The sequence below is a fragment of the Curtobacterium sp. RIT-PI-V genome (assembly GCF_025642935.1).
Taxonomy (GTDB): domain Bacteria; phylum Actinomycetota; class Actinomycetes; order Actinomycetales; family Microbacteriaceae; genus Curtobacterium.
In genome coordinates, this window is the sequence record NZ_JANZKM010000009.1 from 56,807 (window position 1) to 108,508 (window position 51,702).

Genomic DNA, 51,702 nt, shown 5'->3' on the forward strand with positions numbered 1-51,702 from the left:
CGCACCGTCCTCGTCGTCAGGGGTAGACGCGCACCGGCGTGGACACCTGGGTGGACGGTCGGATCGGGAACCCGGCGATGCCGTCGTCCCCGCGGTAGGTCACACCCGCCACGATGCCCTCGGCCCCGGAGATCGAGAGCTGCTTCGCGGTCTGCACCGGCAGGGTCGCGGTGACGCCGGACAGCAGCTGGAGCGTGGTCTCCTCGTCGCCGGAGCGGATCGTGACCGCCCGGTCCTCGCGCGTGGTGTTGACGAGGTTCAGGCGGACGCCCTCCCCCGGTGCCACCGCGGTGATGACCTGGTCGCCCAGGGGCTCGGCCGAGGCGAACCAGCCGAGGTCGCTGTTGCCGTCGGCCGTCGGCGAGGTCGTCCGGGCACCGGTGACGACCGGTTGCGTCGACGTGACGGTGAAGGAGTACCGGCCGTCCGGGAAGTCGTCGAGCGCGACGTCGGTCACGACCCCGGGCTCGGCAGTGGCGTTCACGGTCGTGCCGCCGCCGTCCGCCGTGCTGATGCCGAGCGTGACGCGTGCCGACCGGGTACCGGGGACGAACAGCCGGACGACGGGGGCGGCGTCCGCGGTGTCGTCACCGCGCTGCGCCTCCTGCGCGCCGGCGAGCACGACGCCGGGGATGACCTGCGACCGTGAGGGGGCGGCGCCGCCGGAGACGATGTCGTAGCCGCCGGGGGTCAGCGTGCGCACGACGGTCTCCTGCATGTGGGCGACGATCTGCCCGCCGGAGGACGAGACGTGCACGACGGTCGATCCCTGGTCGGACACGAAGCCGGACAACGGGACGACCTTCTGGGTGTTCGGGGCGACGACGATACCGGTCGTGCCGGGGGCGCTGACCGTGCCGGTGCCGTCGTAGATCGCCAGGTCGACGGTCGCGTTCACGTCGGTCGGGTTCGACAGGGTGACGAGGCTGGTGCGCCCGGTCTCGGTCGAGCCGCCGACGAGCCAGGTCGACTGCGAGGGGTCGTCGCAGGACGCCGCGCCGGCGCCGACCAGGTCGCCGCTGGAGACGCTCTGGTAACTGCTGCCGGCGACCTGCGGCGTGGTGTCGCCCGCGGGGGCGGTGAGCAGGCGCGGGTCGCTGCCGCCCGTGGACGACGGGTCGAGTGAGGACCGTTCCACGGTCGACCCGGTCGTCGCAGTGGCCACGGTGGCCGACCCGACGGTGCTCGCCTGGGTGGCGTCGTTGCCGGAGTCGTCGGACAGCCGCAGCGCGCTGCCGGCGCAGACGCGTTCGGCGTCGGCCGGCACCGGGGTGACGGTCCGGCCGGCCGGGCGACCCGGTTCGGCCGCGGTGCCGTACGCGTGCGCGGCCGTGACGGCGCCGGCAGCGACGACCACGGCGATCGCGGTGGCGGTGCCGCGGACGACCCAGCGTCGGACCGAACGGGTGGTGGTGCTCATTCGTCGCGCTCCTCGTCGAAGGTGGTCGCGGGTTCCTCGGCCTCGATGACGTTCGAGGTGGCGCGGCGGCGGCGCGGGGCCGTCGGCACGGCGAGCAGCGCGGCCGCCCCGAACACCACCCCGAGCACGACCAGGTACAGGACGTGCGTGGCACGGGCCGCGGCGGACCCGGTGGTGGTCCGGTCGACGTCGCCCTCGTAGTGGAACAGCTGGCCGTTCGTGGTCTCACCGATGCTCGTGAAGAGGGCGTTCTGCCCGATCGCGCCCGCGGCCCGGTCGTGCACGGTCTGCGCCTCGGGGTCGTCGCCGGCGTCGTCGAGCAGGACGAAGCTGATGCCGAGTTCCTGCAGCGCCGGCCGTGGGTCGTAGCCGCTGCGGCTCGCCAGGTTGCCGGCGAGCGTCGTCAGGCGGGCGCCGGACTCGCTCAACCGCAGGGCGGTGGCGTCGAGGGTCGACTGGTCGTCGAGGGTGGCGCCCTGTCCGCGTTCGAGCGCGACCGCGAGCGACCCGTCGTCCTGCGGCACCACGACCAGCGTGCCGACGTCGGGGTTCGCCTGGGCCTCGGCGTTCACGTACGCGCTGAGCACCCGGCCGGTGGTCGGCTGGATGGCGGCGTTGCCGAGGTAGAACGCGGCGAACGCGGGGGCCACCGCCACACCGGCGAGCACCGTCGCGACGAGCCCGGTGACCGGTGCGGCCTTCGGCAACACGTCGATCCCGATGCAGGCAGCCACGACGATCGCGAGCCAGTACACCGACAGGCCGCTGCCCGGCCACACGATGGTGGTGGTCGACCCGACACCGGTGACGGTCACGTGGGTGGCGGCGAACGCCGTGCCGAAGCCGAGCAGTGCGACGACGAGCGCCGAGCCGGCGACGGCCCAGCGGTGTCCGAGCATCGCGCCGATCGCGGCGGCGGCGATCGGCACGGCCAGGACGGCCATCACGATCGGCAGCCACGTGCCGACGGCGGCGAGCCCGGACGTTGCGGGCAGCCACCCGCTCCAGTCCGGCAGCGGCTGTCCGATGGCCAGCTGCAGCGCGGACGGCGCCCGGGTGGCCGAGGGGACGCCGGGATCGGCGAAGACGGCGAGGACGTTGCCGCGGGCGACCTGGGCGAGGACGAGCGGCAGGAAGAGCACCGCGGTCGGCACCGGGATGAAGGCCCGACGGTGTGCACGGCGCCACCCGACGACGAGCGCGACGAGCCACCCGACCAGCAGGACCGGCAGCAACGACGGTGCCGAGGCCGCCGCGACCGCGAACAGCAGCGAGGCGCCGGACGCCCACGCCCACGAGCGGTGTGCCTCGAGCACGGCGACGAACAGCCACGGCAGCACCAGGTGCGCGATGACGGCGCCGAGGTGACCCGTCGTGACCGCGCCGACGAGCGAGGGCGCGATGGCGTACAGCGCGGCCCCGATCACCGGCACCCACGTGCGGGTGGTCACCTTGCGGACGGCGAACCACGCGCCGAGGGCGGACACGGGGAAGGCGACGAGCATCACGAGCACGACGGACGTCGAGGGCGACCAGAACACGATCGAACCGAGGACCGCCAGCACGGCGGCGAACGGATCGGAGGGTCCGGTGAACCCGGTGCCGAGCGAGTGCCAGCCGTACCCGACGTTCTGCCAGAGCTGCCCGACGCTCGTGCTGAGGGGCAGCAGGCCGCCGCCGGTCAGCGCCGGTGAGCCGAGCAGGGGGTAGAGCGTCACGACACTCAGTACCGCCGCGGCCAGCACGACCCAGATCCCGCCGTCGCCGAGGAACGACGCCCGCGCGATCGGGGCGTCCTCGACCCGGGCGAGTTCGACGTCGCGCGAGGTGGTGCGGTGCTCGTGCACCCGACGCCAGCTGACCCGGAGCGGTTCGACGGCGGCCCAACCGAGCTTCTTCGTGCGGGCGAGGTTCCTGCGCGCGCGACCGGTGCCTCCGCCGAAGGCCACCGCGAACGCCGCGGCGAGCTCGGGGACGACGGCCGCGGGGTGCTTGGCGACGAGGTGGCCGATCGCCCGGCCGAGTGCGAAGGGGACGAGGGTGAGCCAGTGCAGCCAGAGCAGTCCGAGCGGCGCGTAGGTCATCCGGCGGTGCAGCTGCGCCTGCCGGTGCATGCGGACGCGGCGGGCCTCGGACACGCGCTTGCGGCCGAACTCCTCGACCGGACCGGCGGTGGTGACCTTCGCCTCGGGGACCACTGCGACGCGGTGCCCGGCCAGGCGGACCCGGACGCAGAAGTCGAGGGCGGCGTCGACGTCGGGCAGCGCCGGGTCGAAGCCGGCGAGCTCGGTCCACACCGAGCGGCGCACGAGCATGCCACCGGCGGCGACGCCGAGCACGTCGGTGTGCCGGTCGTGCTGGCCCTGGTCGAGCTCGTCCTGCACGAGACCGATCGAGCGGCCGAAGCGCGTCATGCTCTCGCCGAACGCGCGGATGAGCGAGGGGTCCTCGTCGGCGACGAGCTTCGGGCCGGCCACGACCACGGACGGTGCGATCTCGACGGCGGAGAGCAGGTCGGCGAGCGCGGTCGGCGACGGCGCGTTGTCGTGCCCGAGCAGCCACAGCCACTCGTCGACGGGCTCGTCCACGACGGCGGGCGGGGCCTCGCGTTCCCCGCGGGCGACGGCTTCGCCGAAGGGGCGTCCGGCCGGCAGGCGCAGGAGCTCGGCGGACCCGCCGAAGGACAGGCCGGCGGTGGAGCCGTCGGTCGATCCGACGTCGACGACCACCAGGTTCTCGGGGTGGCGGGTCTGGGCCGCGAGTGCGTCCAGGGTCCGGTCGAGGTGGGCCGCTCCGTTGGCGGCGACGAGGATCGCGGTGACTCTGGGCTGCATGACGGGCGTCACTCTACGGTCTGGAGGCACGGCGTCCGCTGCGGACGGCGGCGCGCCGTGAACCTGCGCGGCCGAACGGGCACGGCGCGCCAGCGCCGTGTGAGGGCGCGCCGAGGAGCCTGCGACGAGGTTTCATGGGTCGCACGGTGTGCGCCGGACGCGCACCGTGCCTCCCGGCAGACGGGGTGCGCTCCTACGCCCGCTTCCTGAGCTTGCGGCGCTCGCGCTCGGACAGGCCGCCCCAGATGCCGAAGCGTTCGTCGTTCTCGAGTGCGTACTCGAGGCACTGCGCGCGGACCTCGCACGACGTGCAGATCTTCTTCGCTTCGCGCGTGGAGCCGCCCTTCTCGGGGAAGAACGCCTCCGGGTCGGTCTGTGCGCACAGCGAGTCGACCTGCCACGCGAGCGGGTTCTCCTCGTCGTCCGTCTCCGGCCGTCGAACACCCGGGACGCCGAGCGCCACGGGGTCGACGTGCCAGTCCTCCGGAACTCCGGCGTGGAAGTCGGAACCGTTCACCCTGATCACCCCTGACGTCTCGATAACGGGACCACAACGATTGAAGTCGTTGCCTGTAATTACAGCGGTGTCATTCGTCTGAGTCAAGTCGCGGATCATAGAAGGCACTGCCCGCTTCGGCGTGTCATGTCCCCCGTCTGGGCGTGTCGCGCCCGGTCTGTCGGGGTTTCGGGGGACAACTGACACGTCCTCAGCCGCTACGAAGCGCTGCGGCGGGCCTCCCACGCACTCGTGACCATCTCGTCGAGGGTGTGGCGCATCGCCCAGTCGAGGTCGCGCGTGGCGGCCTCGCCGGTGGCCACGATGCGCGCCGGGTCACCGGGGCGGCGCGGCGCGATCTCCGGGTCGAAGGCGATCCCGGTGCCCTTCGCCATGGCGTCCATGATCTGCCGGACGCTCACACCGTCGCCGCTGCCGAGGTTGTACGCCTGCTCGAGCGGCTCCCCCGCCTCGAGCTTCTGCGCCGCGACGGCGTGCGAGTGCGCGAGGTCGGCGACGTGGATGTAGTCGCGGACGCAGGTGCCGTCCTCGGTGGCGTAGTCGTCGCCGTTGATGCGTGGAGTTCGGCCGGCCAGCAGTGCGTCGAACACGAGCGGGAACAGGTTGTGCGGGCTGGCGTCGTACAGGTCGGGCTCACCCGACCCGACGACGTTGAAGTAGCGGAGCGAGGTCGTCGTGAAGCCGGCGGCGACCTCCATGTCGCGCAGCAGCCACTCGCCGATGAGCTTCGACTCGCCGTACGGAGACTCGGGCGCCTTCGGGGTCGACTCCACGACGACGTCGACGTCCGGGGTGCCGTACACCGCGGCGCTCGACGAGAAGACGGCCTTCGTGACGCCGTTCTCGGCCATCGCACGGAGCAGCGTGGCCATGCCGGTGACGTTCTGCTCGTAGGTGTGCAGCGGACGCTCGACCGAGACGCCGGCGTACTTGAAGCCCGCGACGTGCACCACGCCGGTGACGTCGTGCTCCCGCAGGGTGCGGGCGACCAGCTCGCCGTCCAGGATCGTGCCCTCGACGAACGGCACGTCGTCCGGCACGAACGCGCGGAAACCGCTCGAGAGGTCGTCGAACGCGACCGTGTCGATGCCGGCCGAGCGCAGTGCTCGGACGACGTGGGACCCGATGTACCCGGCACCGCCGGTGACCAGCCAACTCATGGTCGCCACGCTAGCGGACGGACGAGGTGCCCCGGCGGCGGTGTGCGTGACCGCGCCAGCCCGTGCGGCTCCGCGCCGGTCCGGTGCTGCCCGGGTGCCCGCGTCGCTCCGCGTTACCGACCGGTCGCGATGAAGACCGTGGACGTCACGCCGTTCGACGAGTCGGCCTCGACCGTGACGTCGCCCTCGTCCGGTGTGATGAAGCAGGACTCGCCCTTGCGGAGCAACGTGGCGGACGTCGCGCCGACGAGCGTCACGACGCCCTCGGTGCAGATCGCGATCGACGGTCCGGTGAGCGGAGCCACGCCGCCGGTGCTCAGCCCGACCGGTCGTCCGTCACCGTCGACCCGCAGCAGCGCGAAGCCGACGCCCTCCGGTGCGAAGCGGTCCACGCCGGGGGCCAGGCGCTCCGGCTCGAGGACCGGTGCCGGGTACGCCGTGAAGTCGAGCACGTGCAGGAGTTCGGGCACGTCGACGTGCTTCGGCGTCAGTCCCCCACGCAGCACGTTGTCGGACGGCGCCATCAGCTCGATGCCGAGGCCGTCCAGGTAGGCGTGGATGTTGCCGGCGGGCAGGTACATCGCCTGGCCGGCGGTGAGCGTCACCCGGTGCATGAGCAGGGAGACGACGATGCCGGGGTCGCCCGGCCAGCTCGTCGCCAGGTCGCGGACCGTCGCCGTGTTCGGGGTGAGGACGTCGTCGTCGAGTGCGAGGGCGAGGTCGCTCGCCGCCTGCACGACGGCGAGCGCGGACTCGTCGGCCGTCTCGAGCCACCGGACGGTGTCCTCGAGCCCGTGCTGCAGGTGCACCTCGAGGGGGCCGAGCCGACCGCTGCCGGCGTCGAGCACGCGGACCTCGGCCAGGGTCTCCGCCACCGGGCGGAAGCCGCTCAGGGCCTCGAACCGCTCGCTCAGGGCGACGACGAGCTCGGGCTTCGGGAACGGGTCCTTGTAGTTGCGCGCCGGGTCGTCGATCGCGATGCCCTCGCGCTCTTCGCGCGCGAAGCCGGCCTCGGCCTGCTCCGGGGTCGGGTGCGCCTGCAGCGACAGGGGCGCCGCCGCTGCGAGCACCTTCAGCAGGAACGGCAGGCCGGTGCGGTCGCCGCCCAGGGCGTCCTGCGGTTCGGCGGCGATCCAGTCGAGCAGCGTGTCGGCACCGCCGACCATCGCCGGGTTGACGACCACGCTCGGGCTGCCCGGGTGCGCACCGAGCCAGAGCTCTGCCTGCGGGGCGCCGGTGACGGTGCGACCGAGGAGCTCCGGGATCGCGGTGACCGAGCCCCAGGCGTAGTCGCGGGGGGTGTTCGTGATGCCGAGGAACATGGGCGAGAGCCTACCGGCGCGGCCCGCGACACTAGGATCTCCGTGATGTCTGCAAGCACGGTGGAGTCACCGCCCCGAGGGTCCCTGCGTTCCTCCCCCCGCCGCACGGCCGACCCCACACGGTGGGACATCCAGGGGCTCCGTGCGTTCGCGGTCCTCGCCGTCGTGCTCTACCACCTGTGGCCCGACCGGCTGCCGGGCGGTTTCGTCGGCGTCGACGTGTTCTTCGTGATCTCGGGCTTCCTGATCACCGGACACCTGCTCCGTGAGCTGACCACCACCGGCCGGATCGGGCTCGCCGGGTTCTGGTCGCGGCGGGCGAAGCGGCTGCTCCCCGGGGCCTTCCTCACGATCGCCGCGACGGGGACCGCCGTGCTGGTGTGGGTCCCGAGCGCGCTGTGGGGCCAGTACGGCCGTGAGCTCATCGCGTCGACGGTCTACGTGCAGAACTGGCAGCTGGCCGCCGACTCGGTCGACTACCTGGCTCAGGGCAACGAGGCGTCGCCCTTCCAGCACTTCTGGTCGCTGTCGGTCGAGGAACAGTTCTACATCGCCCTCCCGCTCCTGCTGCTCCTCGCGTTGTGGGTCGCTCGGCGTGTACGTCGGGACGGCGCCTCCCCGGCCGTCGTCGCGCAGGTGCTCCTCGGCGCCGTCGTGGTCCTGTCCCTGGCGTGGAGCATCGTCCAGACCCACACCGCCTCGGGCGTCGCGTACTTCTCGACGGCGACCCGGGCGTGGGAGTTCGCGCTCGGCGGGCTCGCGGCGACCATCCCGCTGGCAGCGCCGCGCACCGGACCGGCTCGGTCGGTGCGGGTCGTCGGGGCGTGGGTCGGCGCGGCCGGGCTCGTCGCGTCGCTCGTGCTGATCACCGGGTCCACGCCCTTCCCGGGCATCGCCGCCGCGCTGCCGGTCGTGTCGGCGACGCTCGTCGTGCTGTTCGGCGCGCACTCGGGGCTGCAGCGCATCGGCAGGATCACCCCCATCGGGTTCCTGGGCCGGATCTCGTACGCCGTCTACCTGTGGCACTGGCCCGCCGTCGTCATCCTGCCGATCGTGCTCCGCCACGAGCTCACGACCAAGGACAAGGTCGCGATCCTCGTCGGTGCCGTGCTCGTCGGTTCGGTCACCACGCTGTGCATCGAGGAGCCGCTCCGGTTCTCCGGATGGGTGCGGGCGCTGCGTCCGCGCCGGGTCGCGCTCTACGGCGCACTGAGCACCGTGCTCGTCGTGGCACTCGGTGCCGCCTCGCTGACGGCGCTGCACGTGCAGCAGATGCAGGCAGCCGAGTTCCAGCAGCGCCTGAGCACCGGCGACGTGCGCTGCTTCGGTGCCGCCGCCCTGATCTCGTCGTCCGACCCGTGCGTGAACCCCGCCCTTGCGGACGTGCGGGTGCCCGCGGCCGCGAACGCGCTCGACGACGACTCGAACCGCGGGGCGTGCTGGTCCAACGACTCGAGTGCGTTCAACGTCTGCGCGTTGGGCCCGAAGACCGGGTACACGGAGCACCTCATCGCGATCGGCGACTCGCACAACAACGTCTTCGTGGACACCTACGAGGCGATCGCGAAGGCGAACAACTGGCGCATCGACGTCGCGGGGCACCAGAGCTGCTACCTCACCACCGCGGTGCAGAAGGCGAACACGGAGAAGCAGGTCGACGACTGCACCGCCTGGAAGCAGAACGCGATGGCGTACCTGCGCGCGCACGGCGACCTGGACGGCGTGATCGTCACGCACTCGACCGGCAACGGTCCCATCGCCTCGGTGCCCGGGCAGTCGGACGGTGAGACCGTCGTCGACGGCATGGTCGCGGCGTGGCAGGCAGCGGCCGACGCCGGGATCCCGGTCCTGGCGCTCCGCGACAACCCGACCGCTCGGACCGACGTGGTGGCGTGCGTCGGCCAGATGTCGGGCCCGACGACGAGCGCGTGCGACTCGAGCCGCTCGTTCGGCCTCGGTCTGTTCGACGGCTCGGAGCAGGCCGCCGCCCGGATGCCCGGCAAGGCGCGGGTGATCGACCTGACGCAGTACTACTGCACCGACACCACCTGCCCGGCGGTCATCGGCGGCGTGCTCGTGCACCGGGACCGCACCCACCTGACGAACACCTTCGCGACGACCCTGGCGCCGTACCTCGGCGACGAGATCGCCCGCGCGCTCGCCGCCTTCCGCAATGACGGACGCGGATGACCACGTACCCTGACGTCGTGACGAACACCTGGCCGCTCTCGCGCGGGACCGTACCCGAGCGCGAGGCGTTCGCGTTCGGTGCGACGCTCCTCTTCGTCCTGTTCGCCGGTGACGCCTTCCCGAACACCCTGACCTGGTTCGGGGCCGCGGCGGTCTGGGCCCTCGTTGCGACGTGGGGCGTGACGATCCTGGTCCGGGCGAAGTCACCGCTGGTCCGGACGCCGTGGGCGCTCTGGTTCTTCCTCGCCTGGTGCCTGGTGTCCGTCGCCTGGTCGCACTGGCGCCCGGCGACGCTCGCGAGCATCGCCGCGCAGGTGATCTGCGCCGCGATGGCGTTCGCGCTCGCGTCGACCCTGACCTGGCGTCGGATCCTGGACGCGATGAGCCTCGCGTTCCGCTGGGTGCTGATGGGCTCGCTGCTGTTCGAGGCCGCGGTGGCCGTCGTCGTCCGGCACCCGATCGTCCCGGTCTGGACCGACTACGGCGACCGGGACATCCCCGACGCCTTCTACTTCTCCCGCGCCGAGCTGCTGACCGGCGGCCGCATCCAGGGGCTGCCGGGCAACGCGAACCTGCTGGCGATGGTCGCCCTGCTCGCCGCGATCGCCATCGCCCTGCAGTTCGCCGAGGGTCGGATGAGCCGGAACCGCTCCGTCGGCTGGCTGGTCGTGGCCGGTGCGGTCCTGGTACTCACCCGCTCGTCGACGGTCCTCGCCGCCGCGCTGGTCGTCGCCGCCGCACTGTTCGTCGCCCTCTGGATCCGTCGTGTCCCCACCGAACAGCGGACGCCGCGCTACCTGCTCGCCCTGGTCGGTGCGGTCGTCGTCGGCGTCGGCGCGTTCGCAGCGCGCGGGACCGTGTCGGAGCTCCTCGGCAAGGGCGCGGACGCGACGGGCCGCGGGGACATCTGGCAGCGCGTGCTCGAGCTGATCGGCCAGCACCCGGTCGTCGGCTGGGGCTGGATCGGGTACTGGTGGCCGGACATCCCGACGCTCGCCGACCTCGCGCACCGCAAGGGCGTGACGTACCTGCAGGCGCACGACGCGTACCTCGACGTGTGGATGCAGACCGGCATCATCGGGTTGGTCCTGTTCACCCTGTACGTCGTGACGACACTCGACCGGTCGTGGTCGTCCGCGACCAGGATCGGGTACGACGCCGCAGGGTTCCCCAGGTCGTTCGACCCGGTGTCGCTCCTGCCGCTCCTCGTCGTCGTGGCGCTGCTCGTGCAGTCCGTCGCCGAGTCGCGGTTGCTGTACCAGGGCAACTGGGTCCTGTTCGCGCTCATCGCGATCAAGTCCCGCATCGTCCTGGTCAGCGAGGAACCCCGGTCGGCCGGCGACGGCCCGCGCACCCCGCCCGCGCGGCGGGAGTGGCGGCTGCCGACCCTTCGCTGACCCCGGAGCACCCGGCGGTCACCGCTCGAGCAGCCTGGAGCACGGCACCTTGGCCGTCCACGGCGCCTTCCGGATCTCGACGTCCCGTGTCGGGTCGCCCGCGCACGCCGCGACCGCGCCGGGGACCTGCGTCGCCCAGACCGGGCCGTCGCTGCGTCGTGTTGCTCCCGGGGCCAGGTTGCCCACCACCGCGACGACCAGGACGGCGACCACGGACCAGCCCGCCAGCACGCGGACGAAGCGGAGGGCGCCCGCCGGCTGCGCCCCACGTCGTGACGGCCGTGCTCCCCGGTGCGCGGGACGTGCGTCGAGGAGCACGCTCGCCGCGACGACCACCGCTGCCAGCAGGAGCATCCCCGACGCCGCGGCGTACCGCAGCGCCGGGACCGCTGCGAGTGCCGGGATCGGGTGCGCCCACGCCTGGCCCTCTCCCCCGTTGGCGATCAGCGCAGCCCACCACACGCCGCCGGACACCACGGCGAGCGCGACGATCACCCAGCGTGCGCGCCACGTCCCGACGACGAGCGCGACCACGACCGTGGCGGCGACCAACAGGACGGGCACGAGCACGACGCCCCAGCCGTGGGTCACGACGGCGCGGACGGCAGCACCGACGTCCGGTGTCCAGATTCCCGCGACGGGCTGCAGCAGCCATCCGGCGACCACGTCGGTGAACGCCGGTCTGCCCGGCGGCTGCGATCGCTGGTCGGTGAGGGCGGCTCCCACCTGCGCACCGGTGCCGATCAGGGCGACGATCGTCACCGGGACCGCGCGTGGCCACGCCCGGTCGCCCGGACCGTTCCGCAGGGGGAACCACGCGAGGAGCAGGAGCGGGAGGAACAGCACGGTCTGCAGCTCGGTGAGGACCGCGAAGGCGGTCAGGACGGCGACCGTACCGGACGCCCACCACGTCCGCGCGCGGTACGCGAACAACCAGGGGGCGGCGAACAGCATGTACCAGTGCAGGTTCGCGGCGTTCCCGCTGATCTCGTGGGGCGCGAGCGGGAGCAGGGCAGGCGCCGCGGCGAGCAGGGCCCGGAGCGGCCACTGCGGCACGACGTCGCGTGCGAGCAGGAACACGGTCACGCCCACCGCGCCGACGACGACGCAGGCCCCGGCGGACAGTGCCCGGGCGTAGTCCTGGACGGGCAGGGCCCAGGCGACGTCGACGAGCAACCGGGGCACGAGGTGCAGGTACCCGGCGTAGGGGTGCAGCAGGGAGTCGACGGGGCCGAGGGCGATCCGTTCCCGGAGGAACAGGCCACCGTCCTCCGCCCACACGGTGCTGCGGGCCGTCGGCCCGAGCCGCCACCAGGCGAGCGCGGTCGTGGCGACGCCGACCAGGACCGCGGCGGCGGCGACGCGGAGGCCGTCGAGACGGCGGTGGATCGGGCTCGCAGGACGCTGCATGGTCCGTCGACGGTAGCCGGTTCATCGCTTATCAGCGATATCGACGCTCCGCGATGGCCCGGTACCGAGGTGCGTGCACCAAGATGGTGGGGTGACGGACGGACGGCTGACGAAGCGGGTGCGCGCGCGCCGCTACCTCTCCGCCTGGATCGGGTTCTCCGCTGGCGGGCGGTTCAGCCAGGCGCTCGCGACGGTGATCGTGCTCTTCGCGTTCGGCCAGCCCACCGTCGGGGCCGTGGTCGGGACTGCCGGCACGTGGGCGGTGCTCGTCACGCTGTTCGTGCTCGCCGGCCTGAGCCTGCTCGGGCAGCGGTACCGGATCGAGTGGCACGGGGTGCTGCCGCTGTCCCTGCTGGCGTTCGTCGGGTACTGCGCGCTGAGCGTGCTCTGGAGCGAGTACTCGTGGGTCGCGCTGCGGGGGCTCGTCGCCACCGTGTGCTTCATGGGCCTGGGGCTGTACCTGGCGCTCGGGCGCGACCTGGTCCAGGTGATCCGTGCCTCGGGTGATGCGTTCCGGATCCTCCTCGTGACCGCGCTCGGCCTCGAGGTGCTCTCCGGCCTCGTGCTCGACGTGCCGTTCCCGGCGTTCGGCATCCGCGGCGACATCGCCTACGGCGGACCGATCCAGGGCATCGGCGGCACCCGCAACTTCATGGGCTTCATCGCCGCCATGGCGCTCGTCACCTTCGTGGTCGAGTTCCTCACCCGCTCCGTCACGGTCTGGCGGGCCGTCGCCTCCACCGCCCTGGCCGTCATCTCCCTGATGCTCGTCCAGTCCCCCATCACCGGGCTCGCGATGATCGCCCTGGCCGTCACGGCGCTCGCGCTCTGGTCGCTCCGGCACGCCAGACCGGCCACGCGCCCGGTGGTGAACGGCGTCCTCGGCGCCGCCGTCCTGTTGGCCCTCGTCGTCGCGGTCCTCGCCCGCGGGCGACTGCTGGCCGAGATCGGGGCCGCCGGCGGCACCGCCACGCGCATCGACCTGTGGTCGCAGATCCGCGTGCTCACCGAGCGGTACCCGATCCAGGGCTGGGGATGGGTCGGCACCTGGCCGCGCGAAGCCGTGGTGCCCTACGTGACCCTGCTCGACCCGGCGGGGATGAGGTTCCCCTCAGGGCTCAACGCCTTCGTCGACGCCTGGCTGCAGATCGGGCTCGCCGGCACGATCATCCTGGGCGTGACGGCGCTCCTGGCGTTCGCGCGGGCCTGGGTGACCGCGACGACGTTCCCGGGGGTGGCGTACGTGTGGCCGGCCGCGGTGCTGGTGCTGCTGGCCGTCACGAGCACGGCGGAGAGCTACCTGCTGCACGGCGCGGGCCTGATGGTCTTCGTGACGGTGCTCGTGATCGCCGCCCGACGGCGCTCGTGGCGCCGACACCTGCCGCGCCCCTGAACCGCAGCACCGCACGCACCGAGTGGTCACGGACGCGTGGGACGACCCAACCGGCGCTGCAGGCCCCACTGGGTGACGCGGAGCATCGCCTCGAGGACGATCGACCGGCTCATCTTCGAGACCCCGTGCATGCGGTCGCGGAACCGGATCGGGACCTCGACGACGCGGCCGCCCAGGGCGTCCACCCGCAGGGTCATGTCGACCTGGAAGCAGTACCCCTTCGAGTCGATCGACCCGAGATCCATGCGGGCGATCGCCGGGGATCGGTAGACGCGGAACCCCGCGGTGATGTCACGGACGTCCAGACCGAGCACCAGCCGGGCGTACGCGTTGGCACCGCGGCTCAGGACCCGGCGGCGGAGCGGCCAGTCGACCACCGTCCCACCGGGGACCCACCGTGACCCGATCGCGAGCAGGACGTCGTCCGCGGACTCCACGGCGTCGATGAGCGCAGGCAGGCGGTCGGCAGGGTGCGACCCATCGGCGTCCATCTCGACGAGCAAGGGGTACCCGCGTTCGAGGCCCCAGCGGAACCCCGCGACGTAGGCGGTGCCGAGACCGGCCTTGCCGGCTCGCTGCAGCAGGTGCACCCGCCGGTCGTCGGCCGCGAGCGACCGCACGATGTCCCCGGTGCCGTCCGGGCTGCCGTCGTCGACGACGAGGACGTGTGCACGGGGCACGGCCGCCAGGACGGCTGCGACGACGGACCGGATGTTCTCGGCCTCGTCGTACGTCGGCACGACGACGAGGGCCGCTGCGTCCGTCGTCGTCACCGGCTCGTCAGGCGCCGCTTGATCTTGCCCGCGACACTGCGCGGGCCCTCGGTGCGGAAGTAGTGCACCGCGCGGCCGACGTCGTACCGGACGCCCGAGAGCTTCTTGCGCTCCGGCACCCGCACGCGCATCTGGTGCGCCTCGGCCACGGCCACCGTGTCCCGCACCGACTTGTCGGCGGCGCGGACGGGGTTCCGGCAGAACTCGACGAGCGGCGCGAGGACGTTCTCCCACGTGAACTGCTCGCGGATGCGGTCGACGTTGCCGATGTACTCGGCGCGCGCCTTCTTGTCGAACAGGGCCGTCTCGAGCGCGGCAGCGAGGGTGTCGACGTCCTGCTCGTGCACGGCGATTCCGAGCTTCTCGGCAGCGACGAGGTCACCGAACGAGTCACCGGCGGTCGTCACGATGGGCAGACGCGCCCACAGGTAGTCGAGGATCCGGGTCCGGAAGGAGAACGTCGTCTCGAGGTGCTCGTAGTGCGTCGAGACGCCGGCGTCGGCCTCGAGCAGGTAGGCGCCACGTTCCTCGTACGGGATCCACGCGTCGTTGAAGAACACGTTCTTGCCGGTGAGTCCCAGGGCATCGGCCTCGGCACGGACCTTCGCGACGATGTCCATCTCGGGCACGTCGGGGTTCGGGTGCTGCACGCCCATGAAGAAGAGCTTGACGGTCGGCTTTCGCTCGGCGAGCTGACCGATCGCCCGCACCAGCGTGATCGGGTCGAACCAGTCGTAGATGCCACCACCCCAGACGACGAGCTTGTCGTTCTTGCCGATGCCCGGCACGACTCCCTTGACCCGCGGCTGGTCGTGCACCGGCGGCGTCGAGGACAGGCCGAACGGCACGACACCGATGAGCGACCGGAGGTCGGGGTCGCGGGAGTACGTGCGGGCGTTCACCCGACCGGAGCCCGCGAGCTGCCCGAGCCAGAACATGCGCTGCCGCTCGGATGCGCAGATGAAGTAGTCACCGAGTTCGAGCTGGTGGTTGAGCGTGTCCGACGCATCGAGGATCTGCCGGTTCCACTGGTCGACGTCGTCGCTGCGGCCCTGCTCGAGCTGCTCGAGGTGCAGCGGGTCGTACACGTCGACCACCAGGATCTTGCGCGTCGACTCGAGGACGGGGAACAGGCGCAGCGCGTGACCCTGGACGATGATCACGTCGGCCCAGGCCTCGTGCTCGACCATCTGGCGCGGGTGACGGTGCGGGACCGTGACGACGTCGTACGACGGGTCGATCTGCGTCGAGCGGGTGAGGCTGATCACGCGCACGTCGTGCTCGTTCGCGAGCTGCTTCGCCATCTGGGTGGCGCGGATCGCCGGGCCGGCCATCTTCTCGCCGATGGAGTCACCGGTGACGATGAGGATCCGGCGGCGCGCACCGACCTCGAGCACCCCGAGCGAGTGCACGATCTTGTCGTAGCCGGCCAGGTAGTTCTCGATCGGGTACGCGGGCTCGTCGCGGTTGCCGAACAGGCGGAGGAGCTCGCGGTCGCTGCGGACCCGGCTCGCCTGGATCTCGCGGCGCGACTCGGTCATCGACGGCAGCTGCTCGACGAACTGGTCGACACCGTAGATCCCGGCCATGCTCGTCTTCGGGACCGGGATGGTCGGGACGCTGTCGTCGCCGGGGTTCCGCAGGTCGAGCGACGTGGAGTCGAGCTCGCCGCGGCCCACGGCTCGGCGGACCGCGAGCGCCAGCGACCCGGGCAGGGCCGCGGCGAGCTGCTCGTCGCCGAGGTTCTTGTAGAGCGTGAAGAGGGCGTTGCGCTCGAGCAGGTAGGTCTCACGGAAGTCGCCGAACTTGTTCATCGACGCGTGGTGCTTGTGGAACGCCACCGACTTCGGCTGGTACCGGAAACGCCAGCCGAGCAGGTTGAGGCGCCACCCGAGGTCGACGTCCTCGTAGAACATGAAGTAGCGGTCATCGAAGCCACCCAGCTGCTCGAAGAGCTCGGCGCGGATGAACATCGCGGCGCCGGTGCCGAACAGGACGTCGGTCTCGCTCTCCCACCGGCCGGTGTCCGGCGATCCGGCGAACGGCTTGTACCCCATGCCGTACCAGGTCATCGCGGCCTCGGTGAAGTCGATGTTCACGCCCTCCCAGTCGAGGACCTTCGACGCCACGGCACCGATGTCGGCGCCGGACGCGAACGTGGCCATCGCCTCGCGCACCCAGCCGGTGTCCGGGCGGGCGTCGTTGTTCAGGAACGCCACGATCTCGCCCGAGGAGTGCTCGACGCCCAGGTTGCAGCCGCCGGTGAAGCCGAGGTTCTGGCCGGAGTCGACGAAGGTGAAGTCGAGGTCCGAGGCCTTCAGCCGCCCGACGTGCTCGGCGCCCGAGCCGTTGTCGACGACGATGACCTCGAGCCGGTCCTGCGGCCAGTCCTGCTTGCGGAGCTCGGCGATGCTCGTCAGGGTGTCGTCGGTGCCCTTGTAGTTCACGAGGACGACGGAAACGACTCCTGGCTTGCGCTCTGTCACGACGAGTTCCTCCAGCTGCTGCCGCGCCTGCGGCACGGTTCGGTGATCCGGACGTCGGGGGTGCCCGGCGACCGACAACACCCTACAAGGCGCAGCACGGCGCTCGGCGGAGGTCGGGTGTGCTTCGTGCACAATGGCACCGTGATGCACCCCGCGATCCCGTCCTCCCCCGCCTCGTCCCCCCTCGCAGCCGAGTACGAGGCGATCGCCCGCGGCGACCACGCGACGGGGACCAGGGGAACGATCCGCTTCGCGGTGTCGACCGACGACCCGACCGAGGGCAAGGGCGACCTGTTCGTCGCCCTCGGTCTGTCCAGGGCGCTCCGGGCCGAGGGCTGGGGCGTGGACGTCTGGCCGATCCGGCGCTGGGCCGAGACCGTCCCCGAGGACACGACGGTGCTCGTCAGCATGATCGAGTCGTTCGTCCCCGGTCTCGTGCCGGCGAGGACCGCCACCGTCGCGTGGGTGCGGAACTGGACGGCGCAGTGGGCGTCGGTGCCGTACCTGGCCGAGTTCGACGCGGTGTGGGCGTCGTCGACGATCGCCCGCGACGAACTGGTCCGGGTGGTGGACGTACCGGTCGAGGTGGTGCCGATCGGGGTCGACCTCGACCTCTTCACCACCGACGCGGACGGGACGACGCCGCCGCCGCGGACCGACCGCACCGTCACGACGGTCAACTTCTGGGGAGCGCGCCGCGGTGTGCAGGACGTGCTGCAGCAGGTCGCCCCGCCCGAGCCGATCGTCTGGTTCGCCGCGAACGTCGAGCACGTCGACGCCGCCCCCGGTGTGGAGCTCCGACCGGCGGTGTCGTACTTCGCGCTGCCCGAGGTCTACCGCGCTGCCGCGTTCGTCGTCGACGACGTCATCGCACCCGCCGCGGAGTTCGGCACGCTCAACTCGCGGCTCTACGAGTCGCTGGCGTGCGGGGCGCTGCCGGTCACCTCCTGCGCCCTCGGCCTCGACGAACTCGGACTGGCCGACGTCCCCGTCTTCACCGACGCCCCGTCCCTGGAACGTGCGATCGCGATGCCCGCCGCCGAACGGGACGCCCTGGTCGCGCGGCTGGGCGCCGTCGTGCGGGAACGGCACTCCTACGCGGCCCGCGCCGTGCAGGTCGGCCCGTTGCTCGACGCGGCGACCTCGCACGCCGCGACACGGACCGGTGCCAGCGATCCGCTGCTGCGCTGGGCCGCGCAGCAGCGCGAGCTGCTGCGCTGGGCCGCGCAGCAGCGCGAGCTGCTCCGCGCGACCGAACAGGAGCGCGACGTGCACCGCGCGGGGGTCGAGGACATCAACCGGCGACTCATCGTGTCGGAAGAGGCGGTCGCCGTCCTCGACCGTGCGCGCAAGGACGCCGAACAGGCGCAGCACGACGCCGAGGCGGAACGCGACGCGATCGCGGCCCGGTACGACGCACTGACCCACTCGGCCGAGTTCCGGGCCCTCGACCGCCTCGGCGGCGTCGCCCGTGCGCTCCGCCGACGCGCCTGACCACGCCGGAGCAGCTTCGAGACCGGCCGCGCGCCCGGGACGGCGACGCAGACGGACGGGAGGGGCGCTGCCAGCTGGCAGCGCACCTCCCGTCCGTCTGGTGGCCCCGTTACGAGACGGTGACCGTCTTCGTGCCGAAGTCCTTGTAGACGCCGCCCGGGAGCTCCTGGTACCAGACGCGCACGGCGTGCTTGCCCGGCTTCACGCCGGTGAGCGTGACAGCGAGTCCGACGTCCGAGCCCCAACCCGGGTGGACCTTCTCGACGTCGGCGCGGACCGCGTCCGCCCTGCCCGCTGCCGCGCCGACACCGTCGACGTGGATCTTGTACCGGACCGGGTCGAACGTGTCGGGGTCGATGGCCCAACCCCTCACCGCGACCGTGCCCTTGCCGCCGGTCGCCGCGTCGTAGGCGCCGTACACGGCCCCGGTCTTCCCCGTCGGTGCGGGCACGGCGTCCTGGACCGTCACCCGCTGCGTGCCGAAGCTGACGTAGTTGCCGCTGGGCAGGTCCTGGTACCAGACCGTGACCGTGTGGCTGCCCGCGCTGACGCCCGTCAGCGTGACCGCGAGACCGACGTCGTTCCCCCAGCCGGGCTTCGCGGCGCCGATGTCCGTGCGGACCGCGTTCGCGCTGCCCGCCACGGCGCCGACACCGTCGAGGTGGATCTTGTACTTGACCGGGTCGTACCGGTCCGGGTCGATCGCCCAGCCCGTGAGCGCGACGGTGTTCGGGCCGGCGGTCGCCTTCTCGAACGCGCCGGTGACGGCACCGGTCTTGCCGGTCGCGCCGGACGACGGCGGGGCGGCCACCGTCACGGTCTTCGAGCCGGCGCTGACGTAGGTGCCGCTCGGCAGGTCCTGCCACCACACGGTGACCGTGTGCCGACCGGGCTCGACGTCGTCGAGGGTGGCCGTCAGACCGTGCGCGGAGCCCCACTTCGGGTACGACTTCGCGACGTCGCTCCGGGCTGCGCTCGCGCTGCCGGCCGCCGCGCCGACACCGTCGACGTGGATCTTGTACTTGACCGGCGCGAACGTGTCCGGGTCGATCGCCCACCCCTTCAGCGCGACCGAGCGGACGCCACCGGTGGCCGACTCGAAGGCGCCCTTCACCGCACCGGAGGCCCCGGTCGCCGCAGTGACGGTCACCGTCTTCGAGGCGACCTTGACCCAGGTCGCGCCCGGCTTGTCCTGGGTCCAGAGCGACACCGTGCGGGAACCGGCGGCGACGTCCTGGATCGACTTCGAGAACCCGACGGTGGAGCTGGCGCCCGGGTACTTCGCGGCGACGTCGGTGCGCACGACGTCGGCGGTCGCGGCGATCGCGCCGACGCCGTCCACCTGCACCTTGTACGCGGTGGCTGCGGACGAGTCACGGTCGAGCGCCCACCCGCTGACGGCGATGGAGCCGGTGCCGCCGGTGACGGTCTCGAGGCTGCCGACCGGGGCAGAGGCGGGCACGGTCACGTCCCCGCAGTTGAGCAGCGTGTTCGCACCCGCGCCGACGTTGATGCCGAACACGCAGACGTTGTGCTTGCCGGGTGCGATGCCCGAGAGCGTCGTCTGGAAGCCGTGCGCCGTGTTGTTCGCGCCGAGCGACGCGGCCAGGTCGGCTCGGACGACGTCGGCGCGGATCGACGCCTTGCCGACGCCGTCGACGTAGAACTGCGCCTTGATCGACTCGGTCGAGTCCGGGTCGGCCGTCCAGCCGCGCACCGTGATGGTGCCGCCGGCGGCGCCGCTCTGGGAGTCCACGCTCCCGATCGGCGACGACCCGCCCGTGGGCGATCCGAACCAGTCGGTGTACATGCGCCAGAAGTTGCGGTTGCCGTAGGCCGAGCAGGAGTCACCGGAACCGTAGAGGTTCGACATCGCGGCGCTGTTCGGGGTGTACGGCGTGTAGATGTACAGCGCTGCGGTCGCCTGGTTCTTGATGTTGACCGTCTTGCGGCCGCACGCGGCGTTCGGGTTGTACAGGATCGCGTTGTTGCGACCGGCCTGGTACGCCCACGACGTCGGCGAGGCCTGGTAGCGCTTGAACTGCAACGCCGCTGCGTACACCTGCTGGCCGAAGCCGTAGTACGCGGGGTCGCACGGAGCGGTGTCCGGGCACGCGAAGCCCGTGGCGTGCAGGTACATGTAGCTCGTCGGCGAGCTCGTCGCGACGATGCCCTGCTCCTTCTGCAACAGCACGAGCAGCACCTTCTGGCTGATCCCGCACGCGGCACCGACCTGCGCGATGATCGTCGCGGCCGACTTGCTGCCGCCCGGGATCGCCGAGCACCGGTTCGCGACGGCGCCGATGGCGCTCATGTTCTGCGTGAAGTTCTTCAGGCAGGCGGGGCCACCGGACCGCGGCGTGCAGTTCGGGGCGACGCTGTTCAGGAACGACTGCACAGCCGACCCGCTCATCGCGCCGCCGTTGTAGAAGTTGGCGTCGCTGATGATGTTGCCGGGGTCGAAGTTCGCCGCGACGGCGGCCGCCGCCGACTCCGTCGTGGTCCGCTCCGACACGATCGTGCCGATGGTCAGGCCGCTCACCGCGATCGCGAGTGCGGCGACCATGCCGAGCACCGAGCGCAGGGGACGGCGCCGATCGCCGTCGGTCAGGATGGAACGCATCACGGCACCTCCGCCGTCATCGGTTCGGACGTGGTCGACTTCGACCCGACCGAGTACTCGAGGGTGATGGACCAGGTCCCGGTGGACACCTGGCTCGCGGGGAACGACACCTGCGCGCAGTTCACCGAGGACGCACTCGCCTCGGCCTTGCTCGTCAGTGTGCGGGTGGTGCCGCCCTTGGCGGCGACGAACGTGCACGTGCCGGAGGTGTCCGTCGTGCCGGAGACCAGGCCGCCCGCCTGCAGGGTCTTGGTACCGGTGTCCCACCCGGAGAACGTCACGAGTGCCGTGGCCGGGAAGTCCGAGGGGTCGGTGTCGGGTTCGGGGGTCTGCCCGCTGCCGGGGAACGCCGTGGGCACGTCGTCGTCGGACGGCTCCGCACTCGAGGACGAGGACGCGGACGACGAGGGGACGGACGACGGACCCGTCGCGCTGGGCGAGGGGCTGACCGTGCGCGAGGGGCTCGACGAGGGGCCGGGATCGTCGCCGGCGGAGCACCCCGCCGTGAAGAGACTGAGAGCACCGACCACCGCGAGCGCAGCGATCGACCGTGGAGCAAGCTGCATGCTTTCGGGCCGTCCTGTGGTTGTTGACAAGGGTCCGGGTTGCGTCAACGGTAACCCGAAAGTGAAGGTTGAGGGTTGTTGTCGCGCACTTTCACCCCCGCACGGGGGCGGACGACGGGTGTCGTCCGGGAGACGGTGCGCGCCCCGACCTCAGCGGTCCAGTGAGTATGCTGTTCCGGTCCTGCCCCCACCGAACGAAGAGACGTATGGTCGATCAAGCCCGCATGGCGGCGCTCGCCAAGGAGCCCCTCGTCGTGATCGGCGCTCCGACGAGCGCTTTCCGAGGCACCTGGCGAGAACTCCGCGACGTCTTCGGACAGCGCGAGATGCTCGGGATGCTCATCCGCCGCGACCTGAAGGCGCGGTACAAGGACTCGGCACTCGGGTTCGTGTGGACGCTCGTGCGCCCACTGACCCAGCTGATGATCTACTACTTCGTGATGGGCAAGATCCTCGGCTCGTCACGAGCGATCGACAACTTCGCCATCTACGTCTTCACCGGCCTGACGGCCTACACGCTCTTCAGTGAGATCGTCGCCGGGTCGACCGGGTCGATCGTCGGCAACAGCGGGTTGATCAAGAAGGTCTACGTGCCACGCGAGGTCTTCCCCCTCGCCAGCGTCGGCGCGGCCCTGGTCAACTTCCTCATCCAGTTCGCGATCCTCATCGTCGCGACCATCGTGCTCGGGGTCTTCCCCTGGCACGAGGGGTTGATCTACCTCATCCCGTCGCTGCTGGTGATCCTGGTGTACGGCGCAGCGATCGGTCTCGTGCTGTCGGCGCTCAACGTGTACCTGCGCGACGTGCAGTTCGTCATCGACGTCGGGCTCATGGTGCTCCTCTGGGCGTCGCCGATCGTCTACTCGTACTCGATGGTCGTCGCCGAGCTGAAGGTGCAGTGGCTGCTGGCGATCTACACGAACAACCCGCTCACCCTGTCGGTGCTCGGACTCCAGAACGCGATCTGGATCCACCCGACCCCCGTCGACTACCCGCCGCACCTGATGATGCGGCTCGGGATCGCCCTCGTGATCGGGCTGTTCTGCCTCATCGGCGCGCAGCGGGTCTTCTCCCGCCTGCAGGGCAACTTCGCGCAGGAGCTCTAGACCATGGCCATCAGCACCCCCGTCGCCCCCTCGACGTCCGGCGCCACCGCCGAGCGCCCCGACGTCATCGTCATCGACCACGTCCGCAAGCGCTTCGTCGTCCGCAAGGACAACACCATCCGCGAACGGATCGTCACGCTCGGTCGCGCCGGCCGCAAGCACCGGCAGGACTTCTGGGCGCTCGACGACGTCACCGTGTCGATCCAGGCCGGCACCACCGTCGGGCTGATCGGCCAGAACGGATCCGGCAAGTCGACCCTGCTCAAGGCGATCGGCGGCATCATCCAGCCGACCTCCGGCACGGTGTCGCGCCGCGGGCGCCTGGCGGCCCTGCTCGAGCTCGGCGCCGGCTTCCACCCGGACCTGTCCGGCCGCGAGAACGTCTTCCTGAACGCGAGCCTGCTCGGCCTGACGCGCAAGGAGACCGAGGAGCGCTTCGACGACATCCTGGCGTTCTCGGGCATCGGCGACTTCATCGACACCCAGGTGAAGTTCTACTCGTCCGGCATGTACGTGCGACTCGCCTTCGCGGTCGCCGTGCACACCGACCCCGACGTCCTGCTGGTCGACGAGGTGCTCGCCGTCGGTGACGAGGCGTTCCAGCGCAAGTGCCTCGACCGCATCCGCTCGTTCCAGGAACAGGGCAAGACGATCATCATCGTCACGCACTCCCTCAGCCAGGTGCAGGACATGTGCGACCGCGTCGTGCTCCTGAACAAGGGCAAGGTCCTGCACGACGGCGACCCGATCGGTGCCGTCAGCCTGTTCCGCGACGTGCTCGAGGAACGTCGTGCCGGCGAGCTCAGCGCCGACGTCGCGGTCGGTCGCGGCACCGTGCTGCAGGCGTCGGTGCACGCCGACGGCAAGGGACCGCGCGACGGGGTCACCCCCGGCGACGACCTGCTGGTCGACATGGAGTTCGAGCACCTCGACGGTGTCGAGGACTGGGAAGCAGCCGTCCAGGTCAACAACACGTCCGGCCAGGTCGTCTACGGCACCACGACCGGCATCATGGGCATCCACCTCGAGCCCCTGCACGGCCGCAGGAAGCTCCGCCTGCGGATCGCGGACACGAACTTCGGCACCGGCAAGTACTTCATCAACGTCTCGATGATGGACTCGGCCGGCCGGCACCTGCACGACCTGCCCGAGTGCGACTCGTTCGAGGTCCCCTCGTTCGGTGACGCGGTCGGCAGCGTCTACGCGAAGCCCTCCATCGAGGAGCTCGACTGACGCCCGTCGACGATGCGTCCCGCACCGCGGTCGTCGTCGTCAACTGGGAACGCGCGGACCTGACGACCGCGGCCGTCCGCGCCGTGATCGCCGAGGGCGCGGCCGACCAGGTGGTCGTCGTCGACAACGGGTCGTCGGACGACTCCCTCGCCGTGCTCCGTCGCGACCTGCTGGGTGTCACCGTGATCGCGCGGCAGCACAACGGCGGGTTCGCGGCCGGCGCGAACACCGGCATCCGGCACGCGGACGCCGACGTCGTCGTCCTGCTCAACAACGACGCCGTCCCGGCGCCGGGCTTCGTCCGGGCGCTCCGCGACCACCTGGCGCAGGCGGGGCCCGACGTCGCGGCCGTGACGGGCCGCATCGTGCTCGCCGGACGCTGGACGGGCCTCCCGGTCGGCGCGACACCGGCTCACGACCAGCGCGTGCTGCGTGACCACGACGGCCGCCCCTGGACGCCGTCGGCGGACGGCGAGGTCCGCCTGAACTCGACCGGCGTGCGCGTCGACCGCGACGGCAACGGCATGGACCGCGACTGGTTCGCGCCCGTCGACCGGGTCGCCGACGTCGACGTCTTCGGGTTCTCCGGCGGGGCCTCCGCCCTGCGCCGGAGCGCCCTCGACGACGTCGGTCTGCTCGACGAGTCGCTCTTCATGTACTACGAGGACACCGAACTCGCCTGGCGACTCCGCCGACGCGGCTGGCGCGTGGAACACGCGGCCGACGCCGTCGTCGAGCACGACCACTCGGCGTCCTCCGGGGTGCAGAGCGACCTGTTCCTGTTCCGCAACGCGCGGAACCGGATGGTCGTCGCGCTCTGGCACGCGCCGTGGGCCACCGTCCTGCGGGCGAGCGCCCGCACCCTCTTCCGCGGCCTGCGCGGACTGCTCGCCGCTCCTACCCGACGGGAGGCCCGGCTCGTCCTGGCAGCGTTCGCGGACGTCGTCGGGGCGCTCCCGTCGCACCTCGCGCGGCGGCTCCGCGAGTCGCGGCGCGCGTCCGTCCCGCGCCGCAGCGTGGACCCGGGCGCATGAGCGCGGAGGGCTATCCTGGTCTCTCCCGAGCCCACTCCCACTCCCCCGCCGACGGTCCCGACCACGGCGGCCCCGTCCGGAAGGACCCACGCGTGCCGCAGCTCACCGTCCTCGTCGACGGGACCGCGGTACCGCGTGAACTCGGTGGTGTGGGCCGCTACGTCGAGGGGGTCGTGTCGCACCTGACCGACCCGGCGCTCGACGTCCACCTGGTGGTCCGACCGGTGCACGCTTCGCACTTCGCCGCCGTCGCGCCGCACGCGACCGTGCACACCGCGCCGGGCTGGACCGACTCGGTGCCGCTCCGGTTCCTGTGGGAGCAGACCGGGCTGCCGGCGCTCGGCCGCCGCCTCGGCGCGAACGTGCTGCACTCCCCGCACTACACGTTCCCGTTCGCGTGGCGCGGCGGATCGGTCGTCACGCTGCACGACGCCACGTTCTTCTCGAACCCCGAGTGGCACTCCCGCCTGAAGCGCACGTTCTTCACCTGGTGGAGCCGTCGGTCGCTGCGCTCGCGCCCGGTCGTCATCGTGCCGAGCGCGGCCACCGCGACCGAGGCCGCACGCGTCGTGAGCGGCATCCGCACCGACGTCCGGGTCGCACCGCTCGGGGTCGACCGCGCCGTGTTCCACGAGCCGTCCACGGCCGAGGTCGAGGACGCCCGGATCGCCGCGACGCTGCCGGAGGGCGCGCCCTGGATCGCGTTCCTCGGCACGATCGAACCGCGGAAGAACGTCACCGCACTGCTCGACGCCTACGCCGCGGTGCGCTCCGCGCGGACGACGGCGGGCGCCGACACGCCGTGGCTGGTGCTCTCCGGGGCTCGGGGGTGGGACGAGTCCGCGATCACCCGGCTCGACGCCCTGCAGCCCGACGACTGCGTGATCGAGGCCGGGTACCTGCCCCTCGAGGACCTGGCGGGCTACCTCGGCGGCGCGGAGTTCGTCGTCTACCCGTCCCTCGGCGAGGGCTTCGGCCTGCCGGTGGTCGAGGCGATGGCCTCCGGTGCGTGCGTCCTGACCACCCGGCGGTTGTCGCTGCCCGAGGTCGGCGGTGACGCAGCCGTGTACACCGAGCCGTCGGCGCCCGCACTGGCCGACGCGATGGCCGCGCTGCTCGACGATCCCGCACTCGTGGCGTCGCACCGGACGGCGGCGCTGGCGCGTGCGGCCGCGTTCACGTGGGAGGCCACGGCGGCCGTGCACGTCGCGGCGTACTCGGACGTGGCCCGGGTCGCTCCGGTCGGGGGTCTCCGGTGATCCGCGTCGCGGTGCTGACGGTCACCTACAACACCGGCGAGACCATCCGACCGTTCCTGGCGAGCGTCGCAGCGGCGTCGTCGGAGCCCGTCGCCGTGGTGATCGCGGACAACGGCTCGACCGACATCGACGCGCTGCGGGCGATCGGCGAGTCCTACGGTGCCGTCGTGGTGTCCTCCGGGGGCAACCGCGGCTACGGCGGGGGCATCGACGCCGCGCTGAGCGCCCTCGACGACGTCCTGCCCGACGTCCGCCCCGAGTTCCTGCTCGTCACGAACCCCGACGTCGTGCTCGCACCGGGCTCCGTCGACGAGCTCGTGCGCGCCGCCGACCGGCTCCCGTCCGGCGGGTCGTTCGGACCGCGGATCCTCGACGAGCAGGGCGAGACGTACCCGTCCGCCCGCCAGCTGCCGTCGCTCCGGACCGGGCTCGGCCACGCGGCCTTCTCGCGGTTCTGGCCCGCCAACCCGTGGAGCCAGCGGTACTGGTCCACGACGCAGGTGGTCGAGCGCGAGGCCGGCTGGCTGTCCGGCGCGTGCTTCCTCATCCGCACCGACCTGTTCCGGCAGCTCGAGGGGTTCGACGAGTCGTACTTCATGTACTTCGAGGACGTCGACCTCGGCCAGCGCGTCGGTCGCTCCGGTCGTGCGAACGTGTACGTGCCGAGCGCCGTGGTCACGCACACCGGCGCGCACTCGACGTCGTCGAACCGGCGCCGGATGGAGATCGAGCACCACCGCAGCGCGTACCGGTTCCTGTCGCGGAAGTACCGGGCGTGGTGGCTCTGGCCGCTCCGCGCCGTCCTGCACGCGGGCCTGTCCGTCCGCGCCCGCTGGGTGACTCGGAAGTGATCACCCCCGGTGTCGCCGAGGTGACCGCCGGACGCCCGTAAGATGAACGGGCCGTGAACGGAAGGACACCATGGCCCCGCACCGCGTGCGCTCCAGCAGCGCACTGACCTACCGCTTCTACGGCATCCTCGACGTCGTCCTCCACTCGGAACACGCCGGCTGGCGTCGGTACTTCGACAACGAGTACGCGCGCATCTCGGACGACGGCACCACGACGACGGCGTCGCTCCGCGTCGACGTGCACGTCACCAAGCGGCCACCGAAGCCGGAGCCCGGCGACATCGTGCGCACCGATCGCTTCAAGGGCCTGTTCCGCTACTCGTACATCGTCCGGGGCATCGACACCGACCACGTCTCGATCTGGTTCCGCCACCACCCGGTCGACCGCGTCTACATGAACGCCATCGGTGTGTACCTGCAGGCGCAGGTGCTCGAGCCGATCGTCTACGCGAAGCTCCTCGAAGAAGACGTCCTGCTCCTGCACGCGGGTGGGGTCGCGTCGACCGAGAAGGGCTTCCTGCTGCCCGCGTACGGCGGCACCGGCAAGACGACGCTCTCGATGTCCCTGATGGCGGCCGGCTACAAGCTGCTCGGCGACGACCTGCTGTTCGTCGAGCTCGCCACCGGCCGCGTGCACCCGTACGCGCGGCCCCTGCACGTCTTCACGTACAACATCCGCAACCTCGTGAACGCGCGGATCCCCACGAAGTACCAGGTCGCCGTCTACACCAAGAACGTCCTGCGGTGGGTGCTCGAGCGCGTGCTGCGGCGCGAGTTCCTCATCTCGACACGGATCCACGCGGACGAGCTCTACTCGGGCGACGTGTTCGCACACGCCGTCCCGTACACGGCCATCGGGTTCCTCCGGAAGACCGGACCCGCGGTCGAGCAGGTCCGGATCACGGCGGAGAACGTCGACGAGCTCGCCGACGCGATCGCCGCGTCCGAGGACCTGAACGACAGCATGCTCGCGATCCTCGGTGACGACGCCGACCGGTCTGCGGCGTTCGTGGCGCTCGAGCACGACGTCATCGTCCGCCTGCTCTCGCAGTTCGACCGTCTGCTCTACGTCAACACCCGTGCGATGGACCTCGCACACCCCGACCAGCTCGTCGCCGAGCTCGAGCGCGGGTCCTTGGCGAGCGCGTGAGCGTCGACTGACCCGCAGTGCTCCCGGACGATCAGTCCGCGCCGCGGAGCCGCCGGAGACCGGCCGACGCGGCGTCGAGCAACACGCGCGCCCGGGCGTCGAACGAGTGGTCGGCGGCGACCAGGGCGGCCACGCGGACGCGCTCGGCGGCGGACGGCCACGCACGGTCCGGCGCGAGGAGCGCCGCCAGGTCGCCACGGTCCCGCGCGACCGCGAGCGTCGGGACGTCGAGGACGTCGGTGATCCCCTGCACCGGGTCGGTGACGACGACCCCGCCGGCGGCGAGGACGTCGAACACCCGGTTGGACACGAACCCGCCGGCCGCCATGTCGTCCCAGTGGTCGTTGAGCACCACCCTCGCCGAGGCGTAGGCGGTCGCCACCTCGGTGCGCGCCAGTGACGGTTCGCCGAGCGAACCGGCCGGCACCAGACCGTCCCATCCCGGGCCGTGCACGCGGAGGTCCGCGCCGAGCGCCACGGCATCCGCCACGAGGGGCCGGACCACACCGCGGGTCGACCCGACGAACACGACGCGACCGGCGTCCGGACCGTGCGCCGGGACCGGTCGGAACACGGCTGGGTCGGTCGCCTGCAGCAGCGGGGCGACCGGCACACCGGAGCGTGCGGACGCCGCCGCCGCCCACGCTGGGCCGGCCGCGAACACCCGGTCGAACGACCGCAACTCGGTGTCCGCCACGTCGTCGGGGTGGCTGATCACCCAGAGCAGGTTGACCGACGCGGGGTTCGGCGGCACGCGGTCGAGCCCACGGATCACCAGCGTCACGTCGTCCGCGGCGTCGTCGTCCCGCACGTGCGCGTCGCGTCGGTCGATCCGGACGCGCTGTCCGAGCCGTTCGAGCGCGCCCGCCAGCTCGGCCGCGAAGTGGACGTCGCCCCAGCCGTCGCCCCCGGGTCCGGCCGGCGCGGCGATCTTCAGCGACCAGACGAGGGCCCCGGTGCCGCTGGCCGATCGGGTCGTCGGCGACACGGGGCGTGCCCCCCACGGCGGCAGCGGCGGCCCGGCCACGACGTGCCCTGCCTCCGGCGCGCGGTCGCGCCACACGCTGAACGCGTCGACGGTCGCGGCGTCGACCGTGCGACCGGGTTCCACCGAGCGGCCCGTCGCAGCGACCACGCGCACCGGCCCGCCGTGCGCGTCCGCGACCGCGCGGGTCCAGGCCGTCAGCGTCATGCGTTCGTCCGGGAGGCACGGTGCCGGTACCACGGACGAGCCCGGCACCGCGAGCACCGGCTGGTCCGCCGCGAACACGGTGTCGACGTCGGCGCTGCTCCCCGACCACGGCAGGGCACCCGGGCGGAGGAGACGAGCGCCGGACCGGACCGAGCCGTCCGGCAGCAGCACCCGGGCCTGGGCGACCGAGTCGGCCGTCGCGAGCGTCCGGAGCCCCTCGGCGTCGATCGTCACCGAGGTGTCGAGCAGCACCAGCGTCCGCCCCACACCGGCGGCGACCCCGGTGTTGATCGCCGAGCCGATGCCGTCCACGGGTTCCTGCCGCACCCACGGCAGTCCGGGGTCGAACGGGTCACGCGGCGAGGCGTCGGCGACGTAGCTCACCGCGCGGACGTCGGCAGCGGGGCCGAAGGCCTCGAGGGCAACGGCGACCAGGCGGTCGACCTCGCCGTGCCGGTCGGACCGGGTCGCGACGAGGACCGTCACGTCGCGGTCCAGGTGCGGCAGCGGGCCGTCGAAGCCGGCCACGCGGACGACGGCGGCCGTCGGCGCGGGCGCTGGACGGGGATCCCGGTCGGGCTGGACGGCCGGCGTCGTGCCGCGACGACGACGACCGAACCAACCAGGACCGGGGGTCACGGGCGGGTCAGGAGCCGAGCAGACGCTGGAGGTAGACGCCGTAGCCGCCCTTGACGAGCGGCGCGGCCAGCTCGGCGAGCTGCGCGTCGTCGATCCAGCCGTTGCGCCAGGCGATCTCCTCGATGCACCCGATCTTGAAGCCCTGACGGTCCTCGATGACCTTCACGTACTCGGACGCCTGCATCATCGACTCGAACGTGCCGGTGTCGAGCCACGCAGTGCCGCGGTCGAGGACCTGGACGCCGAGCTCGCCGGCTTCGAGGTACCGCTCGTTGACGGTCGAGATCTCGAGTTCGCCTCGGGCGCTCGGCTCGATCGTCTTCGCGATCTCGATGACCTTGTTGTCGTAGAAGTACAGACCGGGGACGGCGTAGTTCGACTTCGGCTCGGCTGGCTTCTCCTCGATGGAGACGGCCGAGAAGTCGTCGTCGAACTCGACGACGCCGTACGCCTTCGGGTCGGCCACGTGGTACGCGAAGATCGTCGCACCCGCGACCTCGGTGTTCTTCTTCAGGCTCGTGCCGAGGCCGGTGCCGTGGAAGATGTTGTCGCCGAGGACGAGGGCGACGCTGTCGTCACCGATGAAGTCCTCGCCGATGACGAACGCCTGCGCGAGCCCGTCCGGGGACGGCTGCACGGCGTACTGGATCTCCATGCCGAGGGCGGAGCCGTCGCCGAGCAGGGCCTTGAACTGCTCGTTGTACTCCGGCGTCGTGATGACGAGCACTTCGCGGATGCCGGCCATCATGAGCGTCGACAGCGGGTAGTAGACCATCGGCTTGTCGTAGATCGGCATGAGCTGCTTGCTGATGCCCTTGGTGATCGGCCAGAGGCGCGTGCCGGATCCACCGGCGAGGATGATGCCCTTCATCGGGATCGCTTCCTTACTTCGTTACTTCGTCGTGCGGAGGGACTCGGTGTAGGCGACGCACTCGTCGTACGTCGGCAGCAGACCGGCGGCCGCGGCTGCCTCGAGCGTCGGGGCGCTGGTGTCCTTCTCGGACAGCACCGGGTCGCCGATGCCGTCCGGCAGTGTGAGGCCCACGGTCGGGTCGAGGATCGTGATCCCCTTCTCGCGCTCGGGGTCGTAGTGCGCGCTGACCAGGTAGTTCACGGTCGACTGGTCCTCGAGCGCGACGATCGCGTGGCCGAGGCCCTCGGACAGGTACACGGCCTTGCGGTCGACGTCGTCGATGCGGACCGAGTCCCACTGCCCGAACGTCGGCGAACCGACGCGGATGTCGACGATGTAGTCGATGAAGGCGCCGCGGACGGCGGTCACGTACTTCGCCTGGCTCGGGGCGACGAGGGCGTAGTGGATCCCGCGGGCGACGCCGGCCGACGAGATGGACATGTTCACCTGGCGGAGGTCCAGCGGGTGGCCGACCGTCTCTTCGAGGACGTCGGCGCGGTACGCCTCGAGGAAGGCTCCTCGTGCGTCGCCGTGCTGGACGGGCGTGAACTCCCACGCGCCGGGGATCTTGAGTTCGCGGATCTGCACTGCTGCACCCTACCAAGCCGCCCGGACCACCACCGGCGGCGGGCCGGACCTGCACCGATCCCTGTGGTCGCATAGGCTGTCCTGGCCTCGCGCACCTGCCGGAACCCAGAAACGAGACACTGCGTACCCGTGAAGCTCTTCATCCAGATCCCCTGCCTCAACGAGGAGAACACCCTCGCGAGCGTCCTCGACTCCATCCCACGGCAGATCGACGGCATCGACGAGATCGAGGTCCTCGTCATCAACGACGGCAGCACGGACCGCACCGTCGAGGTGGCGAAGGAGCACGGTGTGCGGCACTTCGTGCACCACACCACGAACATGGGTCTCGCCCGGTCGTTCCGCGACGGGGTGGACTACGCCCTGCTCCACGGCGCCGACATCGTCGTGAACACCGACGGCGACAACCAGTACCCACAGGCCCAGATCGCCGAGCTCGTGCAGCCGATCCTCCGTCAGGAAGCCGAGATCGTCATCGGCGACCGCCAGACGCGCACGATCGAGCACTTCTCCGGGTTCAAGAAGCTCATGCAACGCTTCGGCTCCTGGGTGGCGTCGCGCGCAGCCGGACTCGACCTGCCCGACGCGGCGAGCGGCTTCCGCGCCTACTCGAAGTACTCGCTCATCCGTCTGAACATCGTGACGCGCTTCAGCTACTGCATGGAGACCATCGTGCAGGCCGGGTACAAGCGTCTGGCGATCGCCTCGATCCCGATCACGACGAACCCGAAGACCCGCGAGTCGCGACTGTTCAGCAACATCTGGCAGCACATGTTCCAGTCCGGGTCCGCCATCGCCCGCGTGTACCTGATGTACCGCCCGATGGCGCTGTTCGCCTGGGTCGCCGCGATCCTCGGTGCGCTCGGCGCCTGGCCGCTCGTCCGCTACCTGGTGCTCCTCGCCATGCACACGGGCGGGAACCACCTGCAGTCGATCATCCTCGGCGTGGTCCTGCTCATCACCGCCCTGTTGGCGGTCGTGATCGGGGTCGTCGCCGACCTGACGCGGCTCAACCGCACCCTGGCCGAGGAACAGCTCGACCTGCAGAAGCTGCAGCGGTATGGCGACTGAGCGCGTGGTGGACCGCCTCGACCGACGGACCCGCTTCGCGCTCTGGCTCCGCCGTCCACAGGGATGGGTGGAGATCGTCGCATGGGCAGCACTGGCGGCGTTCGTGGTGTTCACGATCGGCCCCGCGCTCATCGGCCACGGCACGTTCCTGAACACCGGCCTGCTCAACCGGTACACGCCGTGGGGTGAGTCCTTCGAGACCACCACGGGGTCGACCAACATCCTGACGAGCGACACGCTGGACAGCGTGTTCCCGCAGACCACGCTGCTGGTGCGGAGCGCACACGAGGGCGTGTTCGCCGCGTGGAACCCGTTCGTCGCCGGTGGCGTCGAACTCGGCGGGGTGCCGAACTCCGGCGCGTGGTCGCCGCTGTCGCTGCCGTGGTGGATCCTGCCGTTCAGCTACGCGCCGGGTGCCGTGAAGCTGCTCGAGATCGTGGCCGTCACCGTCGGCATGTCGCTCCTGCTGCGCCGGTGGAGCGTCCCGCGCGCAGCCTGGCCGATCGCCTCGCTGGTCTTCGCCTCGTCGGGCTTCATGGTGGCGTGGTCGAACTGGCCGCAGACCCGCGTCGCCGCGTTCATCCCCCTGCTCTTCTGGGCCATCGACCGTGCCGCGGTCGAGCTCCGGGCGCGCGACGTCATCGGCGTCGGGGTCATCGTGTGCTCGATGCTGCTCGGTGGGTTCCCCGCCGTGGTCGGCTACGGCCTGTTCGTCGGCGGGATCTTCTTCCTGGCCCGTACGATCGTCGCCCACCGTGCGCTGCGCGGTGTGGTCCTCAGCGGGCTGATCGCCGTGGGCGGCATCGTCTTCGGCCTGCTGCTCTCGGCGTGGCAACTCCTGCCCTTCGCGATCAGCGCCTCGAACGTCGTCGACTTCGGCGGTCGCGGACAGCACGGCGGCAGCGGACTCGGGTCGCGGCCGATGGTCACCTCGTGGATCCCCGACGTCTCGTTCCTCGGCAGCTCCGGTGCCGCGTGGAGCAACCGCAACCCGGTCGAGGAGTACTCCTACATCGGCATCGCCGCGGTCGTGCTCATCGCCGCCGCGGTGCTCATCCGTCCGGCCACGAGCCAGCTGTCGGCCGACCGGGGCGTCCTCGCCCGCCGTCGCACCCGTGGTGTCCTGACGATCGTCGCCGCGATGCTGGCCTTCAGCGTCGTCCTCGTGTTCCTCGGCGGCCCGATCCTCGCCGCGGCCCGGGAGCTCCCCGTCTTCGACAGCAACCCGATCGGTCGCGCCCGCGTGGTCGTCGGGTTCTTCGCAGCGGCACTCGCCGGCATCGGCTTCGGTCGCGTCGTCGAGCCGGAGACCCTGCGTGACGAACTCGCCCGCTTCCGTGCCGCGAGCCCGCTCCGCCGGACCGGCCGGATCGTCGCGATCGTCCTCGTCGTGCTGTTCACGCTGTCCATCGGGCTGCAGACGATGCTCGCGCTCGAGGCGGTCCCGACCGAGTACGTCCACCAGACCAAGGTCGAGGCCCTGACGGTCGGCATCATCGGCGCCGCCGTGGGTGTCGCCGTGCTGCTCGCCTGGTTCTTCCGGTCGCGTGTGGTCCACGTCCTGGTGGCCGTGGCGATCGCCGCGATGGTCGTCGTCCCAGCGATCTCGGCCACGCAGAAGTGGTGGCCGATCGCGTCGCTCTCGACCTTCTACCCGACGACGCCGGCGCTCGCGTACCTGCAGCAGAACGTCTCCGACCAGGAGCGCTACGCCACCACCGGGAGTGCCACGCTGCCCGGCTCGGCCACGTACTACGGGATCCGCTCGGTCACGGGGCACGCGTTCCAGACCAAGGAGTGGAAGCAGCTCATGCGGTCGCTCGACCCGGACACGTACCCGACCGCCACCTACCTGAGCTTCTCGCCCAACCTGATCCCGTCGCTCGTCGAGTCGCCGATCCTCGACCGCGTCGCGACGAAGTACCTCGTCGCCGACCCCTCGGCACCGCTCGCCGGCACCACCGAGGACGGCGACTCCCAGACGAAGTGGTCCGACCTCACCGCGGACAACCCGTCGGTCGACTCGGCCACGAACTCCGGGCCGCTCAACGGCATCACGATCACCGGCCCCCCGGCGCTGACGACGTCGAAGGGCGGCATGACCATGACGGTCGCGGTGATCGCCGACGGCACCGGCAAGACACTGGCGAAGACCGAGAGCTGGGTGCCGGCGCTCGGCGGCGGACGGAACATCGCGCTGCCCGGCTCGGACATCCCCGCGGACACGAAGTGGCACGTCCGCATCACGATCACGGGGCAGTCGAAGCTCGTGCCGATCGGCACCGACGACGACGGCCACGCGGTGATGAGCATCACCCGACCGGTCTCCGGCGACGGCGTGTCCGTCGTGCACACGGGCGACGCCACCGTCTACGAGCGCGACTCGGCGCTCGACCGGGTGCGGTGGGCGTCGGGCCAGCAGGTCGTGACCACGGCCGCCGACCGGATCCGCACGCTCGCGGACCCGTCACTGCCCGACGACACGGTCGTCCTGAACCGCACGCCCGACCACACGGCCGGGGGCGGCGACGCCACCGTCGACCTGCAGGACGGCGACACGAACGAGACCGTGGCGGACGTCGACGCGTCCACGGGCGGCTGGCTCGTCGTGGCCGACTCGGTGCTGCGCCCCGGCTGGAGCGCCACGGTGGACGGCGAACCCAGCGACCTCGTCACGGCGGACAACGCCGGTGGCGCGGTCTGGGTGCCGAAGGGCCAGCACACCGTCCGCCTGCACTACGCGGTCCCCCGGGCAGCGATCGGCGGCCTGGTCACCGGCGGCGCGATCCTGGTGGCCGTCGCGGCCTCGGTGCTCGTGTCCGTGTCCGTCCGGCGCCGCCGACGACGCCGACCGGCAGACGCCGTCGACGGCCCGGCCACCGGTCCCGGCAGCGGCGCGACGGACGGTCCCGACGACCGTTCGGCCGACACCCTAGAATCAGCAGTCGATCCAACGCCAACGGCAACGCAAAGGAACCAGACCACGTGAAGATCCTCGTCACCGGCGGAGCCGGATTCATCGGCTCGAACTTCGTCCGTCGCACCCTGCAGGACGCCTACCCCGGCCTGGAGGGCGCCGAGGTCGTCGTCTACGACGCCCTCACCTACTCCGGCAACGAGGCGAACCTCGCCCCGGTCGCGGACTCCCCCCGCTACACCTTCGTGCACGGCGACATCCGCGACGCCGCGAAGCTCGACGAGGTCGTCCCCACGGTCGACGCGATCGTGCACTTCGCCGCCGAGTCCCACGTCGACCGATCGGTCCGCGACTCCGGCATCTTCGTCGAGACGAACGTCGTCGGCACCCAGCGACTGCTCGACGCTGCGCTCCGCCACGGCACCGAGCGCTTCGTGCACGTCTCCACCGACGAGGTCTACGGCTCCATCAGCGAGGGCTCGTGGGACGAGGAGCGCCCGCTCGAGCCGAACTCCCCGTACTCGGCGTCGAAGGCCGGCAGCGACCTGCTCGCCCGCAGCTACCACCGCACCCACGGGCTGAACCTGTCGATCACGCGCTGCTCGAACAACTACGGGCCGTACCACTTCCCCGAGAAGGTCATCCCGCTCTTCGTCACGAACCTCATCGACGACGTGCACGTCCCGCTGTACGGCGAGGGCAACAACATCCGCGACTGGCTGCACGTCGACGACCACACCCGCGGCATCGCGATGGTCCTGACCCGCGGCCGCGCCGGCGAGATCTACAACATCGGTGGCGGCACCGAGCTCACCAACAAGGAGCTCACGCAGCTGCTCCTCGACGCCACCGGCAAGGACTGGTCGTACGTCGACCGCGTCGCCGACCGGCTCGGGCACGACCTGCGCTACTCGGTCGACATCTCGAAGATCCAGGCCGAGCTCGGCTACGAGCCGCAGGTCCCCTTCGAGCAGGGCCTGGCCGACGTCGTGCAGTGGTACCGCGACAACCGTTCGTGGTGGGAGCCGCTCAAGGAGCGCGCAGCGATCGCATGACCCGGTACCTCATCACCGGCGCAGCCGGAATGCTCGGCCGTGACCTCCAGGCCGCGCTCGCCGGCCGCGACGTCACGGCGCGCTCACGCGCGGAGCTCGACATCACCGACCCGGCCGCGGTGGACGCCGCCGTCGCCGGACACGACGTCGTGATCAACTCGGCCGCGTACACGAAGGTCGACGACGCCGAAGACCACGAGGACGAGGCCTTCGCCGTCAACGCGACCGGCCCGGAGCTCCTGGCCGAGGCCGCGGTCCGCCACGGCGCGAAGCTCGTCACGGTGTCGACGGACTACGTCTTCGACGGCAACGGCACCGCCCCGTACGCCGAGGACGCGCCGACCGACCCGATCAACGCCTACGGCCGCACCAAGGCCGCGGGCGAGGCGTTCGTTCGTGAGATCGCTCCGGACACGTCGTACGTCGTCCGCACGGCCTGGATCTACGGTGCGCACGGACCGAACTTCGCCGCGACGATGCTCCGGTTGGCCGGCTCGCACGACACCGTGAGCGTGGTCACCGACCAGGTCGGTCAGCCGACGTGGACCGGCGACCTCGCCGCTCGGATCGTCGAGCTCGTCGACGGGGATGCCCCCGCGGGCGTCTACCACGGTACGAACGCCGGGCAGGGGTCGTGGTTCGACTTCACCCGCGCCATCTACACCGAGCTCGGGCTCGACCCCGAGCGCGTCCTGCCGACGGACAGCGCGGCGTTCGTCCGTCCGGCGCCGCGCCCGGCGTACAGCGTGCTCGGACACGACGGCTGGTCGCGCGCCGGCCTCGCGCCGATGCGCGACTGGCGTGAGGCGCTGCGCGCCGCGGTGGCCGCAGGGGCGTTGACGACGTAGGCACGGCAGTCGACCGGGAGGCCCGGATCACGTCCGCCGCGTCGCGGACGTGGTCCGGGCCTCCCGTCTCGGTCCCCTGCCGCACCCCGCCGGCGGCGCTCAGGGGCCAGCACGCCCGCCCTGGTAGGGTCGGGCAGCCGGGCGCCGGGCCGGTCCTCGGCCCCATCACCACGACGAGGAGACCAGCACCATGACCACCCTCCACGTCCTCGTCGACCAGGTCGTCGCCCCCGTTCCGGGCGGCATCGGGCGGTACGCCGAAGAGCTCGCCCGGCACCTCGTCGCCAACGCGCCGACCGGCTGCGACGTGGCCGGGGTCGTGTCGGCGGTCGGCTCCGACGAGATGGCCCACCTGCGCACCCTGCTGCCCGGTCTGTCCGACCTGCAGCGTCTGCCGCTGGCCCGCCGTGAACTCTCGCTCGCGTGGCAGGGCGGCTTCGTCGGTGGCATCGCGAAGGGCATGGTGCACGCGCCGAGCGTCCTCGCTCCCCTGGTCAAGCACGACCGCTTCCAGGACCCGGGCCGGCAGACCGTCGTCACCGTGCACGACACGGTGCCGTGGACGAACCCCGAGACCCTGACGCCCCGTGGCGTCCACTTCCACAAGGCGATGGTGAAGCGCGCGTGGAAGCACGCCGACGCCGTCGTCGTGCCCACCCACGCGGTCGCGAGCGCTCTGAACGAGATCCACCGGTTCGACGACCGACTCCGGGTCATCGGCGGCGCCCCGAGCGGTCGACTGCGGCTGCCCGTCGACGCCGACCTGCGCGCCGAGCGTCTCGGCCTGCCGGACCGCTACGTGCTGGCCGTCGGCACGCTCGAACCACGCAAGGCGCTCGGGTCCCTGATCGAGGCGCTCGCGCACCCCGACGCCCCTGCCGACATCCCGCTCGTGATCTCCGGCCCGGACGGCTGGGGCGACGTCGACGTGTACGGCACCGCCGAGCGCGCCGGGCTCGCCCGCGACCGGGTGAAGGTGCTCGGGCGGATCGACGACGCCGACCTCGCCGTGGTCTACGACCGGGCCACGGTGTTCGTGTTCCCGAGCCTCGCCGAGGGGTTCGGGCTGCCTGTGATCGAGGCCATGAGCTTCGGGACCCCGGTCATCCACTCCGACGACCCCGCCGTGGCCGAGGTTGCGTCGGACGCGGGCGTGACCGTCGCACGGGGCCCACTGGACTCCTACCCGGAACGGATCGCGCAGGCGGTCTACCAGGTGGTCAACGATCCCGTGCTGGCCGGGCAGCTCGCCGTCGCCGGACCCGACCGGGCCCGGATGTACGACTGGAGCGACTCCGCCGCCGAGACCTGGCAGCTGCACGCCGACCTCTGACGCCGCCGGCGTCAGCCCTTGTAGGCGTAGGTGGCGACCCAGTCGATGCACAGGTGGCCGGAGGCGCCCCAGTTGCCCACCTGGAACATGTAGCGGTGCGCCGTCTTCGGGACGTGCTTCGTGATCGTCTTGATCACCTTGCCGTCGAGGCGGTAGCTGACGGACTTCCCCGGTACCCAGTCGATCGAGTAGGTGTGCCAGGAGCGCCACGTGACGCCGGTGCTCATGCTCGTCGTGGTGGCTTCCTGCCCGGGCGTCATCGAGTGGTGGTGCAGCATCGGCTTCTGGTCGAAGTCCGCCTCGGGGTAGTCGATCTCGCCGTCCGACCACTTGTCCGACGATGGCCACAGCATGAAGGCCGCGCCGTTCCCGTTGCCGCCGAGGGCCTTGGCACGGACGATGAACTTCCCGCCCTTGTGTCCCCACGCCCCGGTCGGAGTGCCGAAGGTGCCGGCGGAGCCGTGCTTGCCGTCCAGCTTCACGTCCATGTACCCGTCGTGCGCGCTGATCTGCGTGCTCGAGGAGTACATCCCCCCGGTGCCGTCCGGGTAGGGTTGCCACGACTTCGCGTAGGTCTTCGCGAACACACCGTTGGCGGCCGCGGGGGTGTTGAAGTTCTCGCGGAAGGTCTGCTTGAACGGCCCGACGTCCGCGGTCGGTGCCGAGCTGGCGAACGCCGCGCTCCCCGACCCGAACGGTCCTGCGACGAGCACGGCGCCGAGGAGTACGACGGTGAGCGCGGCCCGCTTGGTTGCGTGTTGCTGCATGAGCTGTCACTCCCTGATGTGACGGTTCGCACCCGTTCCCGTGGGTGCCGGGCGGCCGGATCTCGACCACCCGCCGTTCACCGTAGTTGCGAAGTGCAGCCCGCGCGCGGGGTTGACAGGGCCGACGTATCCCCAGTACGCGGGGGTTGCAGAACGTTCCGTCCACGCCGAGAAAGTGCTGATCAGCACCGTGTAGCGTCCCCCGTTCTGGGGAGGCCGGCGGCGTCGTGCGGGTCCCTAGAGGGAGTCGCGCAGACGCGCAGCCTTCTCCTCGACGAGTCGCTCGAGGCCGTCGGCGTAGTCGGTCAGGCGAGCTGCGACCGCGGGCTCCGAGGTGCCGATGATCCGCGCGGCGAGCAGTCCGGCGTTCGCGGCACCGTTGATGGCCATCGTCGCCACCGGGATGCCGGCCGGCATCTGCACGATCGACAGCAGCGAGTCGAGGCCGTCGAGCCGCGCGAGCTGGACGGGCACGCCGATCACGGGCAGCGTGGTCATCGACGCCACCATGCCCGGCAGGTGCGCGGCGCCACCGGCACCCGCGATCACGACGCGGATGCCACGCTCGGCGGCGCCGCGGGCGAACCGGGTCATCTTGTCGGGCGTGCGGTGCGCCGACACGACGTCCGCCTCGAACGGGATGCCGAGTTCGGCGAGGATGTCGGCCGCGGCACGCATCGTCGGCCAGTCGGAGTCCGACCCCATGATGATCGAGACGAGCGGCTGGACGGGTGCGTCGGTGTCGGTCACGCGACGAGCCTAGCCGAGCAGCACGCGGCGCCAGGCGTCGTCGTCGCGGCCGATCGTGCGCACCTGGGTGACCCACCGGACGGCCCGGTCATCGGCCGTCCCGCGCTCGACGGCGGCGCGCACCGCATCACGCCATGCCCCGGCGTCATCCGGCACCGCGACGGCCCCGTGGGCTCGTGCCACGGCGTACGAAGGCCGGTCGGAGACCACCGCGGGCAGGCCGAGCGCGGTGTACTCCAGGAACTTCAGGTCACTCTTGGCGCGGTTGAACTCCTCGTCGCGGAGGGGCGCGACGCCGGCGCTCCAACGCTCGCGGTGTGCCACGAGCCAGCGGGAGAACGCCGGGTAGTGGCCGTCCGGCACCTCCACGCGGCGGAACCAGTCGGCGCCGCCCTCGTCGGTGACCCCGATGACCTCGAGCCGGATCGGTGTGCCGTCGGCGGTGGCCAGGTCGGTGAAGACGTCGCGCAGGAGTTCGAGGTCGGCGGCGTGGGTGAGCGTGCCCATGTAGAGCACCCGGTGCTCGCCGTGCGGGCGCTCGTCGTCGTCCTCGGTCGCTCCGGGGGTCCAGAGTCCGGGGTCGAGGGCGTTCGGCACCACCGTGACGTCGCGCGCGACCGGACGCACGACGTCGGCGAGTTCCGGCGTGCTCACCACGACGGTGTCGGCGCCCCGGACCAGTGCGTCGATCGAAGCGAGGCGGTCCGGGTCGTACTCGGCCCGGGACAGTCGCTCGCGCCCGGCGTCGGTGAAGAAGTCGTCGTCGACCTCTCCGACGACGCGGATCCCCCGTGCTGCGGCCACGTCGAGGAACGTCTGCACGGCGTCGCGCGGCAGGTTGTCCCGCTGGACGAGGACCGCGGTGTAGGGGGTCGTGTCGGTGCCGTCGACGAACGCGCCGGGGTCGACCTGCCGGACCCGCGCGGTACCGCTCGCGGCCAGGTGTTCGGTCCGCCGGACGACCCGCACGTGGGCGGACGCGGGGTGCGCGCCGCCGCCGCCCGCGACGACGTAACCCAGGATCGGCAGCGGTGTGGGCCCGGACCCGGCGGCGCGCGGCCCGGGCGCGGGCGCGGGCGCGGGCGCGGGTGCGGTGGGTGCGGCAGGTGCACCGATGACGGCTCGGCGGAGTCGGCGAGCGGCCCGGCGGACGAGATCACGCGGCATGCGCCCATCATCCCGCACGGAGCGACCCCGCCACGCCGCACCGTCAGCGCCGCACCGTCAGCGCCGACCGACCGTCACCGTCAGCGCCGCACCGTCAGCGCCGACCGACCGTCACCGTCAGCACCGCACCGTCAGCGCCGACCGACCGTCACCGTCCGGCAGGCGCCCACGAGCCGGTCCGCCCCGAGCCCCACGTTCCGGGCGACCGCGCACACCTTGTGCTTGCCCGCCCTGACGGACACCGTGCCGGCGAACCCGTGTGCCGCGCCGGCGCCCCAGGTCCGGTCGACGTCGGCGCGCGTCCGGCCCGCTGACAACGACTGCACGCGCCGGCCGTCGACGCTGACCATCACCGAGGTCGCGGTCGCCACGGCGTCGCCGTCGAACGCCCAGCCGCGCAGGCTCACACCGCCGGACACCGCCTGCACCGACTCGAGGGCGCCGTACGGATCGTGCCGGAAGGCTCGGACGGTGGCGCACCCGAGCGTGGTGTCCGAGCCGGCGCCGATGTTGACCGCGGTCACGCAGACCCGGCGAGCGCCGGCTGCAGCGGGGACGACGGCCTCGAAGCCGTGGGTCGCTCCGACGCCGGCGGCCGCGTCGACGTCGGTGCGGCGGAGGCCGGCGGTCACGGCTCCCGCGGCGACGCCGTCGACCGTGGCACGAACCCGGACGGGCTGGGTGGGGTCGTCCTCGTCGAACGCCCAACCCCGGACCCGGACGCCACCGCCGGTGCCGGCGACGACCTCGAGCGATCCCTGCGGAGCGAGGTCGGCCGCGGGGACCCCGAGCCGGGCGTTCGCGACCAGGGCCTGGGCGTAGGAGGACCACCACTTGCCCGCAGCCGGGGCGCCGTTGCAGGTGCCGTCGCTCGCGCCGGGGGTCTTCACCCACAGCAGGGCGTCGAGTGCGGTGCCGTCGGTGGCGACCCGGGGCGAGGTGCCGAGTCCGGCGCCGGGACCGTTGCACCAGGTCCCGCGCCAGCCCTGTCCGTTCCGCGAGGTGTCGATCACGTAGTGCGAGCCACCGGTCGCAGCGGACACCTTCTGCGCGTAGGCCTGCTCCTGGGCGGTCGGGTAGTAGTTGGCGACGTTCGTGAAGAACCCGCGGGCCTGCTGCACGCCCGCGCTGTTCAGCCGGGCCGCCATGGTCGCCGGTGGCACCCAGTTCGAGTTGCCGGCGTCGAGGTACGCGGGCACGCCTGCGGCGGTGAGCCCGGCGACGGTGCGGGACAGGATCCGGTAGCGCTGGTCGTCGAGCGTGGTGCTGCACTTCGCGTTGCTGAGCATCGCGAGGGAGTCCGGCTCGACGATCACGGCGGCGCGGTGTCCAGCGAGCGCCGCGGTCACCTGGTCGACCCAGGCGTCGTAGGAGGCTTCCGAGAACCCGCCGGCGGAGTACCCGCCGCAGTCCCGGTCCGGGATCGCGTACAACACGAACACCGGGGTGGTGCCGGAGTCGTCGGCGCCCGTGACCGCAGCGCTGATCGTCTTGGTCAACTGGGCGCCCTGGGTCCACTCGCCGAGCCAGGTCGCGACGGGGTACCGCGCGATCGTCGAGGCCGCGGTGGCACCGGCGGGGTCCGAGGCGGCGAGCGCGGTGGCCGCCTTGGCTGCTTCGCTCGTGGGTGACCGGTACGGACCGGCACCGTACAGGGACGCAGCCGGTGCGGACCGGATCGTCGTGGCGGACGTGGCAGCGGACGCGCCGCTCACCGGCAGCAGCGCGCCGGCGAGGGCGGCGAGTGCGACGGCGGTGCCGCAGAAGACAGCACGGCGCGGACGGCGGCGCATGGACACACTCCTCGGACGGTCGACCCCTGACCGGTCCATGGGAACACGGGCCGTGCGCGGGTCACCACCCGCCAGTGCGGGTGCCACCCGAGCGGGTGTCGGCAGTCCTGGGGACGCGCCGGCCGCCCTGGACGCGACCCGCGGACGGACAGGAGGCCCGTGGCGGCGTCGCCACGGGCCTCCCGCCACCGGCACGGCCGGACCGCCGCTGGCGCGTCGTTCCGGGACCTGCGGCGTGGGCCCAGTCCGTCATCCGCCCGGTCGACGGACCCGGTGTCAGTCGTCGAAGTGCGCCGCCGCTGCGCGCGCCCGGTAGACGACGTCGTCGACGTCGTCGCCGATCACCGTGACGTGGCCGATCTTCCGACCCGGGCGCGGTGCCTTGCCGTAGAAGTGGTACTTCGCCTCGGGGAACGCCTCGAGCGCAGCCGGGTAGCGGGCGGCGAGGTCGCCGTCGGCCGGTCCGCCGAGCACGTTGATCATCACGGCGGCCCGGGCGAACGACCCGGTGGCACCGAGCGGCAGGTCGAGGACGGCGCGCAGGTGCTGCTCGAACTGGCTCGTCGTCGCACCGTCGATCGTCCAGTGCCCGGTGTTGTGCGGGCGCATCGCGAGCTCGTTGATCAGGATGCGCTCGTCGGCGGTCTGGAACAGCTCGACGGCCAGGACCCCGGTGACCCAGAGCTCCTCGGCGATCCGGACCGCGATCGACTCCGCCACGTCGGCGATGCGTCCGGCGCTGTCGGGCGCGGGGGCGATGACCTCGGCGCAGACACCGTCGCGCTGCACGGTCTCGACCAGCGGCCACGCGACCACCTGGCCGGAGGGGCGACGGGCGACGGACTGCGCGAGCTCGCGGGTGAACGGCACGAGTTCCTCGGCGAGCAGGGCCTGGTCGCCACCGGCCTCGGCAACGGCGATGAACCAGTCGTCGACGTCGGAGGGGTCCGACACGACCCGGACGCCCTTGCCGTCGTAGCCGCCGCGCGGCGTCTTCACGACCGCACGGCCGCCGTGCTCGTCGAGGAACGCGCGGAGCTCGTCGGGGTCGCGCACCGCCGCCCAGTGCGGCACCGGGAGGCCGAGCTCGCTGAGCTTCGTGCGCATCGTGATCTTGTCCTGGGCGACCGCGAGCGGGCCCGGGCCGGGCCGCACGGCGACGCCGGCGTCGACCAGGGCGCGCAGGACGTCCTGCGGCACGTGCTCGTGGTCGAACGTGACGACGTCGACGTCGCGGGCGAACGCCAGGACGGTCTCGACGTCGTGGTAGTCGCCCTCGGCCGTGGCGGCGATCGATGCCGACATGCCCGGTCCCTCGGCGAGGACCCGGATGTCGATCCCCAGCTCGACGGCGGCCGGCACCATCATCCGTGCCAGCTGTCCTCCGCCGATGACCCCGACGCGCAACGCCATGCTGTGTGATCCTTCCGGCGTTCGCACCATCCGGGGTGAACGCGTTGTCTACAATCGCTGTTCGGGTCGCACTGTGCACGGCCCGCGACAACTCTACGGATCCTGGAGGGCACGTGCGGCGCCTCATTGCCCAGCTGGCACGCTTCGGCGTGGTCGGCGCCGTCGGCTTCGTCGTCGACACCACGGTGTTCAACGTCCTGCGCATCACCGTCCTGAACCCCGATGACGTGCACTCCGGGCCGTTCTGGGCGAAGGTCATCTCGACCGTGGTCGCCATCTTCGTGAACTGGATGGGCAACCGGTACTGGACGTTCCGTGAGCAGCGCCGTGCAGTCGCGACGCGGGAGGGCGTCGAGTTCGTCGTCGTGTCGCTCGGTGGCATGGTCATCGCGCTCGCGTGCCTCGGGGTGTCCCACTACGCGATGGGACTCACCTCGGTCTTCGCCGACAACGTCGCGAACATCGTCGGCCTCGTGCTCGGCACGGTGTTCCGCTTCTGGCTCTACAAGGTGTGGGTGTACCACCCCGAACGCACCGCCACGGTGCCCGCGGCGGCCGACGTCACACGCCAGGACTCCCTCTAGGATCGATCGGGTGACGGCCCACGAGACCACCACCCGCACCCCCACCGGCACCTGCACCACCGCGCCACTCCGCACGGCTCGGTGGGAGCGTGTGGCGATCGCCGTCGTCACCGCCACCTTCGGCCTGTGGCTCGTCGCCTGGGCACTGGTCGTCCCCGTCTTCCAGGCGCCGGACGAGACCGCCCACATCGACGCCGCCGTGCACGTCGCACTCGGCGACGACTGGGCCGCGCCCGGTGAGTTGCACGTCACGAACGCCGTCGAGGCCGCGAAGGCCGAGCTGGCCACGAAGCCGTCCAGCCAGTGGTCGACCGTCAGCGAGCTGCTGCAGAACGCACCCGGGCCGTCCGCGACCGTCAACCAGATGACCCAGCACCCGCCGACCGCCTACCTCGCCGGTGCCGCCGTGCTCCGGGCCGTGGACTTCGGCGACCTGCGGTGGGACCGGGCGTTCATCGCGCTCCGACTCGCCGACGTCCTCGCCGTCACCGCACTCCCCCTGCTCGCATGGGCGTCCGTCCGCCGGGTGACCCGTTCCCCGCGCGCCGCTCTCGTCGGCGGGCTCGCGGTGTTCGCGACGCCCGAGCTCGCGTCCATCGGGTCCTCGTTCTCGAACGACGCCCCCGTGCTGCTCGTCGCCGGCGTCGTCGTGTGGCTCGCCACCCGGCTGCTGACCGGCGACACCCGGTGGCGCACCACGATCGCCCTGGCGGTGGTCCTCGGCGCCCTGGTCTGGATCAAGGGGACCGGTCTGCCCGCGGTGCCGTTCGTCGCCGTCGCCGTGCTCGTCGCCGGTGCCGGGGTGCTGTCCCTGCGGCAACGGGTGGTACGCACCGTGGTCGCGATGGCCGTGTCGGGGGGCATCGGCGCGTGGTGGTGGATCCACAACTGGTTCGCCTACGGCCGGATCCAGCCGAACGGCTACGCGTCCATGCGGCCGCCGAAGGACTTCCCACCGGGCGAGCACCCGACCCTGGGACACTTCCTCGACGTCAGCTGGGGAACCCTGGCCCGCACGTTCTGGGGCAGCTTCGGTGCCCGGGCACAGGTGAGCATGGGCGACCTGCTCACCGCCGTCCTGACGATCATCGTCCTGGTCGTCCTGGTCGGCTGGGCGTTCCGGCGTGGCCCGGACCTGCGGGTGGCCCTGTGCCTGGCGGTGTTCCCGGCCCTGCTCATCGGCATCCAGAACGAGACGAGCGCGGGCGCGTACCTCCGGACGACCGAGGTCGCCGCCACCCAGGGCCGCTACTACTTCCCCGCGATCCTGTGCCTGATCGTGCTGAGCGCCCTGGCCTGGCGCCGCCTGGTGCCCGCCGGACGCGCACGCTCGTGGGTCGCGGTGGGCCTGGCCGTCCTGCTGCCCGCCGTGGGCGTGTACGGGTTCGCGGTGGCGTCGGCGTGGTTCTGGAACGCCGCCCTGTTCCCGGTGACGGGCCGCGGTCTGCTCCGCTACACCGAGATCGGGCCGGTGCCGCCGTCGGTGCTCGTCGTCGTCGTGGCCCTGGTCGCGGTCGGGCTCGTCGTGTCGGTCGTGCAGGTCGCCCGTGCCGACCGTCGAGTGGCCGGGCTCGCGTCGTGACCACGCGTCGCACGTGCGGCTGACGGAGTGGACGCCCCACGAGACGGACGGGAGGCCCGGTTCCAGCTGGCACCGGGCCTCCCGTCCGTCGTCACGCGCGTCGGGTGCACCCCGATCGTGAGCAGGAACGGTCGGGTCGCGCACCGCGGACCCGACCATTCCTGCTCACGGAGTGCGCGTCAGGCAGCGGGGACGCCACCCTCGACCGCGGAGGGGTCGTCGGTCGGGCGGTTGCGCCGGAACCACGTGGGTGCTGCGGCGCAGAGCAGGAACAGCCCGTCGACCGCCAGGCTCCAGACACGGGTGACGACCACCACGACGAGGGCGATGGGCACCGGCATCACGATGGCGAGGAGCAGCGCCTGCACACCCTCGCGGACGCCGAGCCCACCGGGGGCGAACACGGCGAGCATGCTGATCGCCGAGGCCATGCTCGCGGCACCGATCACGAACGCTGCGTCACTGAGCTCGAGCGACGGGTACACCGCCAGCGTGATGAAGTAGTACGCGGTGCCCGACAGGATCGCACCGGCGACGTAGAGCCCGGCGCCGCCGAGCACCGTGCCGAGGTTCGGGCGGACGTCGGGCTCGAGCGGCTTGCGGCGCAGGATCTTCAGCGCGATGCCGATCAGGAAGACGAAGACCCGCGGGATCAGGCAGACGACGCAGCCGACGAACGCCGCGACCATGAGCGCGATGAGCCACGGGTCGAGCGCGTGCGTTCGGGGGTCGATGAGCAGCAGCACGAGCGCCAGGGCCAGGGTGGCGGCGATCTGCAGCGCCCCCTCGAGCAGGCCGCTGACGCCGAGCCGGGCCTTCGAGACACCGTGCTTCGAGGCGAAGTAGACCTTGCCGATGATCCAGGTCGCGGCCCCGGGGATGTAGCGGCCCATCCAGGACTTCGCGTACACGTAGGTGAGCGTCACGCCGGAGCCCTTGAGGCCGGTCGCGCCGAGCCGTCGCAGCAGGTAGAACCAGATGCCGACGCCCCAGTAGCGGAACCCGAGGCTGATCAGCGTCGCCACGACGACCCAGGACCACTGCCAGTCGAGCCCGGCGAGCTGCCCCCAGTCGACGCTGCGGACGTACAGCACGAGGAAGACCGCGAGGAGCACGTAGAAGACGATCGGGACCGCCTTGACGAGGAACCGTCGCCAGGTCGGCGGACGCTTCCCCTCGGGGGCCGGGGCGTCGCTGGTGGTTCCTGACAAACGGGTCTCCTGCCGGTGCTGCTGAGCTCAGGACATGCTAGCCGCTCCGGTGTGTGCGAAACTTGCCGCCGACACGACCGACCGAACACCGACACGAGGATGCCGTTGCCCAGCCAGCCACGGGAGAGCGCCCGACTCGAGTTCACGTACCTCGACGGGCTTCGAGGACTCGCAGCCTTCGCCGTCGTGTTCCACCACACCTACCTGTTCACCGGCCTCACCGACGCCGCGAAGACGGACATGCCGTGGATGCGTCCGATCATCGGGTGGGGCTACCTCGGTGTCCCGCTGTTCATCGTGCTGTCCGGCTACGTGCTCATGCTGCCGGTCATGACCCGCTCCGACGGCTACCGCGTACCCGGCGGCTTCTGGAAGTTCATCTGGCGACGTGCGCGACGGATCCTCCCGCCCTACTGGGCGGCGCTGGTGTTCTTCGCCCTGGTCGTCTTGTTCGTGCCGGTGATGCACAACCCGAACGGCACGCAGTGGGACACGAAGCTCCCGATGGGGTGGGGCGCGTTCCTGACGCACCTGTTCCTGGTGCACGACTTCTTCCCCACGTACATCGGCAAGATCAACGGGCCGATGTGGAGCGTCGCGATCGAGTGGCAGATCTACTTCCTCATGGCCCTGCTCATCCTGCCGATGTGGCGCCTGCTCGGCGGGTGGGTGACGACCTCGGTGCTCGTCGCGGCCGGGCTCTGGATGGGCGTCGAGAACCGGTACGCCTCGATGCACCCGTGGTTCGTGGGGCTCTTCGCCATCGGCATGCTCGCGGCGGCGATCACCGTGCGGGCCCGCGACGCGCACCTCGAGGGACGGCTCCGGTTCCTCGCGCCGCGGTGGACCGGCTGGGTGACCGGCGCCCTCGTCGTCGCGGCGACCGCGGCGATGGTCCTGATGTTCGCCTCGCGTCGTCTGTACTTCCAGCAGCAGACCTGGCCGTCGGAGATCGCCATCGGCGTGCTCTCCGGGATCGTCCTCACCTGGCTCGGCGTGGCCGCCGTCACGGGACACCACACCTGGTTCTCGCGGTTCCTCGCATGGCGGCCGTTCGTCCTCGCAGGACTCGTCTCGTACTCGGTCTACCTCTTCCACAGCCCCTTGCTGGCGTTCGGCAACCTGCTCCTGCTGCCCCTGGGGCTCTCGACGAAGTGGCAGTTCCTCGTCATGGTCGTCGTCGTGGTGCCCGTGACGATCGCACTCTGCGTCGGCTTCTGGTGGCTGGTCGAGCGCAACTTCCTCAACCAGCGGCAGCGTCACGCCGCCGCCGAGGTCACCTCGCGGGAGCCGATCCCCACCGTCGAGACCGTCCAGCCGGTACGCGAGTCCAGCGTGCGCTGAGCGGCCACGCCCCGTGCCACGGCGGCTACCATGGCCCGGACGCGACGTGGGCGACAGGGCTCCACGCATCTCGACAGGGAAGACGAGACCGCATGCGCAGATCCAGCAGAAGACTCCTCGGCCTGGGCACGGCGACGGTGGTGGCCGGGGCGATGACACTCGTGGCCGGTCCAGCGTGGTCCGAGACAGCAGGCACCGCGACGGCGTCGGCCGGCTCGAGCGCCGGTACCAGCGCGAGCACCACCGCGACCGCGACCGGGACCACCACTGGGCCGTCCGTCGCCGAGATGGACGCGAGCGGCAACCACGTCATGGGGGCCGGCATCGCAGCACACGCCGGGCAGACCCGGGTGGCCGCCGACCTGCCGGTCGGGCCGACACCCCTCGGCACGAACACGAAGGTCGCCGCCGCCGCGGCGAAGCGCCCGACGGGCAAGATCAACGGCATGGACGTCAGTGCCTGGCAGCCGAACGTCGACTTCACGGCGGCGTACGGACTCGGCGCTCGCTTCGCCTACATCAAGGCGACCGAGGGCGTCTCGTACGTCAGCTCGACGTACGCGTCGCAGTACCGGAACGCCAAGAACGCCGGCTTCATCCGCGGCGGCTACGTGTACGCCCAGCCGAGCAAGGCCAGCGGCGCGGCGACCGCGAACTACTTCTTCGCCCACGGCGGGCAGTGGACGGCCGACGGCGTCACGCTCCCCCCGCTGCTCGACATCGAGTACGGCACCGCGGCCCAGGGCGTCTGCTACGGCAAGAGCTGGCCGCAGATGCGGTCGTGGATCGCGGACTTCTCGGCGACCGTCTACAAGAAGACGCACCGCTACCCGGCGATCTACACGACGACCGACTGGTGGAAGCGCTGCACGAACAACAGCATCCGGTTCGCGAAGAACCCGTTGTTCGTCGCGATCTACCCGGTCAAGGACTTCTCCGGCCCCGGGACCCTCGGGGCCAGCTGGAAGTCCACCGGGTGGCGCTTCTGGCAGTGGGCGGCCAGCGGGACGCTCCCGGGCGACCAGGACGTCTACCGCAGCGCGGACGGCGCGAACCTCCGCGCGTTCGCGAAGAAGACGGAGTAGCCCCGCCGGACGTCAGCGGGTCTGGCGGGTGGCCTCGGCGAAGTCGGCGTCGAGGGCGGTCGCCATCCGGGCGACGCCGTCGGCGAGCTGCTCGCGGACGGCGTCGCGGTTCGCGTCGAGCGCCTCGAGCTGGGCCGTGACGTCGTCGACGAACGTGGGTTCGAGCGCGGCCTCGATCGGTTTCGAGAACTCCTGCTGACCCATCTGCTCGAAGAACAGTCGGCCCTTGTCGACGTAGTAGAGCACGGCGGCCGGGACGCCCGCGATGGTCGCGACGATGGCGGAGTGCAGGCGGCTCGCCAGGAACAGGCGGCTGCGGGACATCAGACCCGCGTACTCGGCGGGCGAGAACTCGTCGGCCTCGACCACGTGGGTGCGGTCGCCGTGCTGCATGAGCGCGATGACCTCGCGCGCGAAGGCGGCATCGCCCTCCGAGGCCTCCATGTGCATCGGGTAGAACACGACGTCGGCGTCCCACCGGTCGATGACACGGTCGGCCAGGTCCGCGACGGCCTGGCGGTAGGTGACGAGTCGGTCGCTGTCGACGCCGGTCTGGCGGAAGCGCTTCGGCAGGAAGCGGAACGGGATCCAGCCGCTGCGCTTGTAGTGGAACCAGCGGCGGACGCCGAACCCGATCGAACCGTCGAGACGCTCGGCGGTGAGGCCGGTGGTGCGCTCCAGGCGCTCGAGCACACCGGCGTCCGGCGCCGTGACGGTGCCGACGACGGCCGGGTCGAAGGACGAGACGATCGGCGTCGTCACGCCCCACGCCAGGAGCTTCTCGCGGGACTCGTCGTCGCGGACGGCGAACGAGCGGCACAGGTCGACGGTGGCGCGGATCAGGCGCTTGCTGACGCCGGCGGTGGTCGGACCGATGCCCTGGAAGGCCCCGACCAGGTTCTCGTTGACCGCACGGACGAGCAGCATCTTGCCGAACCAGTACACGAGGCCGAGCTTGTTCGTGTAGTCCTTGAGGATCTCGCCGCCACCCCACAGGACGACGTCGGCGCCGCGCGCGGCACGCAGCAGGGCGAAGAGGTCGCCGATGCCGGTGCTGTACGGCGACACCGGCAGGAACCGGATCCCGAACCACGCGGCGTCCCGCTCGGGGTACTGCGACAGCGAGACGATCTCGGCGTCGGGCCACCGTCGACGGACGAGCTCGACGTTGCCGGCGAGGATCGCCCGGTCCCCGCGGTTGTGGGGCGAATCGCTATTGTGGATCAGAACGC

Annotated in this window: 39 protein-coding genes; 19 read left to right on the forward strand and 20 right to left on the reverse strand. The window is 71.6% G+C overall.

Translation table 11 applies throughout. The features are described from left to right. Window positions 1-16 precede the first annotated feature (16 nt). The 5 genes from OGL88_RS07860 to manA all read right to left on the reverse strand — a co-directional run bounded on the left by OGL88_RS07860 (window position 17) and on the right by manA (window position 7,253). Window positions 17-1,420: a DUF5719 family protein gene (locus OGL88_RS07860; RefSeq protein WP_263091004.1), complete on the reverse strand. Its 1,404-nt coding sequence runs from the start codon at window positions 1,418-1,420 to the stop codon at window positions 17-19. Next, window positions 1,417-4,254 (reverse strand): glycosyltransferase, encoded by a 2,838-nt coding sequence (locus OGL88_RS07865; RefSeq protein WP_263091006.1) that lies wholly within the window; start codon window positions 4,252-4,254, stop codon window positions 1,417-1,419. The genes OGL88_RS07860 and OGL88_RS07865 overlap by 4 nt, the downstream gene beginning before the upstream one ends. A 193-nt stretch (window positions 4,255-4,447) precedes the next feature. Then, window positions 4,448-4,780, reverse strand: coding sequence for a WhiB family transcriptional regulator (locus OGL88_RS07870; RefSeq protein ID WP_374114433.1), 333 nt, complete (start codon window positions 4,778-4,780; stop codon window positions 4,448-4,450). A 188-nt stretch (window positions 4,781-4,968) separates the two neighbouring features. Continuing rightward, window positions 4,969-5,931, reverse strand: coding sequence for a UDP-glucose 4-epimerase GalE (gene galE, locus OGL88_RS07875; RefSeq protein WP_111086023.1), 963 nt, complete (start codon window positions 5,929-5,931; stop codon window positions 4,969-4,971). Between the two features lie 113 nt (window positions 5,932-6,044). After that, window positions 6,045-7,253 carry a mannose-6-phosphate isomerase, class I gene (gene manA, locus OGL88_RS07880; RefSeq protein ID WP_263091009.1) on the reverse strand — a complete coding sequence of 403 codons (1,209 nt, stop codon included), beginning with the start codon at window positions 7,251-7,253 and terminating at the stop codon, window positions 6,045-6,047. A gap of 45 nt (window positions 7,254-7,298) precedes the next feature. On the opposite strand from manA, the gene OGL88_RS07885 reads away from it, so the two are divergent. Together OGL88_RS07885 and OGL88_RS18010 are read left to right on the forward strand one after the other, a co-directional pair. Beyond that, window positions 7,299-9,443 (forward strand): acyltransferase family protein, encoded by a 2,145-nt coding sequence (locus tag OGL88_RS07885; RefSeq protein ID WP_263091011.1) that lies wholly within the window; start codon window positions 7,299-7,301, stop codon window positions 9,441-9,443. A gap of 17 nt (window positions 9,444-9,460) precedes the next feature. Continuing rightward, a complete protein-coding gene (locus OGL88_RS18010; RefSeq protein ID WP_263091013.1) occupies window positions 9,461-10,840 on the forward strand; it encodes an O-antigen ligase family protein in 1,380 nt (459 codons plus the stop codon). An 18-nt stretch (window positions 10,841-10,858) separates the two neighbouring features. Here the strand turns inward: OGL88_RS18010 and OGL88_RS07895 are convergent, their stop codons facing one another. Further along, window positions 10,859-12,250, reverse strand: coding sequence for a hypothetical protein (locus tag OGL88_RS07895; RefSeq protein WP_263091015.1), 1,392 nt, complete (start codon window positions 12,248-12,250; stop codon window positions 10,859-10,861). 91 nt (window positions 12,251-12,341) lie between these two features. Here OGL88_RS07895 and OGL88_RS07900 point away from each other — a divergent pair, with 91 nt between their 5' ends. Next, a complete protein-coding gene (locus OGL88_RS07900; protein ID WP_263091017.1) occupies window positions 12,342-13,643 on the forward strand; it encodes an exopolysaccharide production protein in 1,302 nt (433 codons plus the stop codon). Between the two features lie 26 nt (window positions 13,644-13,669). Here OGL88_RS07900 and OGL88_RS07905 read toward each other — a convergent pair whose 3' ends face one another. Together OGL88_RS07905 and OGL88_RS07910 are read right to left on the reverse strand one after the other, a co-directional pair. Further along, window positions 13,670-14,416 (reverse strand): polyprenol monophosphomannose synthase, encoded by a 747-nt coding sequence (locus tag OGL88_RS07905; protein WP_263091019.1) that lies wholly within the window; start codon window positions 14,414-14,416, stop codon window positions 13,670-13,672. After that, window positions 14,413-17,124, reverse strand: a complete 2,712-nt coding sequence (locus tag OGL88_RS07910; protein WP_374114434.1) for a glycosyltransferase — start codon at window positions 17,122-17,124, stop codon at window positions 14,413-14,415. Before OGL88_RS07910 ends, OGL88_RS07905 begins: the two co-directional genes overlap by 4 nt. Between OGL88_RS07910 and OGL88_RS07915 the strand changes: the two genes are divergently transcribed. Beyond that, window positions 17,047-18,396, forward strand: a complete 1,350-nt coding sequence (locus tag OGL88_RS07915; protein ID WP_374114435.1) for a glycosyltransferase family protein — start codon at window positions 17,047-17,049, stop codon at window positions 18,394-18,396. The two genes, OGL88_RS07910 and OGL88_RS07915, sit on opposite strands and share 78 nt — an antisense overlap. 109 nt (window positions 18,397-18,505) lie before the next feature. On the opposite strand, the gene OGL88_RS07920 is transcribed toward OGL88_RS07915, so the two are convergent. Beyond that, window positions 18,506-21,019: a hypothetical protein gene (locus tag OGL88_RS07920; RefSeq protein WP_263091025.1), complete on the reverse strand. Its 2,514-nt coding sequence runs from the start codon at window positions 21,017-21,019 to the stop codon at window positions 18,506-18,508. After that, the gene (locus tag OGL88_RS07925) at window positions 21,019-21,585 is read right to left on the reverse strand and encodes a hypothetical protein (RefSeq protein ID WP_263091027.1); all 567 of its coding nucleotides are present in this window, start codon (window positions 21,583-21,585) and stop codon (window positions 21,019-21,021) included. The genes OGL88_RS07920 and OGL88_RS07925 overlap by 1 nt, the downstream gene beginning before the upstream one ends. Before the next feature lie 206 nt (window positions 21,586-21,791). On the opposite strand from OGL88_RS07925, the gene OGL88_RS07930 reads away from it, so the two are divergent. The 6 genes from OGL88_RS07930 to OGL88_RS07955 all read left to right on the forward strand — a co-directional run bounded on the left by OGL88_RS07930 (window position 21,792) and on the right by OGL88_RS07955 (window position 28,218). Then, on the forward strand, window positions 21,792-22,691 hold the full coding sequence (locus OGL88_RS07930) for an ABC transporter permease (protein WP_263091029.1): 900 nt from the start codon (window positions 21,792-21,794) through the stop codon (window positions 22,689-22,691). Between the two features lie 3 nt (window positions 22,692-22,694). Further along, entirely contained in the window at window positions 22,695-23,924 is a 1,230-nt protein-coding gene (locus tag OGL88_RS07935) for an ABC transporter ATP-binding protein (RefSeq protein ID WP_263091031.1), read from the forward strand. Then, entirely contained in the window at window positions 23,921-24,958 is a 1,038-nt protein-coding gene (locus tag OGL88_RS07940) for a glycosyltransferase family 2 protein (protein WP_263091071.1), read from the forward strand. The genes OGL88_RS07935 and OGL88_RS07940 overlap by 4 nt, the downstream gene beginning before the upstream one ends. A gap of 92 nt (window positions 24,959-25,050) precedes the next feature. Then, window positions 25,051-26,217, forward strand: coding sequence for a glycosyltransferase family 4 protein (locus tag OGL88_RS07945; protein ID WP_263091032.1), 1,167 nt, complete (start codon window positions 25,051-25,053; stop codon window positions 26,215-26,217). After that, window positions 26,214-27,068 (forward strand): glycosyltransferase family 2 protein, encoded by an 855-nt coding sequence (locus OGL88_RS07950; protein WP_263091034.1) that lies wholly within the window; start codon window positions 26,214-26,216, stop codon window positions 27,066-27,068. Before OGL88_RS07945 ends, OGL88_RS07950 begins: the two co-directional genes overlap by 4 nt. A gap of 70 nt (window positions 27,069-27,138) precedes the next feature. Beyond that, window positions 27,139-28,218 carry a hypothetical protein gene (locus OGL88_RS07955; RefSeq protein WP_263091036.1) on the forward strand — a complete coding sequence of 360 codons (1,080 nt, stop codon included), beginning with the start codon at window positions 27,139-27,141 and terminating at the stop codon, window positions 28,216-28,218. A 31-nt stretch (window positions 28,219-28,249) separates the two neighbouring features. Here the strand turns inward: OGL88_RS07955 and OGL88_RS07960 are convergent, their stop codons facing one another. The 3 genes from OGL88_RS07960 to OGL88_RS07970 all read right to left on the reverse strand — a co-directional run bounded on the left by OGL88_RS07960 (window position 28,250) and on the right by OGL88_RS07970 (window position 31,550). Beyond that, the gene (locus OGL88_RS07960) at window positions 28,250-29,938 is read right to left on the reverse strand and encodes a glycosyltransferase family protein (RefSeq protein WP_263091038.1); all 1,689 of its coding nucleotides are present in this window, start codon (window positions 29,936-29,938) and stop codon (window positions 28,250-28,252) included. Between the two features lie 118 nt (window positions 29,939-30,056). Next, on the reverse strand, window positions 30,057-30,920 hold the full coding sequence (gene rfbA, locus OGL88_RS07965; protein ID WP_159573661.1) for a glucose-1-phosphate thymidylyltransferase RfbA: 864 nt from the start codon (window positions 30,918-30,920) through the stop codon (window positions 30,057-30,059). 21 nt (window positions 30,921-30,941) lie between these two features. Next, window positions 30,942-31,550 carry a dTDP-4-dehydrorhamnose 3,5-epimerase family protein gene (locus OGL88_RS07970; protein WP_263091040.1) on the reverse strand — a complete coding sequence of 203 codons (609 nt, stop codon included), beginning with the start codon at window positions 31,548-31,550 and terminating at the stop codon, window positions 30,942-30,944. A gap of 129 nt (window positions 31,551-31,679) precedes the next feature. Between OGL88_RS07970 and OGL88_RS07975 the strand changes: the two genes are divergently transcribed. The 5 genes from OGL88_RS07975 (at window position 31,680) to OGL88_RS07995 (ending at window position 38,774) form a co-directional block, all read left to right on the forward strand. After that, window positions 31,680-32,621: a glycosyltransferase family 2 protein gene (locus OGL88_RS07975; protein ID WP_138803750.1), complete on the forward strand. Its 942-nt coding sequence runs from the start codon at window positions 31,680-31,682 to the stop codon at window positions 32,619-32,621. Further along, window positions 32,611-35,610 carry a hypothetical protein gene (locus tag OGL88_RS07980; RefSeq protein WP_263091043.1) on the forward strand — a complete coding sequence of 1,000 codons (3,000 nt, stop codon included), beginning with the start codon at window positions 32,611-32,613 and terminating at the stop codon, window positions 35,608-35,610. The genes OGL88_RS07975 and OGL88_RS07980 overlap by 11 nt, the downstream gene beginning before the upstream one ends. Continuing rightward, window positions 35,607-36,593 carry a dTDP-glucose 4,6-dehydratase gene (rfbB, locus tag OGL88_RS07985; protein ID WP_159573664.1) on the forward strand — a complete coding sequence of 329 codons (987 nt, stop codon included), beginning with the start codon at window positions 35,607-35,609 and terminating at the stop codon, window positions 36,591-36,593. Before OGL88_RS07980 ends, rfbB begins: the two co-directional genes overlap by 4 nt. Then, window positions 36,590-37,441 (forward strand): dTDP-4-dehydrorhamnose reductase, encoded by an 852-nt coding sequence (gene rfbD / locus OGL88_RS07990; RefSeq protein ID WP_263091046.1) that lies wholly within the window; start codon window positions 36,590-36,592, stop codon window positions 37,439-37,441. The genes rfbB and rfbD overlap by 4 nt, the downstream gene beginning before the upstream one ends. Window positions 37,442-37,631: 190 nt before the next feature. Further along, a complete protein-coding gene (locus tag OGL88_RS07995; RefSeq protein WP_263091049.1) occupies window positions 37,632-38,774 on the forward strand; it encodes a glycosyltransferase family 4 protein in 1,143 nt (380 codons plus the stop codon). An 11-nt stretch (window positions 38,775-38,785) separates the two neighbouring features. Here OGL88_RS07995 and OGL88_RS08000 read toward each other — a convergent pair whose 3' ends face one another. From OGL88_RS08000 to OGL88_RS08020, 5 genes are all read right to left on the reverse strand, one after another. Beyond that, on the reverse strand, window positions 38,786-39,541 hold the full coding sequence (locus OGL88_RS08000; RefSeq protein ID WP_263091050.1) for a glycoside hydrolase family 16 protein: 756 nt from the start codon (window positions 39,539-39,541) through the stop codon (window positions 38,786-38,788). Window positions 39,542-39,778: 237 nt separating this feature from the next. Then, a complete protein-coding gene (gene purE / locus OGL88_RS08005) occupies window positions 39,779-40,246 on the reverse strand; it encodes a 5-(carboxyamino)imidazole ribonucleotide mutase (RefSeq protein WP_228505476.1) in 468 nt (155 codons plus the stop codon). Window positions 40,247-40,300: 54 nt separating this feature from the next. Then, window positions 40,301-41,458: a hypothetical protein gene (locus OGL88_RS08010; RefSeq protein ID WP_263091051.1), complete on the reverse strand. Its 1,158-nt coding sequence runs from the start codon at window positions 41,456-41,458 to the stop codon at window positions 40,301-40,303. A gap of 131 nt (window positions 41,459-41,589) precedes the next feature. Next, window positions 41,590-43,251, reverse strand: a complete 1,662-nt coding sequence (locus OGL88_RS08015; RefSeq protein ID WP_263091053.1) for a glycoside hydrolase family 6 protein — start codon at window positions 43,249-43,251, stop codon at window positions 41,590-41,592. Between the two features lie 276 nt (window positions 43,252-43,527). Then, a complete protein-coding gene (locus OGL88_RS08020) occupies window positions 43,528-44,664 on the reverse strand; it encodes a 5-(carboxyamino)imidazole ribonucleotide synthase (RefSeq protein ID WP_263091055.1) in 1,137 nt (378 codons plus the stop codon). A gap of 113 nt (window positions 44,665-44,777) precedes the next feature. On the opposite strand from OGL88_RS08020, the gene OGL88_RS08025 reads away from it, so the two are divergent. Both OGL88_RS08025 and OGL88_RS08030 read left to right on the forward strand, forming a co-directional pair. Then, on the forward strand, window positions 44,778-45,248 hold the full coding sequence (locus tag OGL88_RS08025; RefSeq protein WP_263091056.1) for a GtrA family protein: 471 nt from the start codon (window positions 44,778-44,780) through the stop codon (window positions 45,246-45,248). Between the two features lie 10 nt (window positions 45,249-45,258). Further along, window positions 45,259-46,830: a DUF2142 domain-containing protein gene (locus tag OGL88_RS08030; protein ID WP_263091057.1), complete on the forward strand. Its 1,572-nt coding sequence runs from the start codon at window positions 45,259-45,261 to the stop codon at window positions 46,828-46,830. Window positions 46,831-47,009: 179 nt separating this feature from the next. Here the strand turns inward: OGL88_RS08030 and OGL88_RS08035 are convergent, their stop codons facing one another. Next, window positions 47,010-48,041, reverse strand: coding sequence for a flippase-like domain-containing protein (locus OGL88_RS08035; protein WP_263091060.1), 1,032 nt, complete (start codon window positions 48,039-48,041; stop codon window positions 47,010-47,012). Between the two features lie 105 nt (window positions 48,042-48,146). Between OGL88_RS08035 and OGL88_RS08040 the strand changes: the two genes are divergently transcribed. Next, window positions 48,147-49,385 (forward strand): acyltransferase family protein, encoded by a 1,239-nt coding sequence (locus OGL88_RS08040; RefSeq protein ID WP_263091062.1) that lies wholly within the window; start codon window positions 48,147-48,149, stop codon window positions 49,383-49,385. A gap of 92 nt (window positions 49,386-49,477) precedes the next feature. Then, window positions 49,478-50,470 (forward strand): GH25 family lysozyme, encoded by a 993-nt coding sequence (locus OGL88_RS08045; protein ID WP_263091064.1) that lies wholly within the window; start codon window positions 49,478-49,480, stop codon window positions 50,468-50,470. Window positions 50,471-50,482: 12 nt separating this feature from the next. Here the strand turns inward: OGL88_RS08045 and OGL88_RS08050 are convergent. Next, a partial coding sequence (locus tag OGL88_RS08050) for a polysaccharide pyruvyl transferase family protein (RefSeq protein WP_263091067.1) occupies window positions 50,483-51,702 on the reverse strand: 1,220 nt, incomplete at its 5' end.

Coding starts and splice junctions, on each gene's coding strand:
- OGL88_RS07860 (WP_263091004.1), bottom strand. CDS start 1,420: ATGAGCACCACCACCCGTTCGGTCCGACGCTGGGTCGTCCGCGGCACC.
- OGL88_RS07865 (WP_263091006.1), bottom strand. CDS start 4,254: ATGCAGCCCAGAGTCACCGCGATCCTCGTCGCCGCCAACGGAGCGGCC.
- galE (WP_111086023.1), bottom strand. CDS start 5,931: ATGAGTTGGCTGGTCACCGGCGGTGCCGGGTACATCGGGTCCCACGTC.
- manA (WP_263091009.1), bottom strand. CDS start 7,253: ATGTTCCTCGGCATCACGAACACCCCCCGCGACTACGCCTGGGGCTCG.
- OGL88_RS07885 (WP_263091011.1), top strand. CDS start 7,299: ATGTCTGCAAGCACGGTGGAGTCACCGCCCCGAGGGTCCCTGCGTTCC.
- OGL88_RS07895 (WP_263091015.1), bottom strand. CDS start 12,250: ATGCAGCGTCCTGCGAGCCCGATCCACCGCCGTCTCGACGGCCTCCGC.
- OGL88_RS07915 (WP_374114435.1), top strand. CDS start 17,047: ATGCACCCCGCGATCCCGTCCTCCCCCGCCTCGTCCCCCCTCGCAGCC.
- OGL88_RS07920 (WP_263091025.1), bottom strand. CDS start 21,019: ATGCGTTCCATCCTGACCGACGGCGATCGGCGCCGTCCCCTGCGCTCG.
- OGL88_RS07925 (WP_263091027.1), bottom strand. CDS start 21,585: ATGCAGCTTGCTCCACGGTCGATCGCTGCGCTCGCGGTGGTCGGTGCT.
- OGL88_RS07930 (WP_263091029.1), top strand. CDS start 21,792: ATGGTCGATCAAGCCCGCATGGCGGCGCTCGCCAAGGAGCCCCTCGTC.
- OGL88_RS07935 (WP_263091031.1), top strand. CDS start 22,695: ATGGCCATCAGCACCCCCGTCGCCCCCTCGACGTCCGGCGCCACCGCC.
- OGL88_RS07955 (WP_263091036.1), top strand. CDS start 27,139: ATGGCCCCGCACCGCGTGCGCTCCAGCAGCGCACTGACCTACCGCTTC.
- rfbA (WP_159573661.1), bottom strand. CDS start 30,920: ATGAAGGGCATCATCCTCGCCGGTGGATCCGGCACGCGCCTCTGGCCG.
- OGL88_RS07980 (WP_263091043.1), top strand. CDS start 32,611: ATGGCGACTGAGCGCGTGGTGGACCGCCTCGACCGACGGACCCGCTTC.
- rfbD (WP_263091046.1), top strand. CDS start 36,590: ATGACCCGGTACCTCATCACCGGCGCAGCCGGAATGCTCGGCCGTGAC.
- OGL88_RS07995 (WP_263091049.1), top strand. CDS start 37,632: ATGACCACCCTCCACGTCCTCGTCGACCAGGTCGTCGCCCCCGTTCCG.
- OGL88_RS08000 (WP_263091050.1), bottom strand. CDS start 39,541: ATGCAGCAACACGCAACCAAGCGGGCCGCGCTCACCGTCGTACTCCTC.
- purE (WP_228505476.1), bottom strand. CDS start 40,246: ATGGGGTCGGACTCCGACTGGCCGACGATGCGTGCCGCGGCCGACATC.
- OGL88_RS08010 (WP_263091051.1), bottom strand. CDS start 41,458: ATGCCGCGTGATCTCGTCCGCCGGGCCGCTCGCCGACTCCGCCGAGCC.
- OGL88_RS08015 (WP_263091053.1), bottom strand. CDS start 43,251: ATGCGCCGCCGTCCGCGCCGTGCTGTCTTCTGCGGCACCGCCGTCGCA.
- OGL88_RS08020 (WP_263091055.1), bottom strand. CDS start 44,664: ATGGCGTTGCGCGTCGGGGTCATCGGCGGAGGACAGCTGGCACGGATG.
- OGL88_RS08045 (WP_263091064.1), top strand. CDS start 49,478: ATGCGCAGATCCAGCAGAAGACTCCTCGGCCTGGGCACGGCGACGGTG.